Source organism: Pseudomonas sp. NPDC087697, from assembly GCF_044743155.1.
Classification (GTDB): Bacteria; Pseudomonadota; Gammaproteobacteria; order Pseudomonadales; family Pseudomonadaceae; genus Aquipseudomonas.
In genome coordinates this window covers 1-57671 of sequence record NZ_JBIUVW010000028.1, presented here as the reverse complement: position 1 = coordinate 57671, position 57671 = coordinate 1, and the positions used below count along the sequence as shown (strand labels likewise).

The window sequence follows — 57671 nt, the reverse complement described above, 5'->3', positions numbered from 1 at the left end:
GCCGGCTCTGCGCCAGCTGCAATTGATCAGCCAGCACGCGACCCAACAGGCCAACGGTTTTTTTGCCAGCCGCCTGGCACGGCTCTGGCAGGACATCCATTGGGGTAGCCTGCTGTTCCTCTCGCCCTTCTGGTCACTCGCACTGACCTTCCCGCAGTTGCTCGAAGACTGGGAGCTGCGGGTTCTGCACAAAGGTGAGCCGGCGAACAAGGTTGAAAAAGAGTTGTTCGGCGTGCGCCTGCTGGAACTCGGCCAGGCACTGGTGGAAATCTGGCGCTTGCCGATCTGGGTAGGGCAAGGCTATCGACTGTTACTGGATGAACAACGCGAACTGGCGAAAGTCCTGCGCATCGCCCGCGACGCCGATCACCCGTTGCGCCAGCAAAACCGTCTCGATGACGACCCGACCCTGCGCCGCTGGCTCAACCAACCGGCCAACACGGTGTTGCTGGCCAACGGTCTGGCGTTATCGGCACAGCAAGCCTGGAGCAGCCCTCACTGCCTGCGCTGGCAGTTACTGACCAGCCTCTACCTGCAAATACCGATGGATGAGGTTCAGCAGCAATTGCACCAGCAGGCCGCGCTCAGCGCCCGCAACCACGCAATGCCGGACCTCTGGCATCCGGCCGGGGCATTGCTCTGGCCGTGGGACGAGCGGCGCCTTCATCGCGGCCAACTCCCGGCGCCCGCACCGACCGCCGAGGATCTGCTCAAGTGGCGCAAACAATGTGCAGAACTGCTGGTAGAGCCGAGTCGCTTCACCAACGCCATGCACCTGACCACCTCCGCCCGCGACGCGCTGGTGGCCTGCGGCATGCGCCGGGTGATGCTGTTGATGGCCGACCGCACCCAGACTCAACTGCGCGTGCATCAGATTCATGGCCTGCCTAAAGAGGCGGCCACACTGAACCTGTCGGTCAGCCAGAGTACCGTGCTGCAACGCTTGCTCTCCCAACAGGCCCAGGTGCGTCTGACCCCAGCCAACAACGCGCAATTTTCGGCCCTGCTGCCCGCCAGCCTGCGTGCACTGTTCGGCGGCGAGCACCTGCTGCTGCGCTCACTGGTCAACAATGGCCGGGTGATCATGCTGGTCGTGGCGGATCAGGGCGGCGGTCCCTTTTCGGAAATCACCGTGCAAGCCTTTGGCAAAACCGCACAGTGCATCGAAAAAGCCCTGAACAGCTTTACCACCCGCGGCCAATAGCTGTTGCGCTACAATCCTCCCCTTTGTGCTCTGGAGACCTCACATGTCTGACTTCTCTGGCTTGTCGCTGGTGATCGAACCGAGCGACCTGCTCGCTCGTCTCGACGCTCGCGAACTGATTCTGGTCGACCTGACCAGCAGCGCCCGCTACGCCGAAGGCCATATTCCCGGCGCGCGCTTCGTCGACCCCAAACGTACTCAATTGGGTCATGCGCCTGCGCCGGGCCTGATGCCGCCACTGGCTGCGCTTGAAGCCTTGTTCGGCGAACTGGGGCATAACCCGGACGCGGTCTACGTGGTCTACGACGACGAAGGTGGTGGCTGGGCCGGACGCTTCATCTGGCTGCTGGATGTCATCGGCCACAATAAATATCACTACGTGGACGGCGGCCTGCTGGCGTGGCTGGCGGAAGGCTTGCCGGTTTCGACCGAGGTTCCAGCGGCCGTCGGCGGCCCGGTCGCGCTGACCCTGCACGACGAACCCACCGCCACCCGCGAATACCTGCAAAGCCGTCTCGGCGCCACCGATCTGGCAATCTGGGACGCGCGCGGGCCGCTGGAGTATTCCGGCGAAAAGGTGCTCGCGGCCAAGGGCGGACACATTCCCGGCGCGGTCAATTTCGAATGGACCGCGGGCATGGACAAGACGCGTAACCTGCGCATCCGCACCGACATGCCGCAGATCCTCGAACAGCTCGGGATCAGTAAAGACAAAGAAGTGATTACCCACTGCCAGACCCACCACCGTTCTGGCTTCACCTATCTGGTGGCCAAGGCGCTCGGTTATCCGCGAGTCAAAGGCTACGCCGGCTCCTGGGGCGAATGGGGCAACCACCCCGACACGCCTGTTGAGATTCAAGGTTCTTAAGGACAGTTAATGAAAAAGCGTTTGTTTATCCTCAGTCAGTACCTGCTGCCCCATCACCTGCTGTCGCGTCTGGCCGGTTGCATTGCCGAATGCCGCGTGCGCTGGTTCAAGAATGCCTTCACCGCCTGGTTCGCCAAGCGCTATCAGGTGGACATGTCGCAAGCACTGGTCGAAGACCTGACCGCTTACGAACACTTCAACGCGTTCTTCACCCGCGCCTTGAAAGACGGCGCACGCCCACTGGACCAGACCCCTGGCGCGATCCTCAGCCCAGCCGACGGCGCCGTCAGCCAGCTCGGCCCGATCGAGCACGGCCGCGTGTTCCAGGCCAAGGGCCACAGTTTCAGCGTGCTGGAATTGCTCGGCGGCGACGCGGCGAACGCTGCGCCGTTCATGGGCGGCGATTTCGCCACTATTTACCTGTCGCCGAAAGACTACCATCGCGTACACATGCCGCTGGCCGGCACCCTGCGCGAAATGGTCTACATCCCGGGCCGGATCTTCTCGGTCAACCAGACCACCGCGGAAAACGTTCCGGAGTTGTTCGCCCGCAACGAACGCGTCGCGTGCATCTTCGACACCGAGCGCGGGCCAATGGCCGTGGTATTGGTCGGTGCGATGATCGTTGCTTCGATCGAAACCGTCTGGGCCGGGCTGGTGACGCCACCCAAGCGCGAACTGAAAACCTTCCGCTACGACGAAGCTGCCCGTGCGCCGATTCACCTGGAGAAAGGTGCGGAGCTGGGTCGCTTCAAGTTGGGTTCGACGGCGGTCGTACTGTTTGGCCCGGATCAAGTGAAGTGGGCTGAAGAGCTGGCGGCTGGTTCGCCAGTGATGATGGGCCAAGGCATGGGCTCACCAAAAGCCTGATCTGTACGGACAACTAATGTGGGAGCGGGCTTGCTCGCGAAGAGGTCATAACATTCAGTATCTATACTGACTGTTACACCGCCTTCGCGAGCAAGCCCGCTCCCACAAAGGCCTGCATTCACTCAGGCCATCCGGTGTTACAGCTGACCGTCGCGGTCTCTGAAGCCCAGCAGATAAAGCACGCCATCCAGACCCAGGGTCGAAATCGCCTGCTTGGCCGACTGTTTAACCAGCGGCTTGGCACGGAACGCGACACCTAAACCTGCAATCGCCAGCATCGGTAAATCGTTGGCACCGTCACCGACAGCAATAGTCTGCTCCAGACGCAAGCCTTCCTTGTGCGCCAGTTCACGCAGCAAATCGGCTTTGCGCTGTGCATCGACGATTGGCTCGACGGCCACGCCGGTCACTTTACCGTCGACCACTTCCAGCTCGTTGGCAAACACGTAGTCGATGCCCAGCTTGGCTTGCAGCTGCTTGGCGAAGTAGGTGAAGCCGCCCGACAGAATGGCGGTCTTGTAGCCCAGACGCTTGAGTTCGGCGAACAAGGTTTCAGCACCTTCGGTCAGGCGCAGAGAAGCCCCGATCGAGTCCAGCACGCTGACGTCCAACCCTTTGAGCAAGGCCAGGCGCTCCTTGAAGCTAGCGCGAAAATCCAGCTCACCGGCCATCGCCCGCTCGGTAATTTCCGAAACCTTCTCGCCCACCCCGGCCGCCTTGGCCAGTTCGTCGATGACTTCGGCTTCGATCAGGGTCGAGTCCATGTCGAACACCGCCAGACGACGGTTGCGACGGAACAGCGAATCTTCCTGGAAAGCGATGTCGACGTTCAGTTCCTGCGCGACGCTGAGGAATTCGGCACGCAGGGCCTGCGGATCAGCCGCTTCACCGCGCACAGAGAACTCGATGCAACCCTTGCCCTTGTCCGCTGGAGTGTCCAGCGGCATACGCCCGGACAAACGGTCGATATGATCGATGTTCAGCCCGTACTTGGCGGTGATCGAACTCACGCGCTGCAACTGCTCGGCCGTCACTTTGCGGGTCAGCAAGGTCACAATGTGGCGCTTCTTGCCCTGAGCACCGACCCACTGCTGGTAATCCTCCTCGGACACCGGCGTGAAACGCACCTGTTGCCCCAGCTCGTAGGCCTTGAACAGGATGTCCTTGAGCACCGACGAACCCTGTTCGGTGTCGGGAATTTCAACCAGGATGCCGAACGACAAGGTGTCGTGGATCACCGCCTGACCGATGTCGAGAATGTTCACACCACCCTGGGCCAGTACACCGGTAATGGCCGCAGTCAGACCCGGACGGTCGACTCCCGTGATGTTTATCAGGACGATTTCGCGCAAGGCGCACCCCCGCAAGTGGAAAAAACCGCATTCTACCCACTTTCAGTGACCATCGGGCACAGCCAAAGCTTTGCCGGTCTGGGGCCTGTCGCTATACTGCGCCTCAACTTCACGGACAAAAGAGCCGAGCTCAGTGAACCGGCCTACGCCAGTCAAAACCGATAACTTCTTTCTGCTGATCTTCCGGGCACTGCGCCACCGCCGTGTCCCGATTGCATTGCGCATTGCCAGCCATAACGTGATCCTGGTCGCATTGGCCCTGGTGATCTACGCCTGCGTGATGGGTCTGCAGTTCAAACAGGCCATGCACGAGCAAGCGGATGCCCTCGGCCAGAGCCTGACTACCCAGACGGCGATGTCAGCGACCGAACTGTTGGTGTCCAACGACATCCTCAGCCTCAACGTGTTGCTGAATAACCTGACCAAGAACCCGTTGGTGGCTCACGCAGCTATTTATAGCGTGGACAACCGGATTCTTGCCGAGGCCGGGCAGCGTCCCAAGCATGGCTTGCTCGGCGAAGCCGAAGGCATGTACGAGAGCAAGATCACCTTTCAGGACGTGACCGCCGGGCAGCTGCGGATCAGCCTCGACATGGCGCAATTCGAACAGCCGATGACCATCAGCCTGCAAAGCATGGGCATTCTCAGCGCTATCCTGTTGGCCTTGTCCCTGGCCTTGAGCCTGCGCCTGGGTCGGCACATCTCCACGCCGCTGCTGCAATTGCGGGTGTGGCTGCGCGACATTGACGAACACACCCCGGCGACTGATCGCCAGGATGAGATCGGCGATCTCGCCCGCCAGCTGCACAGCAGTTTTGCACCCGAACGGGTCGAACCTGAACCGGTGCCGGAGCCTGAATTCGACGATTACGACGACACCGAAGAGGCCGAGCCGACCTTCGAAGTACGTAACCTGCGCGACCCGAGTTTCGACGAGAGCGCTCCGGTGGCGGGCCTGAAAGCGGCACCACGACACCAGATCAGCGCTGAAGAAGACGAACTGGACGAAGAAGATCCGTTTGCCGACCTTCGCGACACCGCTGCCGCCCCGGTTGCCAAGCCGCAACCCAAGCCTGCGGTCCCGGCGCAACCACAGCACAGCGCGGTATTGGCAGTGCAACTGGGTGCTCAGGATCAACTGCGCCGCCTGCCGCGTGCGCGCCTGACCGAACTGCTGGAACGTTATCGCGACTGCCTGGACCAGGCCGCGTCGCTGTATCAAAGCGAACTGCATACCCTGAATGACGGCAGCACGCTGATGCTGTTCCACAGTGAAGACAGCGGTGACGACTACCTGACCAACGCTATTTGCTGCGGTGAGTTGCTGCGCGCGCTCGGCCATCAGTTGCAGATCGAAGTCGCCGACAGCGGCATCACCCTGCAATTGCAGTTGGGCCTGACCTTGGGCGATGAGCTCTTCGGCCTCAGCCAGATTGATCTGCTGCTGACCGAAACCGCTCAGGACGCCCTCGCCCTGTCCCAGCACAGCCGCAACCTGCTGCTGGTAGAGCGCAAGATCAGCGACGACGTGCTGATCCGCCAACGTGCACGGATTCGCCCGATTGCCAGCCCGGAAGGTGCTTGCTGCGTTGAGCGGTTGATGGAGCCTTATCCATCGATGCTGGAGCGACAACTGGCGCGCATGCATGAGACACGCGCCAAAAGCTGAACCCGGCCAGTGAACCAAAAAGCCCGCAGATGAGTGATCGTCTGCGGGCTTTTTGTTGCCTACTCCAACGCCTTCGCGAGCAAGCCCGCTCCCACATTTGACCGAGGGTGTTCACACATGGTGTGTTCACAGAGGATCCATGTGGGAGCGGGCTTGCTCGCGAAGAGGCCATCAGCAGCGCTAGAGAGCTCCAACCGTCAGAAACAACAAAGCCCGCATCTATGCGGGCTCTGCCTTGAATCAATTCAACCCTAGAACCTGAACACTTCCATGTCCGTGCGAATCGGTGAAGCCATCGGCATCTTCGGTTTTTCCGGACCTGCCGGCGCCACAGCCTTGGGCGCAGGTTTACGCGGTACGTCGACAATCGGTGGCTGATTGGCCAGCGGCTTGAGCGCGGCCGACAGTTGCTCGGCCAAGCGTTGCAGCAACACACCCTGGGCCTGTACCTGCGCAGCTGTACCACTCGCATGTTGCTCTTGCAGGTGAACAATGCGGTTGTCACGCACCTGGCCGCGACGGTCAATCAAGCGCCACTGGGCATCGAGGATCGCCGGCTGCGACTCACCCGAATCCAGGCGAGTGATCGACAGCAAAACCTGTACATCCGGGGTGAAACCCAGGGTCGCCGGCGCCAGTACTACGCGCTGGCTGTCCAGATGGCCGGCCACCTGACGCAATAGAAGCTGATTGATGTCCGAAGACAGGCTGCCTGCCCAACGACCGTCGGTGGACGCTTGCAGGCTGCCATCAGGCTGGCGCTGCAACAGGGTTTCACGCTGCAGGTAATCGGCGATCGATACCGGGCCCAGCAAAACAGCCATGCCCGCGCTTTGCGCAGGCTGAGCCGGACTTCCGCTGTCCAGCTGATACAGCGACACCGGCTGGTGAACGCTGCAACCCGCCAGGCCAAGAAAGCCTGCGAGCAACAAAATTAGAGGAAGGCGCAGAACAGTCATCATCCCATCCAAGTGACGGCCACGTGGCCGGTCACAGTGAAAAATACTCAATCAATATGAAGAACACTGAACCATGTCAGCGTTTGAAAGGCCATATCATCCGTGAATATGGCTTCCGACTCCAGCGCGAAAGCATCGATCTACGGGTTAAATCGTAGATCGAGCGCTCTAGACCGCTTAATTGAGAGTTTCTACCAATAGTGCATCGACACGCTGAAAGCCCCGCGGCAGCTTGTTACCACGGCGTCCGCGCTCACCCTTGTAGTGTTCGAGGTCGTCGGCCTTGAGCGATAGCGTGCGTTTACCGGCCTGCAAGACCAGGGTCGCGCCTTCCGGCAATACCGCGATGTCGGTGACATATTCTTCGCGACTGGCTACACGTTCGCCGGAGATGCCGATGATTTTGTTGCCTTTGCCCTTGCCCAGCTGCGGCAGGTCGCTGATTTTGAAGATCAGCAGGCGACCTTCGGTAGTGACCGAGGCCAACCAGTTCTGCTCGCGGTCGCTCACCGGACGCGGCAGGATCACCTTGGCGTTGTTCGGCAGGCTCAACAGCGCCTTGCCGGCCTTGTTCTTGGCTTGCAGGTCTTCACCCTTGACCACGAAACCGTAACCGGCGTCCGAAGCGATGACGTACAGCCCATCGTCTTCAGGCATCAATACGCATTCGAAGGTCGCCCCTGGCGGCGGCGTCAAACGGCCGGTCAGCGGTTCGCCCTGGCCACGGGCCGATGGCAACGTGTGCGCCGGTACCGAATAACTGCGGCCGGTGGAATCGATAAACACCGCAAACTGGTTGGAACGACCGGCAGCCGCAGTCTTGAAACCGTCCCCGGCCTTGTAGGAAAGCCCGGTGGCGTCGATGTCGTGGCCCTTGGCCGAGCGCACCCAGCCTTTCTCGGACAGCACCACGGTGACTTTTTCGTTCGGCAGCAGATCGTGTTCGGTCAGCGCGCGGGCTTCGGCACGCTCGACAATCGGCGAGCGACGGTCGTCGCCATAGGTTTCGGCGTCCTTGATCAGCTCGCTGCGCACCAGCTTCTTCAGCTTGGTTTCGCTGCCCAGCAAGGCTTGCAGCTTGGCTTGTTCCTTGAGCAGTTCATCCTGCTCGTCACGCAACTTCATTTCTTCAAGTCGCGCCAACTGACGCAGGCGGGTGTCGAGAATGTAGTCGGCCTGGATTTCGCTCAGGGCGAAACGCTCGATCAGCTTGGCCTTCGGATGTTCCTCGGTGCGGATGATGTGAATCACTTCATCCAGGTTGAGGTAAGCGATCAGCAAACCGTCCAACAGGTGCAGGCGACGCTCGACCTTGTCCAGGCGGAACTGCAGACGGCGGCGTACGGTATTAACCCGGAACTCCAGCCATTCCACCAGCAACGCTCGCAGATTCTTCAGCTGCGGCTTGCCGTCCAGACCAATGATGTTGATGTTGACCCGGTAGCTCGACTCCAGCTCGGTGCTGGCGAACAGGTGCTGCATCAACGCCTCATGATCGACCCGGCTGTTGACCGGAATGATCACGATACGGCACGGGTTCTCGTGGTCCGACTCGTCGCGCAGGTCCGCGACTTGCGGCGCCTTGGACGGCTTGGCCTGCATCATCGCGGCAATTTGTTCCAGCACTTTGGCACCGGAAACCTGATGCGGCAGCGAGGTGACGATGATGTCGCCGTCTTCGATGTGGTACACGGCGCGCATGCGCACCGAACCACGACCGGTTTCGTAGATTTTCAGCAGGTCGGCGCGCGGCGTAATGATTTCCGCTTCGGTCGGGTAGTCCGGGCCCTGGATGTGTTCACAGAGCTGCTCGACCGTGGCTTTGGGCTCGTCGAGCAAGCGTACGCAGGCCGTGGCAACTTCCCGCAGGTTGTGCGGCGGAACGTCAGTGGCCATACCCACGGCAATGCCGGTGGTGCCGTTGAGCAGAATGTTCGGCAAACGTGCCGGCAATACCAGCGGCTCGTCGAGGGTGCCGTCGAAGTTCGGGCCCCAATCCGCCGTGCCCTGGCCCAGCTCGCTGAGCAGCACTTCGGAATAACGCGACAGGCGCGCCTCGGTGTAACGCATGGCAGCGAAGGATTTCGGGTCATCCGGCGCACCCCAGTTACCCTGGCCGTCTACCAGCGTGTAGCGGTAGCTGAACGGCTGAGCCATCAGCACCATGGCTTCGTAGCACGCCGAGTCGCCGTGAGGGTGGAACTTGCCGAGCACGTCACCGACCGTACGCGCGGATTTCTTGTGCTTGGAGTCAGCGTCCAGCCCCAACTCGCTCATGGCGTAGATAATACGCCGCTGTACAGGCTTCAGGCCGTCGCCGATGTGCGGCAAAGCACGGTCCATGATCACGTACATGGAGTAGTTGAGGTAGGCATTTTCGGTGAAGTCGGCCAGTGAGCGGCGTTCTACGCCGTCCAGGCTGAGATCCAGGGAGTCGCTCATGCGGGCCTCATCATTTCGTTGTCTGGCGCAGCAGCAAGGTGCCGCCGCGCTGGGTAAATTCAAGTTGTTTCAGGGCGCTCATGGCTTGGCGCTCCAGCCACCTTGGGGTGCGGCAAAGCGCCAGACAATCGGCCGGGCTTCGCCGTCCGCGCGGGCACCGTTGTTGTTGTCAATGCCGATCCAGGCGCCATCGGCATCGACCACCAGTGCTTCGGCCAGACCGTAAGGCTGAGAATAACGTCGATGTTCCTGCAAGGCTTCAGCCGCGAACGACCAGCAACGCTCGACCTTGGCACTCAGCGCATCGCGACGACAGATTTGAAAAGCGTTGCGCTCCAGAGTGAAGAGCTTGCCGTTAAACAGTGCGAGGTCCGCAAAGTCCCTGGACACCGGTTTGGCCTTGGGAAACTGCGCCGGCTGCATTTCCAGGCCGGCCTCGCTCAACAGCACGCAGCTGCCGTCACAGTCCCAGACGCTCTGCTGACGTTTGAGCAGCAGCAATCCGCGTCGCTCACGCTCGGCCGCCAGCCATAACCGATCACCTTCCGGATTGATTGCCAGCCCTTCGAACAGCGCATTGAAGTGCAGCAACATGCCACTGGCTCGCGCCTCGCGGACCATGATCGGTGAAATTCTCAGCCACGAGGCAGGCCCGTGTAATGGCACTTGCAGTACCGCTGCATGGGCTTCACTGACGATGTAGCGGTTACCGGCCTTGTCGCAGGTGATGCCTTCGAAATCCAGACTTCCACCGCGCACGAAAGAGACTGCCCAGGTGCGCGATTTCAGCCCCCAGGGCAACCCGCTGTCAGGCACCGGCGGCACATCGATGCGCACGGTTTCGGCCTGCCAGACGCGCTCGCTGGTGTCGAGCCGGTAGATCTGGTCATCGTCGCGGTCGGACACCGTCCACAGGTCTTTACCACACCGCGCCAGCCCCGACAGGTTACCGCCGCGCATGCCGTCCACCGCGTGCTCGGACACCAGCGTCAGTTCAGGCGCAGGTTCTGCCGCAACGGCAGACGCCAACAGCAGCAACGCGAGGGCGAAACCGCTCCGCATCAGGCCAGAACCTCGGCCAGGTTGCCTTTGGATTCCAGCCAGGACTTACGGTCACCGGCACGTTTTTTCGCCAGCAGCATGTCCATCATTTCCGACGTGGCTTCGAAATCATCCAGCGTCAGTTGCACCAGACGTCGAGTGTTCGGGTCCATGGTGGTTTCGCGCAGTTGCGGCGGGTTCATTTCACCCAGACCTTTGAATCGGGTGACCTGTGGCTTGCCGCGCTTCTTCTCGGCCACCAGGCGATCGAGAATGCCATCGCGCTCAGCTTCATCGAGGGCGTAGTAAATTTCTTTGCCGAGGTCGATACGGTACAGCGGCGGCATCGCCACGTAGACGTGACCGGCGTCCACCAACGGGCGGAAATGCTGGACGAACAAGGCACACAGCAAGGTGGCGATGTGCAGACCGTCGGAGTCGGCGTCGGCGAGGATGCAGATCTTGCCGTAACGCAGCTGGCTCATGTCCGCCGCGCCCGGATCGACGCCAATAGCCACGGCAATGTTGTGCACTTCCTGGCTGGCCAGCACTTCGCTGCCGTCGACTTCCCAGGTGTTCAGAATCTTCCCGCGCAATGGCAGGATCGCCTGAAACTCTTTGTCCCGCGCTTGCTTGGCCGAACCGCCTGCGGAATCACCTTCCACCAGGAACAGCTCGGACCGCATCGGGTCCTGCCCGGCGCAGTCGGCGAGTTTGCCCGGCAAGGCCGGCCCTTGGGTGATGCGTTTGCGCTCGACCTTTTTACTGGCCTTCAGACGACGGCCGGCGTTGTTGATCGCCAGCTCAGCCAGTTGCAGGCCCAACTCAGGATGCGCGTTGAGCCACAGGCTGAAAGCGTCCTTGACCACGCCGGAAACAAACGCCGCCGCCTCGCGAGACGACAGTCGCTCTTTGGTCTGGCCGGAGAATTGTGGCTCCTGCATTTTCATCGACAGGACGAAAGCGATGCGTTCCCAGACGTCTTCCGGCGCCAGCTTCACGCCACGCGGCAGCAGGCTGCGGAATTCGCAGAATTCGCGCATTGCGTCGAGCAAGCCCTGACGCAGGCCGTTGACGTGAGTACCGCCCTGGGCCGTCGGGATCAGGTTGACGTAGCTTTCCTGCACACTGTCGCCACCTTCAGGCAGCCACAGCAGTGCCCAGTCGACCGCTTCTTTATTACCGGCCAGGCTGCCGCAGAAAGGTTCGTCGGGCAGACGTTCGAATTCGCTGACCGCGTCTACCAGATAGGAACGCAGACCGTCTTCGTAATGCCATTCGACTTTTTCGCCGGTGGCCTTGTCTTCAAAGCTGACCAGCAACCCCGGGCACAACACGGCCTTGGCCTTGAGTACGTGCTTGAGGCGGCTGATGGAGAATTTGGGAGAGTCGAAGTATTTCGGGTCCGGCGCGAAGTACACGCTGGTCCCGGTGTTGCGCTTGCCAACGGTGCCGACCACTTCCAGGTCGGTGGCTTTGTAGCCATCGGCGAAGGTCATCTGGTACTCGTTGCCATCGCGTTTGACGCGCACCCGGACCTGGGTCGACAGGGCGTTGACCACCGAAATACCCACCCCGTGCAAACCGCCGGAGAACTGGTAGTTCTTGTTGGAGAACTTGCCGCCCGCGTGCAGTTTGGTAAGGATCAGCTCGACGCCCGAGACACCCTCTTCGGGGTGAATGTCCACCGGCATGCCTCGGCCGTCATCGCTGACCTCCAGAGAGTGGTCGGCGTGAAGAATGACCTGCACCGATGTGGCATGCCCGGCCAAGGCTTCGTCGACACTGTTGTCGATGACTTCCTGGGCGAGGTGATTCGGCCGACTGGTGTCGGTGTACATGCCGGGGCGTTTGCGCACCGGGTCGAGGCCCGAGAGGACTTCGATGGCGTCTGCGTTATAAGAGCTAGCGCTGGGAGTGGCCATGGGGTCTCGTCGTCAGTTGTTCATGAAAATAGGGGCAAGGGTTCACAGTGCTGTGAAATCGATCGCCTGATACACATCTGCACCTATGCCTGCAAAACTCAACAGGGCCGGCAATTGCCCGGCGAAACCCTGAAAACTGTGGTCGCCACCGGCCTGGATGCGCAAGGCGCAGGCTCGGTAATACTGCTGGGCGAGGCGATAGTCCAGCGTTTCGTCCCCGGTTTGCAACCACACCTGAAACCGCTGCGGGTCCTGGGGCGCCGACACTTCCAGCTCGGCCAGGGCCGTCACGTGGTCGTGGGTCAATTCCCAGGTCTCGTCGGTATACAGGTTCTTCTGCGTGCCCAGGTATCCGTCGAACATCCGATGCGGGCTGACGGCAGGGTTGACCAACAGCGCCTTGAGGCCATGGCGCTCGGCAAGGTGAGTGGCATAGTAGCCGCCGAGGGAGCTGCCGACCAGCAGTGGCCGCCCCAGTGTGGCAATCGCCTGCTCCAGCTGACCGATGGCCTCGCGCGGATGGTGATGCAAGGCCGGCACCTGCAACTGATCGCCCAGACCCAGACGATCCATCACGTCGACCAACTGACAGGCCTTTTTCGACGAGGGTGCGCTGTTGAAACCGTGGATATAGAGGATCGAACCAGACATGCGAGCTCCCTGTGCGACGGGCAAAGAGCCGCAGTTTACAGGGACTTCGGCAGGCTTGGGGGAGCATCAAAAAGATATCAACTACACACTCACCGTAGGAGCTGCCGAAGGCTGCGATCTTTTGATCGTTAAAAGATCGCAGCCTTCGGCAGCTCCTACGCGGGTGAATCAGTAGCCGTTGGAACCGTAATCAACCTGAAACTCGAACCCGGTCACACGCTCGACCCCGGTTTCCAGCCGTCCGTCCGGTAGCAACCGCAGCCAGCGATAGCCTGGCGCCAGGGTATCGACCTTGAAATCCACACTGCCTGGCTCGAACTGGATGCAGGTCGACGGTGAAGCGATCAGCCGCACGCCGTTGCGTAACTGATCGATTTCCTGATGCACATGGCCCCAGAGCACTGCCCGAACCTGTGGAAAACGATCGAGCACGGCAAACAAGGCTTCCGGGTTGCGCAGGCCTATCGGCTCCATCCAGGCACAACCGATGGACACCGGATGATGGTGAAAGCACACCAGATGATGGCGTTCCGGCGCTTCACTCAGGGCGCGTGCGAGCAATTGCAGCTGATCATCCTGCAAATACCCCGGCACCGAGCCGGGTACCGCCGAGTCCAGCAAGGTGATCCGCCAGTTGCCGATATCCACCACCGGCTCCAGCAGCTGACTCTGGACCGCTGCCCGGGCCATGATTTGTGGCTCATCGTGGTTGCCCGGAATCCAGCGAGCGGGAGCATCGATCTGCCGGGTCATCTCACGAAACTGCCGATACGACTCAAGCGTGCCGTCCTGGGACAAGTCGCCGCTGGCGATCATCAGGTCGATGTGCGGCTGTTGCGCCAGCACCAACTCGATAACCTTTTGCAGGCTGTCGCGGGTGTTCATGCCCAGCAACGTCCCATCCGCCTCGGCGAACAGATGACTGTCAGAGAGCTGCACCAGCAATACGGCATCGTTGGCGGTCAGAGTGGATACGCTCGGCAAGGCGTTCTCCCAAGGCGTGATCACGGCGGTGGATAAGTGGCGCAATTATGCTGGGGGAAATTGAAAAGAGGAAACCCGTGAACCGGACGCAGTTCACAACTAACGCATAGCTAGCGCACGGCTTCGAACTCATGCCCACAGGCCAAGCAATGACTCAGCCATTCGCCGAGGAACACATTGAGCTGGGCTTTTTCGTCTGGCTGGTGCATCAACGCATTCGGGTAAGGATAGATGCCGCGAAAGCGCCGCGCATGTTCGGCGCTGATAACTTCGGCCATCCGCGCGTCGTGGTACACCTGAACTTCCAACTGCGGCACCGGTAGCCACGGCAGGCTGTGTTCCTGACGCACTCGCAGGGTCGTGGTGTACGGACACGCTTGCAGCACTTCCAGCATCAGCACACCCAGCATCTGCTCGCCCTGGGTCATGGCAATGCGCCGGGCCGTCGGCTGATTGCGCATCTCCGGCAACAGGCGCATCAAACGGGCGTAATTGGCCTCGCAGGCGCTTTGCAGCCCCACGAGGTCGACCCGATAACGATCGCGCTGTTTGTTTACGACCATAGCCCCCTCACTTCAACGCGATTCAAAGCCAGCCATTGCAAGGCAATGATGCTTGCCGCGTTGGAAATCCGCCCATCACGTACGGCCTGCAGGGCATCTTCGAAGTCCCAGACCGTCACGCGAATGTCTTCTGCTTCCTCCACCAGCCCATGAATGCCGCCGGCCCCGTTACTGTCACACCGCCCCAGATACAAGTGCACATATTCGGTACTGCCACCGGGCGACGGAAAATAATTGAGCATCGGCCACAGAGCAGTGAATACAAGTCCAGCTTCCTCCTGCGCTTCGCGGTGAGCAACTTCTTCCGGTATTTCGTCCCGATCGATCAGACCAGCGACCAGTTCGATCAGCCACGGATTATCGGTCTTGCCCATTGCACCGACACGAAATTGCTCGATCAAAACCACTTCGTCCCGCTGCGGATCGTAAGGCAAGACGCACACAGCATCATGACGAACGAACACCTCGCGACTGATCTCGCGACTCATACCACCGGCAAACAGCTCATGGCGCAGGTGCACGCGATCGAGCTTGTAGAAACCCTTGTAGCAGTTTTCGCTGCGAACGACGTCTACGATGGTCGGGGTGGCATTGGCAAAATCAGTCATAACAATCCTCGTTTACAGTCAATCCGTCTGAGGCTCCCCCTCAGGCTTCGCGCCATCCTAACGTGCTCACAGCGTTTGATGCAGCCTCTATGCAATCGCCGGGATAGACGGCAGGGGAGCAAACCTACTCTAATTGATACTATTGAGCTTAGTGGCGAACTGACCGCCACGCTGGCAGTCGAAGCCGGTAACTTTTGCCTTTCACTGATTCATGAAGGACGCCCATGTCGCTGTTGAAAATCGCCTCCGTGGCCTGTATCGCCCTTACGCTCGGCGCTTGCCAAAGCCTGTTCCAGCCCAGCTATCGCGCGCCGCTGGCATCCACCAGCGATGCGTCCGAGCAGGTCAAACCCGGGTGCGGCAGCCCCGACTGCCCGTTGGTGAATATCGATACGGTGCACTTCCCCAACGAGCCGCAACTGGACCGGATCGTCGAGCAGCGCCTGCTGCAAATGACCCGCACATCAGCGGGTGCGGCACTGCCAGCGTCGATCAACGCCTACCGGGAACAGTTTTTAAGCGCGTCAGGCAATCGCAACAGCAGCTATTTGCAAGCCAAGGTACGTGAGCAGCATGACGGACTGGTGATCGTTGAAGTGTCCAGCTATCTGGACACCGGGGCGGCCAATGGCACGCCGGGGCGAGGGTTCATCAATTATTCACGTCAGCAGCAAAAAGAGCTGAGCCTGCCCGACATGCTTCTGCCGGGCCAGGAAACGGCTTTCTGGAAGACCGCGCAGGTCGCCCACAATAGCTGGTTGATCAATTCGCAGATGGATCGGGACCCGGACTTTGTGAAGACCTGGCCCTTCCAGAAAACCCCGAACGTGGCACTGACCAGCGCCGGGGTGGTGCTCAAGTACAACGTTGCGAGCATCGCGCCCTACTCGCTTGGTCTCATCGAGATGACCATCCCTTACGCCCGTCTCAAGGGTCAGATCAAGCCTGAGCTGGTGCCCGAGCGTAGCTGAAGACCCGACCCAGCAGCAGTTGCAGCAGCCCTGCCAGTACCAGCGACGGTAGGGTTGCGCCGACTTGCGGATACAGATTCGCGAGCAAGTGATAGGTACTCACCCCGCCCAACCAGGCGAGCAACGCCGGCCAGCGCAAGGCGGCTGACGCAACCTGAGCACTGCGCTGACGCAGGATGAAGTGATCCACCAGCACCACGCCGAACAGCGGCGCGAACACCGAGCCGATCAACAGCAGGAAGTTCTGGTACTGGGCCAAGGGCGCCAGGCAGGCAATCAGCGTGCAGATCACACCGATGGCCAAGGCCAGGTGTTCGACTTTCATGCGCAACAGAATCCCGCTGGACACCGCCGCCGAGTGAATGTCGGCGAACGCATTTTCCGACTCATCAAGCAGAATCAGCAACAGCGGAATGCCCAAACCGGCACCGGCCAGCGCCAACAGCAAGGCATTGACTTCACCGCTCGGGGCAAACGCCAGGGTGTAGGCAACACCGAGGCTCATCAGCCAGAAGTTACCGATAAAGAAGCCCAGCGCCGTACCGCCGAATACGCTTTTCGCACGCTTGCCGAAACGCGAGTAGTCGGCAATCAGTGGCAGCCACGACAGCGGCATGGCGATGGCAATGTCAAACCCCACGGCGAACGGCATCGAACCGTCACCGGCCTGCGCCCACAGCGCGGCCAGATCGGCTTTGGCGAAGAGGTTCCAGGTCAGCCAGATGCACGCCGCCAGCAGCAACCAGATGCCCCACTTGCGCAGGATCTTGCGGACGAACGTCAATGGACCACTGACCGCGAGCAAGGTCGCCAAGGCACCGAACGCCAGCGTCCAGAGCAATGGATTGGCCATCAGGCTACCGTCGTTGAACGCACGGGAACCCAGCAGGCTGGCCGCATCGCGCATGACGATGATTTCGAACGAGCCCCAACCGATCAGTTGCAGAAGGTTCAGCATTGCCGGCAGGCTCGCGCCGCGAGCACCGAGACTGAGTTTCAGCGCGGCCATGGCCGACAGGCCGGTATCGCTGCCGATCACCCCGACACACGCCAGCAGCAGAACGCCGACCAGGGTGCCAAGGAAAATCGCCAGCAACGACCCCGACAGCCCCAGCCCCGGCGCCAGCAAGGCACCGGTCTGCAAGACCATCAGACCAATGCCGAGGGAAAACCACAGGGAGAACAGATCACGGGCACCGAAAACACGCTGAGCCAGAGGCACGGCGTGGTCGGGGGAATAGGTACTGGTTGGAATGCTCAAGGGTGTTATCTCAGAGGGATAAAGTGTGTCATTGGTATTTTCGGTGCCTGGCCTGGCCCCTTCGCGAGCAAGCCCGCTCCCACACTGGATCTCCTGTGAACACAAAATTTGTGTACGACTGAGACCTAATGTGGGAGCGGGCTTGCTCGCGAAGACGGCAGCACAGGCGCCGTCAATCCCGGGTCAGATCAAACTTTTTTATACAGCTGACTGCCTTCCTGCTTGAAGCGCTCAGCCTGTTCGGCCAGACCTTGGGCGACTTCTGCATCGACGGTTTCGATCCGCTGGTTGGCCGCATATTCACGGACTTCCTGGGTGATTTTCATCGAGCAGAATTTCGGCCCGCACATCGAGCAGAAATGCGCGACCTTGGCCGAGTCCTTTGGCAGGGTTTCATCGTGGTACGAACGCGCGGTGTCCGGATCCAGACCGAGGTTGAACTGGTCCTCCCAGCGGAACTCGAAACGCGCCTTGCTCAAGGCGTTGTCGCGGATCTGCGCGCCCGGATGCCCCTTGGCCAGGTCAGCCGCGTGGGCGGCGATCTTGTAGGTGATGATCCCGGTCTTCACGTCATCCTTGTTCGGCAGGCCCAAGTGTTCCTTCGGCGTGACGTAGCAAAGCATGGCGCAACCGAACCAGCCGATCATCGCCGCACCGATGCCCGAAGTGATGTGGTCATAACCCGGTGCGATGTCGGTGGTCAGTGGGCCGAGGGTGTAGAACGGCGCCTCGTCGCAGCACTCGAGCTGCTTGTCCATGTTCTCTTTGATCAACTGCATCGGCACGTGGCCGGGGCCTTCGATCATGCACTGTACATCGTGCTTCCAGGCGATCTTGGTCAGCTCGCCGAGGGTTTCCAGTTCACCGAACTGCGCTTCGTCGTTGGCGTCGGCAATCGATCCCGGACGCAAGCCATCGCCCAGCGAGAAGCTGACGTCGTAGGCCTTCATGATTTCGCAGATGTCTTCGAAATGGGTGTAGAGGAAGTTCTCCTTGTGGTGCGCCAGGCACCACTTGGCCATGATCGAACCGCCACGGGAAACGATACCAGTCACGCGTTTGGCGGTCAGCGGCACGTAGCGCAGCAACACACCGGCGTGGATCGTGAAGTAGTCGACGCCCTGCTCGGCCTGCTCGATCAGCGTGTCGCGGAACAGCTCCCAGGTCAGGTCTTCGGCTGCGCCGCCGACTTTTTCCAGCGCCTGATAGATCGGCACGGTACCGATCGGCACTGGCGAGTTGCGGATGATCCACTCGCGGGTTTCGTGAATGTGCTTGCCGGTGGACAGGTCCATGACCGTGTCCGAACCCCAGCGAATGCCCCAGGTCAGTTTCGCCACTTCTTCTTCGATGGACGAACCCAGCGCGCTGTTGCCGATGTTGCCGTTGATCTTCACCAGGAAGTTACGGCCGATGATCATCGGTTCCAGTTCGGTGTGGTTGATGTTCGCCGGAATGATCGCGCGACCGCGGGCGATCTCCTCACGGACAAACTCCGGGGTGATGATTTTCGGCACGCTGGCGCCGAAGCTGTGGCCGGCGTGTTGCTGATCCAGCAGACCTGCGGCACGGGCCACTTCGAGCTTCATGTTTTCGCGGATGGCGACGTATTCCATCTCGGCGGTGATGATGCCTTTGCGGGCGTAGTGCATCTGGCTGACGTTGGCGCCCGGCTTGGCGCGGCGCGGGTTGTTCACGTGAGCGAAACGCAGCTTGGTCAGCTCCGGATCGGCGAGGCGCTCCTGGCCGAAATTCGAGCTCAGACCGGCCAGACGCTCGGTGTCGCCACGGGCTTCGATCCACGGCGAACGCACGTCGCCCAGGCCTTTGCGCACATCAATGATCACGTTGGGATCGGTGTACGGACCCGACGTGTCGTAGACCACAACCGGTGCGTTGATCTCGCCGCCGAAGTCGGTGGGGGTCACGTCGAGGCTGATTTCGCGCATCGGCACGAGGATGTCCGGGCGAGTGCCCTGGACATAAATTTTCTGCGAGCGAGTAAAGGGCTGAACCGATTGCTGATCGACCTTGGCCGAATCACTCAGATTGATTGCATTTTTTGATTTTGTAGTCATCACGGGCTCTCCAGACTTCATCCAGGCAGTGGATTTTTTGTCGGAGCGAACCTGTAACGAATGGACGCAGCCCACCAGTGAAAACTCCAACTGGATGAGTGCTGTGCTGAGTGCACGAGAGCTGTTCGATTGTCGAACAACATCCCGGACGAAGCACAAGAGGACTCGCCGGGTGACGAGAAATCTTGTTCCCTACGCAGGCATAAACCTGATCAGGTTCAACGGGATCCGAATTTATTCGATCTCAGCCTCATAGCAAGGCACCCCGACAAGAACCCGGCCAGTCTAGACACAACTGGCAAAGAACGCCAACACCGGTGCAAACAGCGTGATGAATGGCGTAATTACAGGATTGTTGCCGTCGACAGGCGCAACTACACTCGCTACGCCATGCTGCGCCTTGACGCTGTAAAGCGCGCGCCGTAGCCTTGGCGCTCAGATTATTGACGTAATATAAATTTAGGGATCGCCTCATGCTGCGCAAACTCTCACTGGCCCTCGCCGTGTCTTGTGCGTCCAATGGAATGGCCTGGGCAGCAGAAGCGCCCTTATCGACCAAGACCGATCTGGTCAGCGTCTACCAGGAAGCCGTCGACAACAACGCTGACCTGGCCGCAGCCCGCGCCCAATATGGCGCGCAAAAGGAAGTCGTGCCCCAGGCCCGCGCCGGCCTGCTGCCGAACCTCTCGGGTGGTGCTGAAGTCGCCGATGTGCGGACAAAAATCGACCAGCCGTCAGCCATCGCCAACCGCAGTGCCCACTTCTATCAAGCGACGCTGGCCCAGCCGTTGTTCCGCGCCGATCGCTGGTTCCAGTTTCAGGCGGCCAAGGATGTCAACGAGCAAGCGGCGCTGCAACTCTCGGCGACCGAGCAGAACCTGATCCTGCAAAGTGCCGAGAACTACTTCAACGTGCTGCGCAGCCAAGACAACCTGGCCTCGACCAAGGCCGAAGAAGCGGCGTTCAAACGCCAGCTCGACCAGTCCAATGAGCGTTTCGATGTGGGCCTCTCGGATAAGACCGACGTGCTGCAATCGCAAGCCAGTTACGACACCGCACGCGCCAATCGGATCCTCGCCCAGCGCCAGGTGGATGATGCGTTTGAAGCGCTGATCACCCTGACCAACCGTCAGTACAACTCGATTCAGGGCATCGTCCACACCTTGCCGATCCTGCCGCCAGCGCCGAACGACGCCAAGGCCTGGGTCGACACCGCAGCCAAACAGAACCTCAACCTGTTGGCCAGTAACTACGCAGTCAGCGCCGCCGAAGAGACACTCAAGCAGCGCAAGGCCGGTCACGCGCCGACCCTCGACGCCGTGGCGCAGTACAAGACCGGTGACAACGATGCGCTGGGCTTCAGCAACCCGAGTCCCTTTGGTCAACCGTATGGTGGCACCGTTTCGCAAAGCACGGTCGGCCTGCAATTGAACATTCCGATCTACAGCGGCGGGCTGACCAGCTCGCAGGTTCGCGAGTCGTACTCGCGCCTGGACCAAAGCGAACAGCAACGCGAAGCGCTGCGTCGGCAAGTGGTGGAAAACACCCGCAACCTGCACCGTGCGGTGAATAGCGATGTCGAGCAGGTGCAGGCACGCCGCCAGTCGATCATCTCGAACCAGAGCGCGGTGGAAGCCACGGAAATCGGTTATCAGGTGGGTACGCGCAACATCGTCGATGTGCTCGACGCCCAGCGTCAGCTGTACACCTCGGTGCGCAATTACAACAACAGCCGCTACGACTACATTCTCGACAACCTGCGCCTGAAGCAGGCGGCCGGCACTCTGAGCCCGGGCGACTTGCAAGATCTGAAGCGTTATCTCAAGGCCGACTACAACCCGGACAAGGACTTCCTGCCGCCGGACCTGGCCAAGGCTGCAGCGGAACAGCTGAAGGCTCCGCCGAACTATTAAGCAAGATCAAAAGATCGCAGCCTTCGGCAGCTCCTACGGAGGAACACAATTCCCGCGTAGGAGCTGCCGAAGGCCGCGATCTTTTTTATGTCATGCACCGCGGTCTAACGGTCGATCAACCGCCCCAACCCATCCAGCAATCGCTGCAAGGCGCCCTGATTGGCGCGCATTACCGTAAGCCCCGCCTCTGCCATCCGCTGCGCATCGCGTGGCAACTCGAACAACCGCTGCACCGCCACCGCCAGCCCTTGGGCGTCATCCACTTCCTGCAACGCCTTGGCACTGCGCAGCAGCGCGGCGATCTCAAGGAAGTTGAACAGGTGCGGCCCGCTCAACACCGGTTTGGCCAACGCCGCCGGCTCCAACAGGTTATGCCCGCCATTCGGCACCAGGCTACCGCCAACAAACGCGCTGTCGGCCAAGGCGTAGAGAAACAGCAACTCGCCCATGGTGTCGCCGAGCAGCACTGAGGTGTTGGCGCTGACGGCTTCGCCGGTCGAGCGGCGGATCGTGTTGAAGCCTTGCTGCTGGCAGAGTTCGAACACCGGGTTGAAGCGCTCGGGGTGACGCGGTACCAGAATCAGTAGCGTATCCGGATGGCTGGCGAGCAATTGCCGATGAGCCGCCAGCACCACTTCGTCTTCACCTTCATGGGTGCTCGCGGCGATCCACACCGGACGCTCGACCGCTTGCCATTGCTGACGCAACTCGGCGGCGCGCTGCAGCAGTTGTGGATCGATACTCAGGTCGAATTTGATCGAGCCGGTCACTTCGACCGTTTCCGCACGCGCACCCAACTGCCGAAAACGCTCGGCCTCGGCTTCGGTCTGCACCGCGAACAGGCTCATTTCGGCAAGCATCGGCTGGGTCAGTTTTGCGAAACGGCCGTAGCCTCTGGCCGAGCGCTCCGAGAGCCGGGCATTGGCCAGCGCTACCGGAATTCCGCGTTTGGCGCACTGATGAATGTGATTGGGCCACAACTCGGTTTCCATGATTACGGCCAGTTTCGGCCGGACCCTGTCGAGGAAGCGCGCCGCCGCACAGGGCAAATCGTAGGGCAGATAGCAGTGCTGGATGCGCGGCTCATTGGCGAACATCGCGTGAATTCGCTCGGAGCCGGTTGGGGTCATGCAGGTCACGGTGATTGGTAGCTGTGGATAACGTTCGAGCAACGCACGAATCAGCGGCGCAGCGGCGATACTCTCGCCGACCGACACCGCGTGTACCCAGATGCCGCCGGGCTTCATCACCGGCAAGCCGATGGAGAAGCGCTCGCCAATACGCCTGGCGTACGCCGGCGCCTTGCGCGAGCGCAGCCACAGCCGAATCGCTACCAGTGGCAGCCCCAAGTAAAACAGCACGGTGTAGAGAGTTCTATTCATGGCGGCGGAGTTTATCGGCTTTTTTAGCCGATCGCCTGCAAGTGCACGGCAAAACGCTCCGCCAACCAACGCGCCGCCGGCCCCAATGGCTCATCACGCCGCCAGACCAGTTCCACCACCAAGGCTGGCGGGGTCCACTCGCTGACCAGTTCGACCATCTGGCCTTGATACGCCGGGTACTGCACCACATGCCGTGGCAACCAGGCCCAGCCCAACCCGCGCATCAGCCACTCGGCCAGGACATAAAAACTGTCGGCCCGCCAAACTTGCGGGCTGGCTTGTTCACTGCCGGGGTAGACGCTGGAATGCGTGGCCATCAGCAGTTGTCGATGCTGCGCCATCTGCTGACAACTGACCTGTCCATCTACGGCCAGCGGATGCCCTACTCCGCACACCGTGACCATCTCGACACTGCCCAACACCCGACGCTCCAGGGCTTCGGGAATCTGCTCGTGATAAAACAGCAAGCCCAGATCGGCCCGGCGCTCCACCAGTTTGCGCGCCACATCACCCTGTGCGGCGCTGGCCAGTTGCACTTCCAGGCTGGGAAATCGCTCGGCCAATGCTTCGAGGCTGTCGAGCACTGGCTGATATGGCATGGCCTCATCCTGCGCCAGACGCAGCCGCGCTTCCTGACCGCGCATCAACGCCTGCGCCCGGCCATTGAGCCGCTCGCACTGGCGCAGCACCTCTCGCGCTTCTTCGAGCAATGCACTGCCGGCTTCGGTCAGGCGTGGCTGGCGACCGCTACTACGATCAAACAGGTTCACGCCAAGGTCTGCTTCAAGCAGCGCAATTGAACTACTGACCGCCGACTGTGCCTTACGTTGGTCCCGCGCGACAGCCGAAAACGAACGCTGCTCGGCGACGCTAACGAACAGACGCATCTGTTCCAGACTCCATTGCACACTCATTATTCAACCCATCTTTAATTCAGATAGGTAATGACTTTACCCCATCTCCAGAGTCTCTAGAATGCCGACCTTATCAAGTAGGTCCAAACACGAGGAACGCCCCATGAACGCTTACTACTACCTGGCTATCGCCATCTGCGCCGAAGTGATCGCCACCGTATCGATGAAAGCGGTCAAGGGCCTGAGCACGCCGATCCCTCTGCTGCTGATCACTGTCGGTTATGGCATCGCGTTCTGGATGCTGACCCTGGTGGTGCGCACCATTCCCGTTGGCGTCACCTACGCGGTATGGGCCGGCATGGGCATCGTGATGGTCAGTATCGCGGCGCTGTTTCTCTACGACCAGAAACTCGACATCCCGGCCATGCTCGGCATGGCGCTGATTGTCCTGGGCGTGGTGGTCATCCAGTTGTTCTCGAAAACCGCCGGGCACTAAGAGCAGCTTCAAGCTTCAAGCTACAAGCGGCAAGAAAGAGCAACACCAGCCCTCTTGCAGCTTGAGGCTTGAAGCTTGAAGCTTGCCGCTAGGCTGTATACTGCGCCTCTAGTCTTGAACGCTGAGGTCGCTGCATGCCATCCGTTATTTCCACCGACGTGCTGATTGTCGGCGCTGGTGTCGCCGGCCTCTGGCTGAACGCACGCCTGCGCCGCCAGGGTTTTTCGACCGTGCTGGTGGAAAGTGCCAGCCTCGGTGGCGGGCAAAGTGTGAAGTCCCAGGGGATCATCCACGGCGGCGCCAAGTACGCGCTGCACGGCGCGTTGACGGGAGCCTCGGAAGCGATTGCCGACATGCCGCGACGCTGGCGTGAAGCCCTGGCCGGCGACGGCGAACTGGACTTGTCCGGTGTACGCCTGCTCTCCGAAGCCCACTATCTGTGGTCACCCGGCACCCTCGCCGGCAACCTCACCAGTTTCTTCGCCAGCAAAGCGGTGCGTGGTCGGGTCGATCAGGTCAAGGGCGAGCAACTGCCGCCGGCCCTGCAAGACAAGCGTTTCAAGGGCAAGGTCTATCGCCTGGCTGAGCTGGTGGTCGACGTGCCAAGCCTGATCGCACGCCTGGCCGAGCTGGCCGGTGATGGCCTGCTGGCCGGCCAGAAGATCGAGCCGCTGCTGGAGAACGGCGAACTGGTCGGCCTGCGAGTCGACGAACGCGAGATCCGTGCACAGCGCATTGTCCTCAGCGCCGGTGCTGGTAACGCCGACTTGCTCACCGCGCTCGGCCTGAGCCAGCCGGCCATGCAACGTCGGCCGCTGCACATGATCATTGTCAAAGGCCCGACCCTCAAACCGCTGTACGCTCACTGCCTGGGCGGCGGGCCAAAGCCGCGCATCACCGTCACCACCCACCCGGCCGCTGATGGCCAATGGGTCTGGTACCTGGGCGGTGACATTGCCGAAGCCGAGGGCGTGGCTCGCGAGCCCGCCGCGCAAATCGCCGCTGCACAGAAAGAGCTCGGCAACCTGTTGCCGTGGATCGACCTCAGCCAGGCGCAATGGGCGACCTTGCGGGTCGAGCGCGCCGAGCCACTGCAATCAGGCCTGAGCCGCCCGGACAACGCCTTCCTCGCCGAGCAGGACCGTCTGCTGGTGGGTTGGCCGACCAAACTGGCGCTGGCACCGGACTTCTCTGACCGAGTGCTTGCATCGCTGCAACGCGACGGTATCCAGCCAAGCCACCCGGCGCCGTTGCCGGCGCTGCCAAAACCACCGATGGGCGTGCCTGCCTGGGAGCAATTGCTGCCATGAGCCAAGCTACCCTGCACAACCTGCATCGCCCGCTGGGCAGTACTGGCCTGCTGGTTTCGCCGCTGGGCCTGGGCACGGTGAAACTCGGCCGCGACCAAGGCGTGAAGTACCCCAATGGCTTTCAGATCCCGGATGATGATGAAGCGCGCAGGCTGCTCAAGCTGACCCGCGACCTGGGCATCAACCTGATCGATACGGCGCCTGCCTATGGCCGCAGTGAAGAACGCCTCGGCCCATTGCTGCGCGGTCAGCGTCAGGACTGGGTGATTGTCAGCAAGGTCGGCGAAGAGTTCGCCGATGGCCTGTCGCGGCATGATTTCAGCGCTGCGCACACACGGTTTTCCGTCGAACGCAGCCTGAAACGTCTGGAGACCGACTTTATCGACCTGATGCTGGTGCATTCGGATGGCAACGATCTGGCGATCCTCAACGAGTGCGAGGTCTACCAAACCCTCGCCGAGCTCAAGCGCGAAGGCAAGATTCGCGGCTTCGGGTTTTCCGGCAAGACCGTTGATGGTGGTTTAAAGGCTCTGGAACAAGGCGATTGCGCCATGGTCACCTACAATCTCAACGAGCAGGCCGAGCGGCCGGTCATCGACTACGCTGCTGCCCACGGCAAAGCCATCCTGGTGAAGAAGGCTCTGGCCAGCGGTCACGCCTGCCTCAGCCCAGGTGTGGACCCGGTACGCGCCAGCTTCGAATTGTTGTTCGCGCAACCCGGTGTCGCCAGTGCTATTGTCGGGACCATTAATCCGCTGCACCTCGCCCACAATGTGGCGACTGTTGCTCAAGTTCTAGGGTCTGTTGACGTTTTGTGACGACCGCGACGCAAGAAGGAGCCGACATGCCGCGAACGCTCATAAGAAAGAACCCCAGCAACTTCAAGACCCTGCCGTTATACGTCGAAGCGACTCCCGAAGGCCTGAGCTATCAGAGTGTCGGGAGGCCGTTGAATTTCTCCCAGACCCTGCAACGTCGGCGCCCGGTCACGGTGGCCAATCCAGAGCACTTCTCGCTGGAGCTGGCCAACCTCGGCGTCTCGGTACGCCTGACCCTGCACTGGCAAAATCGCGATTACTGGGTGCTGGTCCGCCAGCGCCGTCAGGACCGTGGCGACGTGGTGCTCAAACTGATCTCGGGTTATGTGCCGGCGCACGAACTGAACCTGCCGTTGCACACAGCCATTCAGGAAATCGCCGAAGAATGTCTGCTGGAAACGCCGGAAGGCTGGCTCGGCGGGCGCTTCAATGACACCTGGCTGCCCGCGCCCTACGCCACCGCGCTGCATTATCGCGAGGCGCTGCCGTTTCGCCTGACACCGTTGTCTGGCGCTGCACGTCCGGTGCGTTGCGCCAATATGCAGCTGATCGAGCGCCCACGGGCTTACGTGCATTTGCCCACGGCTTCGTTGCAGTTGATCTACGATTTGCGCCTGAACGTGCCCAAGGAAGCCAAGTCCCTGAGCCTGTTCCATGTCGATGAACGTCTTGAAGGTGATCAACTGGTCGCGCGGCTGGACCGCAAGCGCCCCGACCTGTACCTGATGCCTCTTGAGGATGGCCAGCCTTTGCCTGAGCTCTACACCCTGAAAAAAGATCAGCTCTACCCGGCAAGCACACGCGGACTGTATCTGGCAGAAAGTTTTGCCCGACAGGAAGGCTGGCTGGTGCGTGACGAGCGGATTCGCTGGAAGGATTGGCTCAGACAGCAAGGCTTGAGCCAACCGGGCAAGGCATCAGGTTTCAGCCGACTGACCGGCAAGGCCAAACTGCTGCTGAAGAAAATCGTGCCGCGCAAAGTGGCACGATAGGTCGGCCACCACAGACCCGTGGCGAGGGAGCTTGCTCCCGCTGGGCCGCGAAGCGGCCCTAAAACCTGCCATTGAGTTTCTACAGATACACCGCGTTTGCTGGTTTTACGCCTGCTGCGCAGCCCAGCGGGAGCAAGCTCCCTCGCCACAGTTTCAGGTCTTGCGGATCTTCTCGACGATGGCGGTGGTCGAGCTGTTTTCCACCAGTCCCAGCACTTTCACTGTTCCGCCATAAGCGCTCACAATGTCGGCGCCAACCACCTGGTCGATCCCGTAATCGCCACCCTTGACCAACACGTCCGGCTTGACCTGCGTCAGCAGATTTTCCGGCGTGCCTTCCGGGAAGCTGATGACCCAGTCCACCGCGCCCAGACCTGCCAGTACCGCCATGCGCCGGTCAACACTGTTGATCGGCCGTCCAGGACCTTTCAAGCGGCTCACCGACGCATCGTCATTGACTGCAACGATCAAACGATCGCCCTGCGCCCGCGCCTGCTCGAGGTAGGTCACGTGGCCCGCGTGAAGGATGTCGAAGCAGCCATTGGTGAAAACGATTTTCTCTTTGTGCGCACGCGCGTCGTCGACTGCCAGCAGCAGTTGTTCCAGTCCCAGAACACCACGCTCGGAACCTTCTTCACGCTGAATCGCGCGACGCAGTTCCGGAGCGCTGATGGCCGCCGTACCCAGTTTGCCAACCACGATGCCGGCGGCCAGGTTGGCCAGGGCCACCGCATGCGGCAGTTCTTCGCCAGCAGCGATCGCCGCCGCCAGTGTAGAAATCACTGTGTCACCGGCACCGGTCACATCGAATACTTCACGAGCCCGCGCGGGCAAGTGCAACGCCGGATGATCAGGACGCAGCAAGGTCATGCCGTGCTCACCACGGGTCACCAGCAAGGCGCCGAGTTCAAGGTCGTGCATCAATTGCGCGCCCTTGCTCACCAAATCGTGCTCATCGACGCAACCGCCAACGATGGTTTCAAATTCGCTGAGGTTCGGGGTGATCACGCTGGCACCGCGATAAATCGAGAAATCCTTGCCTTTGGGATCGGCCAGCACCGGAATGCCACGGGCACGTGCGGCCTGGATCAGCACTTGGTGGTTCTTCAACGCGCCTTTGCCGTAGTCAGACAACACCAGCACCTTGATGCCTTCGAGCAGACCGTCGACTTCAGCGCCGAGCGCCAGTGCGTCTGTGGCAAAAGGTTCTTCGAAGTCGATACGCAGCAATTGCTGGTGACGACTCATGACCCGCAGTTTGACGATGGTCGGCTGATGAGCGATACGCTGAAACAACGCACGCACGCCGGCGCCTTTGAGGCTATTGGTCAGGCTGTCGGCGGCCTCGTCATCGCCGGTCACACCGACCAGAGATGCCGGCGCGCCGAGCGCGGCAATGTTCAAGGCAACGTTGGCAGCACCGCCCGGGCGGTCTTCGATTTGCTCGACCTTGACCACCGGTACCGGCGCCTCAGGAGAAATCCGTGAGGTACCACCATGCCAGTAACGGTCGAGCATGACATCGCCGACCACCAAGACAGGGGCTTGATCGAATCGCGGCATGGACAACTTCATGGAGCAACCCACATACAAAATGAACAAGGGCGCGATATTAGCACAGGGTGGGCGCTGCCTAGTCCGAGAGCTTCACCGGGTGTGTATCACGCCTCTATATTGTTCATTTTTTAAGCAAAACAGCCTGAATATGCTGCACCGCATCGGCCAGTTCGACCTCGTCGGTGTTGATTTCACAGTCTGCGTGCTGCGGTGCTTCGTAAGGGCTGTCGAGACCGGTGAAGTCCTTGATTCGCCCCTGCAGCGCGGCTTGATACAAGCCCTTGGGATCGCGCCGGGCACAGATATCGAACGGCGTGCTGACATACACCTCAAGAAACTCGTCCGCACAGAACAAGGCTCTGGCCGAGGCCCGATCGGCCTGAAACGGCGAGATTGCCGAGACAATCACAATCAGCCCCGCATCGACCATCAACCGGGCCACCTCGGCAATGCGTCGGATGTTTTCCTTGCGCGCCGCAGCCCCCATGCCCAGGTCATTACACAAACCGTTACGCAGGTTGTCACCATCGAGCACAAAGGTGTGACGCCCCTGTTCATTGAGTTGCAACTCAAGGGCATTGGCCAGGGTCGACTTGCCGGCGCCGGACAGACCTGTCAGCCAGACACAGCACGGCTGCTGATTCTTGAGCGCAGCCCGGCCGGTTGTCGACAGCGACAACGCAAAGGGGCGGATCTGTGGAGGCTGTTCGCAGACAAACGACAATTTACTCATAGCCGAGCATCTCATAGTCACGCTGGTAGACTCGTCGCACCAAACGGCGAGTGCGTACCGAGCAAAAATCACGAGCGGGCGCCGATTGGCGATGCAGCGAGCTGTTCACATGGGGTAATAACGAGACAACCCCCAAATGCTCGCAAAGCAGCTGAAAGTCACGGCCCAGGTATTCCTGATACCCCACGAAATCCATCGCCATATACCCCATGGAGTCGACCAGGAAGTCGGTCTGGGGAACGAAATGCAGCTGTTTCTGAACGTTCTCCGGATGCAGCCAGCCGCCGATGAAATCATCGAAGTCACGGTAATGACGGACCAGCGCCTGGGCCTGTCGGTCGCGCGCCCCCAGTTCGTTGCCACGCAGGAAAGCGTAGGCCGAATAGGCCCGCTCCAGAGGGTCACGAACGAAGGTAAATTTGAAACTGCGGGAAAACTGCTCGGGAAACTGCTGTTCGTACCAGTACAGCGGCAAATGCCCAGGTTTCCAGCCGTCGAATAGCGCGGAGCACACGCTGCTCCCGGCACACTTGGGAATGTGGATGAACACACAGGAACGCTGCTGGAAGGCCTGAGGGAATCGCACATTGCCCGACATCGCCTTGTTCACCACTTGCCGATCCCTGACCGACAAACGTCCCAACAGGAACGCTCGCTGCTGTTTGGGTAACAACTTCCATAAAAAGCGCTGCAACATTCCGGTACCCACGCGAGGCGGATAGCCGCCCCGAAGTCAATGATTCATGCTCGAACCATAACAAGTGAGTTCCGGAAATTTATTTAGACATAGTCAAGTATGTAAGGATCTGGATACAAGCGCCCTGAGCGCGTTGCACGCCGAGGCGGGTTCAGGGTGAGCATAGCTCACCCTGAAGTGGGTATCAGACGATACCTTGCGGTTCGGGCGCATCGAGGCCCATTGCATTCAATCGAGCGTAATAGCCATTCTTCACCAGGAGCTCGGAATGAGTACCGCGCTCGACAATCCGACCCTGATCCATGACCAGGATCAGGTCGGCCTTCTCAATGGTCGACAAACGGTGGGCTATCACCAGCGTCGTACGGCCTTTCATCACCTGATCCAGAGCGGCCTGAATATGCCGCTCGGATTCGGTATCAAGGGCCGACGTTGCTTCGTCGAGAATCAACAACGGGGCATTTTTCAACAGCGCCCGGGCAATCGCAAGACGTTGACGCTGGCCGCCGGACAACAGCACGCCGTTCTCGCCAACCTGGGTGTCCAGCCCCTGAGGCAACTGCGCAATGAAGTCCATGGCATAGGCATCCTTCGCGGCTTTCTCGACATCTTCACGGGGAGCGCCAGCGAGGTCTCCATAGGCAATGTTGTTGGTCACCGTGTCACTGAACAAGGTGACATGCTGCGTCACTTGAGCGATATGCCGACGCAGGTTCAGCAGTTTGTACTCCTCGACTTCAATACCATCGAGGAGAATCTCGCCTTTATCGTGGTGATAGAAACGCGGAATCAGATTGGCCAGGGTCGACTTGCCACTCCCTGAACGACCAACCAGGGCAACCATTTGCCCGGGCTCGACAGAAAAGCTGATGTCATCGAGCACCTGACGGTCGGTACCCGGGTAGGTGAAGCTGAGGTGACGCACATCGAGTCGCCCCGTGACGGAATCACGCTCGACACTGCCTTTGTCGACTTCCGGCTCCACATCCAATTGCTCGAAAATGCTCTCGGCACCGGCAACGCCCTTCTGGATCGTCGAACTGACTTCCGAAAGCTGCCGAATCGGTTTAGGCAGCAAGCCGGCAAGGGTGATGTACGCCACCATGTCGCCCGCCGAAGCATCACCGCGCAGGGCCAACACCAGGAACATCAGCACCGCCATGGCGGTGTAGATCACCAACTGCAGCATCGGCGTGTAGATGGCGCTGGTGCGGGTCATGCGCAGCTGCTTGTCGGTGTTGCTCTGGCTCGCGCGCTTGAAACGGTCGCGCTCGTAGATTTCACCGCCGAAACTGCGGACCACGCGATAACCCTGGATGGTCTCGGAGGCCACATGGGTCACGTCGCCCATCGCCACCTGGATCTTCTTGCTCTGCTTGCGGAACTTGGAGCTGGCGCGACTCACCATGAACGCGATCAGTGGCAGGATGGCAACCATCACCAGCGTGAGGCGCCAGTTCATGATCAGCAGGGAGATAAACAGGAATACAACCGTCATGCCCTCCCGGAACACGACCTTGATCGCATCTGTCGCTGCCCCCGTGACCATGGTCACGTTGAACGTGATGCGTGAAATCAGGTGCCCGGAGTTGTGCTGATCGAAGTAACGATTCGGCAGCACCAGCAGGTTGTTGAACAACTGCACTCGCAAATCATGAACCAGGCCCAGCGAGACCTTCGCCAGGAAGAAGTTGCCCAGGAATGAACCGGCGCCCTGCCACGCAGCGATCAGAATGATCAGCAAGGGGACGGCTTGCATCAATTGCAGGTCGCGCAGATAGGGTATCGAGGGAAACAGCACGGCCTCGGGATTGGACAGGCCATCGACGAAATATTTGAGCACGTAGCCAAGCATCGGCTGAGTCGACGCGAAAATCAGGAAGCCGACAATACTTAGCGTGAACAGGCCGATGTAAGGCCGCACATAGCCGAGGAGTCGGAAGTAGATTTTCAAGCTCGAAGGGCTTGCGGAGAGACTGGAGTCGGTCATATCACGCGAAGTATTCAAAAAAAAGGATGCTGACTTTATCACAGCTTCCGCAGGTCTCAGCGGGATCGTTCGAACCGGTGGCCCGATGGCAATATTCCGCAGGACCGAGGTAAACAGATACGCTAGTATTATCGACCCTTAATCGGAATACAGATCAGCATGCCATTCAGAAGGATCAATACCAGCGGGCCCCGGGTTTTCGATTTCATTTGCCTGTGGGTGCTGCCGCTCGGCTTTTTTCTTTTGCTTTGCGGGCTGTTTTTTCTGCCTACGCGTGGTGCCCATCAAAGGCTGTTTTACGCTCTCGTGAGCGCCCCCGCCCTGATCGCCCTGTGCATACGCCCCGGCGAACTGAAGATCCTCCTGCGAGAGCCGCTGGTTCAGGTATTCCTGCTTTACTCCGGCTGGGCGCTGCTGTCGCTGAACTGGAGTCCTACGCCAGAAAGCCTGTTTAGCCTGGCAAAACCACCACTGTATATTTTCATGCTCTTTGCGGGTGCCAGCCTCTTGCTGCGCTACCGCGCCGAAAGCTTCAAGCCCGTCCTGCTGGCCGCGGCCCTGATTGCGTTGGCCGCCAGCGTGGTCAATCTTTATATTTTCCTGTCGCACTATGCACCGGGCGATCGGATGATCGGCGGGGGCGCCTTTGACAACCCCTTGCTCAGTTCCCACCTGTTCGGCTTTTTCTGCACCTACTGGTTTTTTCTGGGCATGACCGTGCGCAATCCCAAGCTGCTGCTCGGTATTGTCCCAGCCTTCCTGGTCATGTTCGCGGCCGCCCTGGCAACAAGCTCCAGAACGCCTCTGGTTGCCATCGCCATGGCGGGCCTCTGGCTGGCATTCATTTGCTGGAACCGTCGTTCATTGTTGCTGCTGGCTATCGTGGGCGTCATTGCCGCAAGCATGCTGGCCGCTTTACCGGAAATGCTCCTGGCGCGCGGCGACTCCTACCGTTTCGAAATCTGGAAACAGGCGCTGCATCTGATCGCTGATGCGCCCTGGATTGGCCATGGCTATGACGCGACCCTGAGCATCGATCCGGGGGTTGGGTATCCCTTCCGCGAACCCCATAGCTTTGCCTTGGGCGTACTCTTCTATGTTGGCATCATCGGGTTCCTGCCCTGGCTGGCCATGCAGCTTCTAGGGCTGTTCAACTGCTGGCGCCAGCGCTCACAACCGCTGTTTATCCTGGCGTCGACCCTGATGGTATTCGGTATAGGGGCCAGCCTGGCGGAGGGTGGCGATATCCTGTACACCCCCAGGGAGCATTGGTTCCTGCTGTGGATTCCGCTGGCACTGATGGCCGCGCTGAGCATTGCCCAGCGCACGAATCGCCCGTCGAAACTTTCGGTTCGCAGCCTCTCTGCCGACGACGCTCAACGCATGACAGCCAACGCATCGGTGGTCGAAGAAGACGGCCTTGGGCCCAAAGTCCTCAAACTTGAAGATGGCAGTTTTCTGAAGCTGTTCCGTGCCCGCAGCTGGTATACCTATGGCAGCTTCTACCCCTATTCCGAGCGTTTCGCCGAAAACAGCCAACGCCTGGCCCGTACAGGCCTGAACACCCCGCCGATCCTCGAGCTGTACCGCATGCCCAATGGCAGCAGTGCCGTACGCTACCAGCCCCTGTCAGGCAGAACCCTGCGTCAGGTGCTGCAAGCCATGCCCAGCGTGAGCATGCGCCAGGCACTGGTGCAACGTATCGGGCACTTTTTGGCAGAACTGCACGAACGCGGGGTCTATTTCCGCTCATTGCACCTTGGCAACGTCCTTTTGCTGGACGACGGCGAGTTCGGCCTGATCGATCTGGCCGACTTGCGCATCCTGCCCTCGCCCCTGAGCCTGGAGCTTCGTCGACGCAACCTGTGCCATATGCAGCGTTACATGGAAGACCGGCGCTGGCTGTTCGACGCGCATTTTACCGATCTGCTTCAGGGTTACGCCCTCCTGGCGCCAGACAACGCGGTCAAATGCGTGCACAAACAAGTGCATTCCCTTGGCTTGGCGAGCTGATGGAACCGGTGGTGCCTCCTGGCTACTGCCGGCACACTATCCGAACAGGCCGTAGCGAAGACGCGCAGCCATCCGGCCCAGGAGTTGTCGGGTCTTGAGCTTGGGCTTGCGTACCACCTGCTCGATATCACTCATGACCATCAGGCTCTGCCGGGCCAACAGGGGTCGCACAAGGAACGCGTGGGTCGTGGGCAGGAGACTTTCCGAGTAATACCAGTCAAGCGGCAGCCCACTGATTGGGGCCTCCTGCAGGATCCGATCATAGAGCTCTGCCCTGACCACGTAGGCATGCGCCAGGCGCACCCGGTTGACCGCCACCAGGTTGGCTGAAACCTTGCGCGCCTGCCCACCCTTCTTCAGCGTGCCCCCCAGATACAGCATGGTCCAATCCCGCGATGACAACTGTGCCGGCACCCGACGCAGGACCGCAGGCGTATAGGATTCAAACTCGCAATCGTCCTCCAGGACCAACACCTGCGGCCAGCCGCGAGCCTTGGCCATGGCAATCACTGCAAGATGGCTGCGCATGCACGCCCAAGTGGCGCGCAACTTGTGTTCGAACCTGTCACTGTCGCCATCGACGCGCAGCAAAAACTCGCGCAGTTGCGGCGAAGGCGGGTCATCGTCCAGCCGATGCATCGACACTGCGCTGAAACGCTCGGCCTGTAGTCCCATACCGTGCAAATGTGCCTGTATGCGGGCCCAGCGATCCTTCCTGCTGTCGAGATTGATAACGCAGGCATGTGCAAAGGGCCAAATCATTTTCCGTTCACCACCGCAACCGTGATTATTAATGTGTCAGGCCTGACTCGCGGCCCTACTGAACGGTGCCGTCAAGCACCTGAGAAGGCACAGGCTCTGCCTGCAACAGGTCGACCAACAACCCGATGGTGGTATCCAGCCCTTCTACCCCGTGCGCCAAGTGAAACTCGGCGAAATGCCGGGCCCGCTCCAGGCACTGCTGATAGTTGCCCTGCATCCAGACTACCCGCTCGGCCAGCTCTGCAGTCGTGGTGACACGCTCGCCCAGGAAGCGCTCCTGAGAAAAAATGTCGTGATGTTCATCGACATCGACATAAATGATCGGGCGTCGCGCCAGCGCCGCCTCGATAACCGCGTTAGACATGATGTTTACCACGATCGAAGCCGGCTCCAACGCTGCGGCCAGACCGATTCCACGGTCGAGAACCTGCACATTGGGCAGTGCCGCGGCCGCTCCGTGCCAAAACGATACCTGGCTGCGCGGATGCGCCTTGATCAGCACCTGGTACTCCGGATGCTGCGCCGCCCAGTCGCGCAACAGGGCATAGGTTCGCAGGTAACCACGCTCCTTCTCTTTGTCCGGACCGACGCCCAGAACCAGCAGCACCTGTCGCTCGGGGTCCGTCGGCGGCAAGTCGTAGGCAACGTCAATCATGTGCGAACCGGACAGCACCGCATTCGAACTGCCGAAGCGCAACGGTCGCGACTGCAGGGCCTCCAGCGAACTGCGGCCGAACATGAAGTAATAGTCATAGTCGTTCATGCCCAGACGACTCGAAGACTCGACCGTGGTCGCATGCGCCAGGTGCACCAGCAGGTGATGGTGCCGGTTCAGCGCCAGGCGCAGGAAAGGCGCATACAGGCTGCCGTTACGGTCGTTGAGCAGAATCTTCGGCTGGTGGTGAGCCACCAGCCACTCGGCATGCGCGGCATAGCCGAAATAGCGCAGCGGCACCGGCTGCTGCGGATGCTTGAGCAGACGCTGGGCAAGAATGGTCGATGGCACCTGCAACGCGGTTTCCACCAGTGAGTGACCACTGGCGCGCAGGGCGGCAATCAGCAGTTTCTTGCGCTGCAAGGGAATGACTTTGGATGCCGACTGCAGCAACAGGAAATCGCAGGGCTCGGCCACGACCTCGGCCGCCAGGCGCGCCTGCGCCCTCCAACCGAACCACCAGTCTGCGCAAGCGTCCCGACCAAAGCGCAAAAGGCTGCCCAGCCAGGAGTGACGCTCGCGCAAGCGCCGCCAGCGATAGCGATCCAGGGCATAAGCCTTGTCGGCCCAGCTGTTGCCGGAAACATCCAGGATCATGCTGACCTCAATACACAGCGGCCGTAGTAATTCGCCAAGCCAGCCCCAATGAGCACAGCTCTAGTCTGATTGCTGTCGATGTACAAGGCCTCGAACAAGGCATGCCCGTGGGCGCCGGCAATAAATGGCGGACTGCGATGCTTACGCAAGGTGTCGAAATTGAGCAATGCCCATACTCCCTGACTCACCGTTGAGAGGCATAAGCAAGAAAGCTCTGAATATCCTCAGAGCAGAGCTTGCCAACCACCTCTGTTATCTCGTCCTCCGGCCACTCCCACCAAGCACTCTGCAACAACAGCTGGCGCTGCTCCTCCGGAAAACGCCAGCGCAGGAATCGCGCCGGGTTGCCGCCGACCACCGCATAAGGTTCGACATCCTTGGTGACCAGCGCGCCAGCAGCAACGATAGCTCCATCACCTACCGTCACACCCGACAGCAGCGTACTGTTGGAACAGAGCCACACATCGCTGCCGACCGTCACGTCACCGTTGGTACCGGCGTAGCCGCTGATGTGTGCAGCGCCCGGCAGCATCGCCGGAAACGGATAAGTCGTCACCCAGTCTGCACGATGATTTCCACCGAGAAAAATCTGCACACCTTCGGCGATTGAGCAATACGCACCAATGCGCAACGTGGACCCTTCGTGCCAATCATGTACGTGCGGCATACCATAGCTACCACGGCCGAACTCATACTCGGGATAGCGTTGCTTGAAACGCACGACGCCGCGCTCGCTCTTCGGCAACTTGCGAATGGCGCGCTTGGCGCGCTTTTCCAGAAAGCGTTGAATCCAGCCCATTTGATTGCCCCCTCAGCTCTTTTCCAGCGGGGAAAAACACAACCGCGCCAATCCGCGCCAGGTCTTGCCAGTCCAGGCTTTGAAAGGGATCTGCGTCAGCAGCTCGCGAGCCAGCGCCCGATCGCGATTGGAGGTTTTGAGGAACATCGAGTTGAGGAATTTGTAACGCACCTCGTCATACGACGGATGATCGCTGAACAGCGCGTAGGACCGCAGAATGTTGTCGATCATGAAGCGATGATTCTTGTACGAGTTGGTCGCGTGCTTGCGATAGCGCGCCATCAGTACATTCAGACCATCAATGAAGTAACCCGCGTGAGTCACCTTCAATTCGATCAGCAGGTCCTCCAGACGAATATTCGGGTCGAAGCCACCCACCTTGTCCAGCGCCTCACGCCGAATCATCAGCGTCGGGGCCGGCGGATAAGGTTTGCGCTCGAGGAACATGTCATCAAAGTCCAGGCGTCGGAACGGCACATCCCGGCGTTGACGTTTCTCGGGAAAGAGCTTGCCATCGGCGTCGATCAGTTCGATGTTGCCGGCGCAAATACCGACCTCGGGTTTACCGTCCATGTAAGCGACCTGAATCGCTATCCGCTCCGGCAACATGATGTCGTCAGAACCGAACGGGACAATCAAGCTGCCCTTGGCCCGAGCAATCGCACCATTGAGCGTATTGGTCAGCCCTTGATTCTGCTGAACCCGGAAATCGAACGAGTGTTGTTCTTGCAGCCGACGGATACGCTCGACGCTGTCATCCTTGGAGCCATCATCGACGACCAGCAATTCGATATTCGAATAGGTCTGATTCAAGACGCTGAGAATACTCTGCTCTATGTACGGGCCGTGGTTATAGGAAGCGATGATCACCGTCACCACAGGTTGATCGTCTTTCATACTTCCCCCTTACGGGCCTGACTCAACCCAGAGTCGATCAATTGCAGATACTCCTGACGGAACACGTCGATATCGTGCTGCTCTTGCAGATAACGGTAGGCCAGCTCACCTTTGGTTTTGAGGTCCTCATCCGAAAGCCCCAGATACGTATCCAGCGCCCTGACAAGAGACGGGACATTCGCAGGCTCGACGGCAAGACCGCCAGCGCCCTGAACCAGCGGAAGCATGGCCGGCACATCCGAGGCAATCACTGGCAAGTGGCCGCTCATGCCTTCGAGTAATGCCAGGCCCAATCCCTCGGCCAACGAGGGCATGGTCCAGATATCGAACGCGCGAACATACTGCAGGGCGTTTTCCTTGAACCCCAAGAGATGCGCACGGCCGCACAGACCCAATCGCTCAATTTCACTGGTCAAACGTGCTTCTTCGCGACCGGCACCGATGATCGCCAATTGAGTCTGGGGATATTTATCCTTGAGCGCGGCAAAGGCCTGCAATAAATAAGTATGACCTTTAACGGGTACCAGACGCCCAAGCGCGCCGATCAAGCGTACCGACGAATCAAGCCCCAACAACTCGCGCGAACGCTGACGAGAGTGCTGCAAGCCTTCAGCCTGCTCGATATCAATGGCATTGGTAATGGCATAGGTATTGCTGTCAGTGAAACCGCAATCACAATCCAGCAAGTACTGTTTGACTGCTGGCGACACGCCGACAAAACGCCAGTGGCCGTCGACAAGGCTCTTGGTCTGACGCCGCCGGTAAAAACGGTCGTACTCACCGAAGCCATGAGAGATACCGATACACAAGGGTATTTTCAGCCAGCGATTGAGTTGCAACAGCATATTCACCGGCTTGAAGCGGTTGCAGATGACCACATCAAACTTTTCTTTTCGGCAAAACTGATACAGCCGCCACATGGCTCGCAGGCGCATCCCCTTGAGGGACTTGTCGGAAAATTCGAAATAGACCGAGCGATCGGCACGGCTCACGGCCTCACCCGGCCCCGGCCGGCCGCGCAAGAACGCCGCTGTTATTTCATAACGCTCTACCGGCAGGGCCTTGACGATCTGCTCCGCAAGGTCGGCAAAATCGTGCGCTTTAACGTTGTAGTCCGGCTGTAGCTGCAAGACCTTGGAACGCTGATTCATGGCTCATCCCCGGTGAATCCTGTTGCGTCAATGACCCAGGCCGACTTGGCAGCCAGGCCTTTTACGTATTCAGGATCAGGCTCGGACATCCGTGACCACTCATTGCGTTTCCAGATATAGAAATGGAAATACGGAAACGAGCGGTCACCGTCCCGATCATTAGTCAAACAACCATCACGCCAGTACCAACGCTGGGGAACATCATCAGTGCCATCGTGCCACTTGATATGGCCGCCAGGAGTGCTGAACGCTTCGGTGAATTCACTGCGCCGCCGCCACGGGTTGAACTTGCCAACCAGATTGAATAACGGTTTGGGGAAATTCTTGCGCCAGAGGAATATCCGGCTGAACGCCCCTTCATCCAGAGCGTATTGCTTCTGATCGGTAAAACGCGTTTTCCAGTTCTTGATCCGCATGAACAACTCACGCTGGCGAGCCGTATTGCGTATCAGGCACAGGTGCCCGGCGACTCGTCGCTCATGGGTCGACAACAGGTCAAAGCGGGCCAATCGCTCAGCAGTGAAATAGCGACGCAGGTCACCATACACCAGATCAATATCGCCGAAAGCCCAGAAATCGTAACCCGCCAGGCGATCGGCATGGATATAGCCGAGCGCTGGCTTGATGTCACAGAGCTTGTAAGCCCTGGCAGGCGAGAAATCGATATTCAGGCGTCGCGACACCAATTGGCAGTATTCGCTGAAACCGATGTTCTCGATCTTTACGTTGTCTGGCAGGTTCTGCGGAGTACCGCAGTCACTGAACAACAGCCAGTCGATATCCGCATTGCGCCGGCAGCTTTCGAGAAAGAACGGCATCCAGAACGGCCAGCGACCGAAATAAGAAATAATGAAAAGAATGCGTGGCGACGGATTAATCACTGGGAGCTCACTATAGAGATGAGAACACGAGGCAACGCTATACCCATGCAGCTTTATTTGTGTTTAAAAAACCAGAACAGCTCATGACGCCTGACAGCCTTGCGGAAAAACTCGTTCTCTCCGAGAGGCGACGGCGCTCTTCCAGCCAGGAACTGTTGTATCGAGCGACGCAATCGACGCTTGAACGGCATTCGCGGTTGCAGGTCATGCATCATCCCCAGCGCCATGGCCTTGTCACGCTGCTGCTCAATCGACAATGCCAGGCAATACGGCTGCAGCACGTGCGCTGAATCGAACACCGGCGGCAATGCAATCCCGGCCCCTGAATCGCCCATTGGCCAGCGATCATTATCATGCAGGTGGTTGGCGTAGCCGAGCACTGTCGTCGGCTGCCACTCAAGGCCCTGCAAGGCTTCAAGTACGGCTTGCTGTGCGCAGATGTGATCAGGATGCGGGTCCAGCGCTGGGTGTGGCAGGACGATCACTTCAGGGCGAGCCTTGAGCAGCAACTCACGCAAATCGGCCAGCAGATTATTCCAGGTCGGTGCGCCGTCACTGTCGCCGGGCAGGGAAAACGGGTTCAATTGGCGAAACAGCCGGGTATCGCTCAAGTCCGCTTCCCGGGAGGCAATCGGCTGATCCGGCGCAGCCTGCATGGCGGCCAGTTGCAGGCAAAAATACCCCAGTTGCACGCATTGCGCCTCAGGCACGCCGGCCCAGCGCGGTACTGCAATACTGTCCCAGGCGCGCAAGCGGCCCTTGATCCGCGAAGCTTCGACGGCGCTCAGCCCCATCTGCCGATAGTGCTCGGCTTCGATTTCACCGGCGGTCAACGTGACGATCCAGGCCTCGTCGGCCTGGCTGTACAAACCGAAAGCAGCCAGCTCGGCATCGTCGGCATGAGGCGCAATCACCATCACTCGCTGACGACGGTAATCAGGTTGTTCGAACGACCAGAGCACTGGCTCGCCGAGCAATCGGCAGAAGTGCCCGCGCAAACGTAAATGGCCCTGCGACAGAACGCCCGCCTGACCACTGAGGTTGAGGTAACGCAGGCCGTTTACACCACGCTCGAAGGTTTGTCGGTCCGGATCATCGCCACCCGACAACTCGACCACCGGATCAATAAAGCGTCCCAGCCAGGTGCTCTTTATCCGTAGCGCCAGCACCAATGTAGTGTCGTCGGTCAGGATCACGCCTTCGTCCAGCAACAGACGTCCACCGTCCAGGCGAACCTTGGGTTGCTGGGTGTACGGCGGGAAGCTGTACTGGTAATCGTCCTCGGGCGAATAAAACAAGTGGTCAGCAAACCACGCCTCGTGGGCGATCCAGGCCAGGACCGCCAGCACCAGCGGCAGCCACCATGTCACCAGCACACCAACAGCAATCAACAGCGACAGTGCGATCAACAGACCGATGCGTTTGTTACGTCGATGACGCTTGAGCAATTGCTGCTTGCGGCTGATGGTCTGGCTCATACCGTGAACACCGGCACAGGGTTGCACCAACGGTCCTTGTATTCGCGATCGACACGCCCGAAGGAAAAGCGCAGCGGCTTGTCGATCGCGCGTGCCTGCTCCCAGGCACTTTGGGTATTGAGGAAGCTCAATACGCTGCCGGGGCTGAACTCGCGAGTCTCGGGGTCAACTCCACCGTTGATGTACTCGACACTGATCCACTCCGGCGCTTCAACGCGGTAGACCAACTGAATCGCAATCGGTGCGTCGTTGAGGAAGATCACCGAGCCGATCAGCAACTCGCGCAGCAGTTCGAGCACCTCGCTCATGCGCGGCGCACCGGTCGCAGGAAAACCCCAGCGGCGCTGAAACAGATCGCAGTAGATCGCCGCCAGTTCCTGGCTGGAGAACTCGCTGACCGGCCTCACCACGCCGCCCGCCTCTTCCAGCAAACGCAGTTCACGACGCTGGTTGTAGCGAAACTTCTTCGACAGTTCTTCAGGTGTACGGGCCATGGCCAGTTGTTCGGTTTGCGGTTTGAGACCGGTAAAACGGCCTTCATTCAGCGCCGACAGGTAGCGCCCGCGGTGACGCAGCAGCGCCTGCGCATCGGCCGCAGCCGGCAGGATAAACTCAGCGTTGCCGAGATCGAACAGGCCTTTCTTGCCGTTACGTTTGAGCACGTCTTTGGACAATGCCAGGTCGCGGCCCCAGGTCGGGATTGCGGCTTTCAGTTCGCCACCCTGCTCCCAGGCCAGGTAACGCACCGGGATATCGGCCAACTGCGCCAGACGTTCGACCACCAGTGGATGAGTCGCCACGCTGCCGCCAAAACGCTGCCAGGCATTGTTATAGGTCGACGCGTCGACAACGGACCAACCACGCTCGCGCCAGCCTTGAAATCGGTTAAGCATCAGGCCCTCGCCGTCAGTTCAATGACGTGCGGCAGACGCCAGAACGCGTCGCGTACTGCGCGATCCGAGAAGCGCTCGCGCAGGCGATCAAGCATCATCTCGGCACATACCTGGCGCTCGTGTTGATTCATCACGGCCAGGTGTTGCAGCCCTTGCGCCAAGTGCTCGGCATCGCCCAGCGGGAACAGAATACCAACGCCTTCGACCACTTCCTTCGCACCGCCGCATGCGGTAGCCAGCAACGGCACGCCAGCGGCCATGGCTTCGAGCAGCACCATGCCGAACGGTTCGTAGTCGGAGCTCAGGGCGAACACATCGAAGGCCCGGAAGTAGCGACGCGCCTCTGGCACCTGACCGAGAAACAGCACGCGGTCACCGATACCGAGTTCGAGAGCCAGTTCCTTGAGGTTCCGCTCCAGACGCCCGGTGCCGAGAATTGCCAGTTGGCTGTCGACCGGCAAACGCGGCAAGGCCTGGGCAAAACCGTGCAGCAAGGTGGCCTGGTCCTTGTCCGGGTGCAGGCGACCGACGTTGCCGACCACCCACGCATCCGGCGACAGACCCAAGGCGTCACGCGCCTCATCAAAGGACACCTGAGACGCCTGCAGCGTGTCGACATCGATGCGGTTGTAGAGGGTTTGAATCCGCGCCGCCGGCCATTTCGGCAGGCACCGACGCATGTCGTCGCGCACCGCATCGGAGACCCCGAGCAGGCTCAGACGCTTGCGGAAAATATGCGCGAACAGCTTGCGCGTGCGCCGCTGGTAATCACCAAAGCCGTGGTGCACGCCGATCACCGGCAGCGCCGTGCCAAGCAAGGCGATGTAGATCGGCTTGAAGCGGTGGGCAATACAGAAACTGAAATTGCGCGACTGGGCGATTCTGCGCAGATCGGCAATCGCCGAAAGCTTCAGGCCACGAATGGCCTTGGAGCTGTATTCCATGAACAGCACTTCATCAGACGCACAACCTGCTGCGACCTCGGCGTCGGCGACCCCGGTGAGAAACACCGTGGTCACTCGATAGCCGGACCCTGCGAACAGGCTGGCGTACTGTCGGGCGCAGTCCAGGAACGGCCCGTCATAGCCGTGACAGAACTGCAGCACGTGGCGTTCAGCCGAGCGTGTCATAAGCGTCCGCGCCGTCTTTGACCACTAGAATGTCTTCCATGATCAGATACTGTAGATCGGAACCGAAGAACATGTTCAGGGCGTCGGTCGGCGAGCAGATCATCGGCTCACCGCGGCGGTTCAGCGAGGTGTTCAGCGACACGCCGTTACCGGTCAGCACTTCCAGCGCCTTCATCATGTCGTAGTAGCGCGGGTTGTATTCGCGCTTGAGCACCTGGGCACGGGAAGTACCGTCTTCATGGACGACTTCCGGCACGCGGGTTTTCCACTCTTCAGCCACTTCGAAAGTGAAGGTCATGAAGGGGGCCGGGTGATCGATCTTGATCATCTGCGGCGCCACGGTGTCGAGCATCGACGGGCAGAAAGGCCTCCAGCGCTCGCGGAACTTGATCTGATGGTTGATCCGGTCCGCCACGCCAGTGGCGCTTGGGCAACCGATGATAGAACGACCACCCAACGCACGCGGACCGAACTCCATGCGACCCTGGAACCAGGCCACCGGATTACCGTCGACCATGATTTTGGCGATCTTCTCCGGCATGTCGACGAGCTTGCGCCACTTGGGCGCGCTCGGGTGACGGGCGCAGGCTGCGATCACGTCTTCGTTGCTGTACGACGGGCCGAGGTAGACGTGTTCCATCTTCTCGACCGGTACGCCACGAGCGTGGGACACGTAGGCTGCTGCACCCACCGCGGTGCCGGCATCACCGGACGCTGGCTGTACAAACAGCTCTTTGATGTCGTCGCGAGCGATGATTTTCTGGTTCAGTTTGACGTTCAACGCACAGCCGCCGGCGAAAGCCAGCTTGCCGGTTTCCTTGAGCACGTCGCCCAGGTAGTAGTCGATCATCTGCAACGCCAGTTTCTCGAACAGCGCTTGCATGCTCGCGGCGTAGTGAATGTACGGTTCGTCAGCGATATCGCCTTCGCGCTTGGGCCCCAGCCACTCGATCAGCTTCGGCGAGAAGTAGAAGCCTTTGCCCTTCTCTTTGTAGCGACGCAGGCCGATGACGTTGGCGTAATCGGTGTTGATCACCAACTCGCCGTTTTCGAACGAAGCCAGACGGGAGAAATCATATTTGCTGGCGTCGCCGTACGGCGCCATGCCCATGACCTTGAACTCACCGTCAAGCATCTCGAAACCAAGGAACTCGGTGATCGCGCCATACAGGCCACCGAGGGAATCCGGATCGAAGAATTCCTTGATCTTGTGGATCTTGCCGTTCTCGCCATAACCGAAGAAGGTCGTGGCGTACTCGCCCTTGCCGTCGATCCCGAGGATTGCGGTTTTCTCTTTGAAACCGGAGCAGTGGTAGGCGCTGGAGGCGTGAGCCAGGTGATGCTCGACCGGCTCGATCTTGATTTTCTTCGGATCGAAGCCCAGTTGCTCGAGGCACCAGACGATCTTGTTGCGATAGCGTTTGTAGCGACGATTGCCCATCAGGATCGCGTCAAGTGCGCGGTCCGGGGCGTACCAGTAACGCTTGGCGTAGTGCCAGCGGGCCTTGCCGAACAGGCTGATCGGGGCAAACGGGATCGCCACTACGTCAACGTCGGAAGGTTTGATGCCAGCCTGTTCCAGACAGAACTTCGCCGATTCGTAAGGCATGCGGTTCTTTGCATGTTTATCGCGTACGAAGCGCTCTTCTTCAGCGGCCGCGACCAGCTTGCCGTCGATATACAAGGCTGCGGAAGGATCATGGCTAAGGGCGCCGGACAGGCCAAGAATCGTCAATGCCACAGGGGTCTAGCCTCTATTAGTCTGCATGCAGGCGACATGCGCCTGAAGATAATGTGTCCTCGCAAAAGGGCGAGAAACAGCTAAAGGGCGGGATTATAGCGTAAAGATGGCAGGAATGACCCAGAGGTTGTTTGACGCACAATGTTCATAATCAAAAGGACACAGCATGCGACAACGACAAAAAGAACGATGTTTATAAAGCCTGTAGGTTTCAGAGAAGCATCCGACATGTTTTTCAGGTTGTCGCTCGGAAAGTGCGCGTCTAGTCTTCGGGGGTCGCTGCCAATTCAGCGACCGGACGTGAGAATCCGGACACCTCTAGGCGCACAGCCGACCACCCTATACAGTGCAGACGATTTTTTCGTCTGTCGCTCAAGTTATGGCGGCTGTGCGCGGGCACGCTTCGGCGTGGCCGGGTTCCTAGAGTCCCGGTTTCTCACCCCGCGTACGGCTGCCACCCCAAGTCCGTGAGAAGACCTTGTGGCAGCTCCACTACTCTGGGAGCTTCATCATGCACAAAGTCACTCCAAATCCCCCTGAAACCCCAAGCACTTCCCCGTACGCCTCCAACGATTCCAGAAAACTCCACGACGCCGCCGAGCGCGCGCTGGATCACCACCTCAAACCGCCGTTCGACAAGGGCAACCTGCCCGACAAACGTCCCTCCAACATCTTCGCGGTGATCCCTGATCTGGATAACGAAACCCTGCTGGCCCACGCCTCGGAAACACTCGCCTCGGTCAATGTGCTTGCCAGCGACCTGGCATTCGAGCTTGAAGGCACGCGCCGACATGTGGCGCTGGCGATTCAGCAGATGATCTCGTTGGGGGAACTGTTGGTGAACCGAGCGCTGGATAGTTTCGATCAACCAGAACAGCAGTAACACCGCACTGTGGGAGCGGGCTTGCTCGCGAAGAGGCCATCACATTCAACATCTCAGTTGACTGCCAGTCCGCCTTCGCGAGCAAGCCCGCTCCCACATTAGTTTTGATCGATGTACATCTACAAATGATCAGCATCTAAAGCCGTACACGCCCCAACCACTCAGGCCGGCCGGTAGGCCGCCGTGCTTTGCTTTTGATCTACCCGCCCCTTCGGAAGGCCGAGTGCAGGTGTTCATCAGGGGGTTGGCGCGCAGCGCCGTACGGCGCAGCCGGACACATCGAGAGGAGGTCGTCGCGAAGCAGACCGTAGGCGATGCCCCCTGATGGGCACCGGAGCGAGGGAACGCCGAGCCTTGGCGAGGTGCCGTACGCTCGGGGCGAGCGTTTTTTTGCTTACTTTTTTTAGGCGCTTGTAAAAAAAGTGAGTCGCCGTCAGGGCGAAACCCTAAGTGGCCGTTACCGCAGGAATGGATATGTACACCTGCAAGAGATTGGTCGGCTATCAGGCCGCCATCGCGAGCAGGCTCGCTCCCACAGTTTTGATTGATGTACATCTGCGGGAGATTGGCCGACTGTCAGGTCGCCATCGCGAGCAAGCTTGGCTCCTACAGTTTTGATTGGTGTACATCTGCGGGAGATTGGCCGGCTGTCAGGCTGCCATCGCGAGCAAGCTCGGCTCCCACAGTTTTGATTGGTGTACACCTGCGGGAGATTGGCCGGCTGTCAGGCTGCCATCGCGAGCAAGCTCGGCTCCTACAATTTTGATTGGTGTACACCTGCGGGAGATTGGTCGGCTGTCAGGCCGCCAAGATCAAAAGATCGCAGCCTGCGGCAGCTCCTACACATCCTTGGGCAAACGCTGATCGATCACCTGATACAACGCACTGCTCTCAGGCCAGTTACGCATAAACCGCGCCCGATCCCGCGCATACGCCGGAGCAAAGCTACTCAGCGAACCGTGCTGACACATCGAATCCAGGTCAATCAACGACCAGCGATCCATGTCCCAAAACAGATTATGCCCCTTGAAATCCCCATGACTGATGCGCTCGCGAATCAGCTCGGCAAACAAGTGATCCAGCGCCAGCAACTCAGCTTCAGGCGCATCACCACTTTCAACGAACGGCGCGAAGCGTTCGATGATGTCCGGTCCCGACAGGTATTCGGTGATCAGATAGGCCCGGCTGCGCAACCAGAAAAAACGCTTTTCCAACACCGCCAACGGTTTCGGCGTGGCGATGCCAAGGAACGCCAGGCGATTGCCTTCGCGCCACGAGTGCCAGGCGCGGCTCGGGCGCCAGAAGCGCTTGAGCCAATGGGCAAAACCCTTGATGTTGTAACGTTTGACCAGCAGCGTGCGCCCCGCCACCTCGACCTTGCCAACACTCGCCGCACCACCGGTCTTGTACAGATGCCCCTGATCGAGCAACGCATCGGCCTGCGCCAATACCGGCAACATGGCCGCCTCTTCTTCGCGACGAATCGCGCGCAATCCGAATGCCCCACGACACACGCTGAACAGCGTGCATTCACGGCCCACCTTGATCAGAAAGTCTTTCAAGCGCCAGCTGCGAACCTTATTGACCTGTTTTTGCAAAGCCTCCAGCGGCAACGCGTGCTCACCGTTGCTCAGCAGGTAATACACCAACAACTCTTCGGTGAACGACTCAAGCGATTTGGGCAACTGGGCGAAAAACACTCCGAGGTTTTCCAGGACTTTCTGTCGGGACAACGGCTGACCAGCCTGCTCGACACGAATACCCGCACCATCGATCAAGTACAGCTGGCCGCTGTGGCGCAGCAAGTTGTCCAGGTGCAAGTCTTCCTGCCACAGGCCCTTGCTGTGCAATTGACCGATGACCGCCAGCGCTTCGGCCAACACTGCCGCTTGCTCGTCCGCCAGCGCCGGCAGTGCTTCGACCTGTTTCCAGGCGTCGCCGAGACTTTCGGCTCCTTCGAGAAAATCGAACAGCAGCCAGCCACCCTCGCCGTCTTTCAAGCCATCGGCCAACAACAACGGCGTGATCAGCCCTTGAGCAGCGAGCAGGCGTACACCGTCCAATTCACGCTGAAAATGCTTGGCAGCCTTACTACCCACCAGCAGCTTGGCCAGCACCGGACGTCCGCGCCAAACAGCGGCGCCCACATAACGCTGGCCCGGCAGAACCCGCAGCAAGCTGAGCAGTTGCAACTGGGCCGGCCCAGCGGCGTCCGCCAGTTCGATGTTCAATGGCAAGCCAGGTGTGCGACCGAGGTTTTTCAGTTCAGACAAACGCATCAACGCGTCTCCTTATGACTGCGTCGAGCGGTCAGGCGCGTGTTGAAGGCCTTGAGTCGAGACTCTTGGCGGTGCAGCGGTTTCAGGTTCCGCCCCACCATCAGAGCGCATCTCCATAGCGCTGTTTGCGTTCATAAAGCTTGTTGGCCTTGCCCTCGAGCCACGCCAGCAACGACGCCTCTTCGCGCAAAATCTGGCGCAAGGGCTGCTGGAAGTAACCTTTGAGGAAACGCAGCTTGTCGCGACGCGTCAGACCGATATCCAGCGCCGAGAAATACAGTGCCGCCAGATCCTTGTTACGCCAGCGTTTGGTGATCGAACGGCGGGTCTGGGCACGGTGCAAATCGATCACCGAGAGCTTGAAGTCGTCGGCCGTAACCGGCTTATCGGTGTGCAGCAGAAAGTGGCAGATGTAGCAGTCGCGGTGGTTGACCCCGGCGCGGTGCATCATGCCTGTCATCCGCGCCACTTCGGCGATCAGCGCACGCTTGAGTGCAGGCGTAGGCGGCTGCTTGACCCAATCGATGCTGAAGTCTTCCAGGCTGACGGTCGGCGCCAGCTCTTGCGTGACGATGAACGAGTGCTGGTCTGCCGGGTTGCTGCCGCGTTCGCCGTAAGCAACGGCGGTCATGGTCGGCACACCGACTTCCTGCAAACGCTGGATGGCCTGCCATTCCTGGCCAGCACCGAGTACCGGCAGTTTGGCGGTGAGCAGATTCTTGAAGATCTCGCCCCAGCCAATGCCCCGGTGAATTTTCACAAAGAAGCCGCTCCCGGCGACTTCGGTGCGCAGGGTCCGGCGAGCTTCGAGCTCACGGTAAACCTCGCCCTCCAGGCCTTCGACTTCGGTGAACGCATCGCGTCCGGCCCAAAGGCTCTTGAACGGCTCGGCAAGAATCAACTTCATCAGTGTTGCTCCGCCAGAATCACATCCGCCGCGTGCTGCGGCATGCTGTAGAGATCGGCCGTGTCGGCGTAGACCAGACCGTTGCGGCCCCAGGCCGCACGTGCTGCGTCGTCGCTCAACATGGTCGTCAGGTACTGCGTGAGTTGCGCCTGTTCGAACGGTTCGTCCAGCACCAGACCGCTGTCGGCTTCGGCGATGTAATGCGCGTAACCGCACACCGCACTGACCAGCACCGGCAAACCGGCCACCAGTGCTTCAAGCAATACCGTCCCGGTGTTTTCGTTGTACGCCGGGTGGATCAGCAGATCGGCGCCGAGCAGGAAACGCGGAATATCGCTGCGGCCCTTGAGGAACTGCACGCTATCGCCGAGCCCCAACGCGGCACTCTGCAACTGGAATACTTTGGGGTCGTCCTGGCCAATTACAAACAGCCGGGTACGTTTACGCAGTTCCGCAGGCAATGCCGCCAAGGCTTTGAGGCTGCGGTCGACACCTTTGGTCTTGAACCCGGAACCGATCTGCACCAGCAACAATTCATTGTCGGCCAGGGAGAATTCGCGACGGAACTCAGCGCGGATTTCGGCCGCATTGGCCGGCGCACGACGGTCCAGAGCAATGCCTGGTGGCAGCAGATGGAAGCGTTCAAGTGGTGTGTCGTAATGCTTGATGAACAGTGGCTGCTGGACTTCGGAAATCATCAACACTTCGGTTTTCGCATCTTTGGCGAACACTGCGCGCTCGTACTCGGCGAAGTGCCGGTAGCGGCCCCAGCGACGATAGAGGGAATTGCGCAGGGTCTGCGCCTTGTCCTCGAAGCAGCCATCAGCAGCGTAGTAGACGTCAAGCCCCGGCATTTTGTTGAAACCGATCAGCCGGTCCACCGGACGCTTGGCAAGGTCTGCTTCCATCCAGGCACTGAGTTTCTCGTTGCGGCGATGGTTGAAGATCGCTTTGACCGGTGCCACCAGCACTTCGAAACCCGGAGGCACATCACCTTCCCAGATCAGCGTGTAGACGCGGATCCGATGCCCGCGCTGCTGGCACTCCAGGGCAATGCGCATGAAGTCGCGCTGCAAACCGCCGAACGGGAAATATTTGTATAAGACAAAAGCCAATTGCATCAGTGCAGCTCCTCAGCCAGTAACGGCGGCTGCAAAAGCGTGCTTAAACGGCTCGCGACACGCTCGGGGTTCAGGCGAGTGAAGCACAACGGCCACTCGCGTTTGAGATCAAACCGACGCTGATCTTCAGCCGTCGGTTGGTAAGAACATTTCTTTTGCAGGCACGGCGCGCACGGGAAGTTGCTCGCCAGGTGCACCTGGCTTTTTCCATAGGCACCGGTCAGGCCCGGATTGGTCGGACCGAACAGCGACACAGTCGGCACGTCCAGCGCGGCGGCCAGATGACCGAGACCCGTGTCTACCGCCACACAGGCTTGCGCACCGGCCAGCACCTTGGCGATACCGGCCAGGTTCAATTTTGGCAGCACTTCGGCATTGCGCAGGCCCTTGGCGATGCGTTCGGCGCGGGCCTTCTCGGCCGGGTTGCCCCACGGCAGTTTCACCGCCATGCCGACGTGGCCCAAGCGTTCGGCCAGCTCACGCCAATAGGCTTCCGGCCAATGCTTGGTGTCCCACGTGGTGCCGTGCAGGAACAGTACGTAAGGATTCTTGCGTGGCAACTCGACCAGCCGCTCGACGTTCAGGCCATAGTCGCCAAGCCCTTGTGGCAGGTCGTAGCCCAGCGCCAAGGCGAACAACTGGCGCACTCGCTCCACCGCGTGTTGCCCACGGGCCACCGCCAGACGGCGCGAATAAAAGCGCGCGGCGATTGGCTCACGGGCAGAGTTTTTGTCCAACCCAGCCACGGGGGCGCGGACGTATCGGGTCAGCCAGGCGCTTTTGAGCAGGCCCTGAGCGTCGATCACCAAATCGTATTTCGTGGCGCGAACGCTTTGCTTGAAGCGTTTCCACTCGCCGCTTTTGATGGTTTGCCAGATGTTCTTGCGCCAGCGCCGGATCGCTACCGGAATCACTTTGCCAACAGCCGGGTGCCAGGCCGGGATCTCGGCGAAGCCTTCTTCCACCACCCAGTCGAACTTGATGCCCGGGATCGCCCGTGCAGCGTCGGTCAACGCCGGCAACGCATGAATCACGTCGCCCAACGAAGAAGTCTTGATCAACAGTACCCGCAACTTAACGGACCTCGACCGGAGCGCCTTGCAGGCGTTCTAAGGCTTCGTTCACCGGCTGCGGCGTGAGCTGGCGCAAGCAGTTGTAATGACCGAAACGGCAGGTGCGATCGAAGCATGGGCTGCACTCGATGCCCAGACGAACGATCTCGACCTTCTCGGCCAGCGGCGGCGTGAAACCCGGCGACGTCGAGCCATAAACAGCCACCAACGGACGGTTCAGCGCCGCCGCGACATGCATCAGGCCGGAGTCGTTGGACACCACCGAGTCAGCACAGGACATCAGATCGATGGCCTCGGCCAGCGAAGTACCGCCGCTGAGGTTCACCGACTCTTCGCGCAAACCCGGAATCAGTCGCGAGCGGATGTCTTCGCCGACCGCGTGATCGTTCTTCGAACCGAACAGCCAGACTTGCCAGCCTTCGCGGATTTTCGCCTCGGCGACCTTGGCGTAGTGCTCGGACGGCCAGCGCTTGGACTCACCAAACTCGGCACCCGGGCACAGCGCCAGCACCGGACGATCGAGGGCCAGACCGAATTTGGCCAACGCAGCGTCGCGGCTGGCCGGGTCGATTTGCAGGCTCGGACGCGGATACGGCTTGGGCAACTCGGCGCCAGGCTCATAGGCCAACGCCATGAAGCGCTCGATCATCAGCGGGTAACGCTCTTTATCGAGGGTGCGTACATCGTTGAGCAGGCCGTAACGGAACTCGCCACGCCAACCAGTGCGTTTCGGGATGCCGGCAAAGAACGGCACCAGCGCCGACTTCAGCGAGTTGGGCAGCAGAATCGCCTGATCGTACTGGCCGGCCAGGGACTTGCCGATCCGCCGCCGCGTTGCCAGCTCCAGCACGCCATGGCCGAGCGGAAAGCTCAAGGCCTGGCGCACTTGCGGCATACGCTCAAGAATCGGCCGACTCCACTCGGGGGCCAGCACGTCGATTTCGCACTGAGGATGACGCTGTTTCAGACACTGAAAGAGTGTCTGCGCCATCACCATGTCACCGACCCAACTGGGCCCAACGATCAGAATTTTCATAGTTATCCACAAACGAATAAGGGAGGCATAAGCCTCCCCGCCTCGATAATTACTGTAGGAACCGGCTTACCAGTTCCTACAATTAAATGCTCATTGTTTCAACCAGCACCACTCAGCTTAACCCCAGTTCTGCCCAAATTCGCAGCACTTGCTGCCGTTCGTCGACGAACTGGTCACCCGGAATCACCCCGGCCTCATTCTGCAGGGCCTGGCGGTGAGCGGCGGCGCGGTAGGTCTTATAGGCCTCACGCAGCAGGCTGGCGTCTTCGGCGGGCATCAACCCGACCTCCTCCAGGCCTTCCAGAATGCGGATGTTATCCGTATAGCGGAGCAGCGAAGGGTGCGCGTCGGACCACGCCAAAGCGGCGTATTGCACCATAAATTCAATATCGACGATACCTCCCGCGTCCTGCTTCAGGTCGAACGGCGCCGTGGCTTCGAAGGCATTTGGCGCGGTGCCGGCAGCAGTGCTCTTGCTCCCCAGGTTGTCGCGCATCTTGGCGCGCATCTCACTGACTTCCTGGCGCAGCTTGGGTAAATCGCGTGCACGACCCAGAACCTTCGCCCGGACTTTCTCGAAGGATTGGCCGACATCCTGACTGCCCACCAGCACCCGCGCCCGCACCAATGCCTGATGCTCCCAGGTCCAGGCTTCGTTTTCCTGATAACGCTGGAACGCCCCCAGCGAACTGACCAATAACCCCGATGCACCCGACGGACGCAAGCGCATATCCACCTCGTACAACTGGCCAGAGTTGGTCTGGGCGGTCAGCAAATGGATGATCCGCTGGCCCAGACGGGTGAAGAACTGCGCGCCGTCGATCGGTTTCGCTCCATCGGTTTCTGCCTGCGGATCACCATCGTGGATAAACACCAGGTCCAGGTCCGAACCATGCCCCAGCTCCAGCCCGCCGACTTTGCCGTAACCGACAATGACGAAACCCGGGTCGCATAACGTGCCGTCGGTACGCTGCGGCGAGCCGTACTTGGCGACCGTCTGGCGCCAGGCCAGCGCCAGCACTTGCTCCAGAATGGCTTCGGCGAGCCAGGTCAGGTAGTCGCTGACTTTCATCAACGGCAGGCTGCCGGCAATTTCCGAGGCCGCCACTCGCAGGCGGTGCGCCAGTTTGAAATGCCGCAAGGCTTCCATCTGTTGTTCGAGGTCATCCTCGGGAATTCGCGTCAGTCGCTCGCGCAATTCGGCGGCCAGCTCCGGCGCCAACGGTGGCTTGAACAGTCGCCCTTCGTTGAGCAATTCGTCGAGCAACAGCGGGAAGCGAGTGATCTGCTCGGCAATCCATGGACTGGCCGCGCACAAGGTCAACAGACGTCGCAGCGCTCCGGGGTTTTCCGTGAGCAACACCAGATAAGCCGAACGCCGCGCCACGGCTTCAACCAACGGCAACACCCGCTCCAGCACCAGGTCCGGGCTGGCGTGCTCCACCGCCTGCGCCAGCAAACGCGGAATAAAGGCATCGAGCCGTTCGCGCCCCAGGCGTTGCATCGCTCGCAATTGCGGACTGCTACGCAGGCTGGCGAGCGTTTTCAGGGCCTTGGGCGCGTCGACAAAACCACCCTCCTCCAACTGACGGCAGGCGGCGTCTTCATCCTGGGCTTCTTCCCAGAGCGGCAGCCATTCACCGCCGACCACCACTTCGCGCTCCTCGCCGTCCTCTTCATCCGGGTCAGCGATCACTTGACGGAAATGCCAGTCGACCCGGCCGCGCCAATACATCAGTTGCTCATGGAACGCCGTCCAATTGGCAAAACCCAACATAAAGGCAATGCGCGCCTGATCGTGCTCGCCATGTGGGAGCATTTGCGTCTGACGGTCAGCAATCGCCTGGATCGCGTGCTCGGTGTAGCGCAGGAATTCATAACCTTCGCGCAGCTCGCTGATCACCGCCGGCGGCAGGTAACCCTGCCCTTCAAGCGTACTGAGGACTTTCAATAGAGGACGCTGCTGCAAACTCAGGTCACGACCACCGTGAATCAGCTGGAAGGCCTGGGCGATAAATTCAACTTCACGGATACCGCCGGAGCCGAGCTTGATATTGTCGGCCATGCCTTTGCGCCGGACTTCCTGCTGAATCAGCTGCTTCATGGTGCGCAGCGCTTCGATTGCCGAGAAATCCAGATATCGCCGGTAAACGAACGGCCGCAGCATGTCGAGCAATTGCGCGCCCGCCGCTTGATCACCGGCCACCACCCGCGCCTTGATCATTGCGTAACGCTCCCAGTCGCGACCCTGGTCCTGGTAGTACTGCTCCAGCGCGTTGAAGCTGAGCACCAGCGCGCCGGACGAACCATACGGCCGCAAGCGCATGTCGACGCGGAATACAAAACCGTCGACAGTCATCGGGTCCAGCGCCTTGATCAGCCGCTGGCCCAAACGAATGAAGAATTCCTGGTTATCTAACGGGCGCTTTACGCCGACCGTCTCGCCACCTTCGGGGTAGGCGAAGATCAGATCGATGTCCGATGACAGGTTGAGCTCGACCGCGCCGAGTTTGCCCATGCCGAGGATGACCATTTGCTGCGGCTCGCCACTGCGCCGGCCAGTGGGTATACCGAACTGCTGGCAATGGCGCTGATACAACCATTGATAAGCCTGATCGATGCTCGCATCGGCCATGTCCGAGAGATCACGGCAAGTCTGGATCAGATCGGTCTGGCGAGTCAGGTCGCGCCAAATGATTCGTACTTGCTGGCGGTTGCGCTGACGGCGCAATACACGGCCCAATTCATCTTCGGTGGTGGCGGCCTGCACAGCGACCGCAATCTGCGCACACAACTCACCGGCGGCAAAGCTGCGGTCGAGTTCGCCAGACTGCGCCAGCTCAAGCAACATCAAAGGGTCACGCAGGCTCTGTTCAATGACAAAGTCGCTGGCGGCGGTCACTCGGGCAAACGCTGCCCAGCGCTCAGGCGACCAGGTCGCCAGGCCATGATCATCGTCAAACAGGGCAACAGCGGCACGGAACGACTGCTCGGCGCGGCTGACAAACGGCAGGAGAATGGCCGGCAGTTCGGCAAGCGAAGGGAGGCTCATGGTCTATCCTTGATCGGCGTAGAAAGGGCGGTCTGTAGTGAACGCATGAAATGCACTACGCAAAGGACTGTCGAACAAAAGTTAGAAATAGCTGAAATATCGGTTTTTTTGGCAGCCGGCATCAAACTTCTACCTATTTCAGTTAGCTAAAGACCAACAGTAACGATTATTCTCACAACGCAGCAGGAGGCCACAAGCCAATCCTCTGTAGTTTTACTACTCGTATATACATTCGAAAGGCTGAAATGGCCGACGATTTGTAGTAAAACTACACGCCGCCGAATCAACCTCCGGCATTCCAAGAATTTATAACGTCTGCCCACAAGGCCAGTCGCTAACTCAGGCAACCGATTCTGGAAGCCTTTCCGCCCTGGAGCAAGCCATGCAAGACCTCGATCCCGTCGAAACCCAGGAATGGCTGGACGCCCTGGAATCGGTTCACGACACAGAAGGCGCAGACCGTGCTCCCTATCTGATGACCCGTATGGGCGAACTCGCGACCCGCAGCGGCTCGCAACTGCCCTACGCCATCACCACGCCGTACCGCAACACGATCCCCGTCACCCACGAAGCACGCATGCCTGGCGACCTGTTCATGGAACGCCGCATTCGCTCGTTGGTACGCTGGAACGCGATGGCCATGGTAATGCGTACGAACCTGAAAGATTCTGACCTGGGCGGTCACATCTCCAGCTTCGCCTCCAGCGCAACGCTGTATGACATCGGCTTCAACTATTTCTTCCAGGCTCCTACCGACGAACACGGCGGCGACCTGATCTACTTCCAGGGCCACACCTCGCCAGGCGTTTACGCCCGTGCGTTCATGGAAGGCCGCATCACCGAAGACCAGATGAACAACTTCCGCCAGGAAGTCGACGGCCAGGGCTTGTCGTCCTACCCGCACCCGTGGCTGATGCCTGATTTCTGGCAGTTCCCGACCGTGTCGATGGGCCTTGGTCCGATCCAGGCGATCTACCAGGCACGCTTCATGAAGTACCTGGAAGCCCGCGGCTTCATCCCTGAAGGCAAGCAAAAAGTCTGGTGTTTCCTGGGCGACGGCGAGTGCGACGAGCCGGAATCCCTGGGTGCCATCTCCCTGGCTGGCCGCGAGAAGCTGGACAACCTGATCTTCGTCATCAACTGCAACCTGCAGCGCCTCGACGGCCCGGTTCGCGGCAACGGCAAGATCATCCAGGAACTCGAAGGCGTGTTCCGTGGTGCTCACTGGAACGTAACGAAAGTCATCTGGGGCCGTTTCTGGGATCCGCTGTTGGCCAAAGACGTCGACGGCATCCTGCAACGCCGCATGGACGAAGTCATCGACGGCGAGTACCAGAACTACAAAGCCAAAGACGGTGCGTTCGTGCGTGAACACTTCTTCAACTCGCCAGAGCTCAAGGCGATGGTTGAAGACCTGTCCGACGACGAGATCTGGAAACTCAACCGTGGCGGTCACGACCCGTACAAGGTCTACGCGGCGTACCACGAAGCGGTCAACCACAAAGAACAACCAACCGTCATCCTGGCCAAGACCATCAAGGGTTATGGCACCGGTGCCGGCGAAGCGAAAAACACCGCGCACAACACCAAGAAGGTCGATGTCGAGAGCCTGAAGTTGTTCCGCGACCGCTTCGACATCCCGGTCAAGGACGACGAGCTGGAGAACCTGCCGTTCTTCAAGCCGGAGCCAAACAGCGCCGAAGCCCGCTACCTGAGCGAGCGTCGCACCGCACTGGGCGGTTTCGTGCCACAGCGTCGCGCGCAAAGCTTCAGCGTACCGACCCCGTCGCTGGATACCCTCAAGGCAATCCTCGATGGCTCGGGCGACCGCGAAATTTCCACCACCATGGCGTTCGTGCGGATCCTCGCGCAACTGGTCAAGGACAAGGAAATCGGCCCGCGCATCGTTCCGATCATCCCGGACGAAGCCCGTACCTTCGGTATGGAAGGCATGTTCCGTCAGTTGGGGGGGGACAACCGGGGCGGGGGGGGGGGGGGGGGGCCGGGGGGGCGTGCGGCGCAGGGGGGTTGGAGGGTGTTTCTAGATACGGTGCGGGGGGGGGGGGGGGGGGGCG

General features: G+C 60.0%; 46 protein-coding genes, 1 pseudogene and 1 riboswitch (1 of these 48 running past the window's edge). Of the genes and pseudogenes, 13 read left to right on the top strand and 34 right to left on the bottom strand.

Annotated features, from left to right (window positions below; genetic code table 11):
- The 3 genes in view from ACIPIN_RS18770 to asd are tightly spaced (at most 43 nt apart) and all read left to right on the top strand, a layout consistent with a single transcriptional unit that may run on beyond the window.
- On the top strand, positions 1-1204 hold the 3' portion of the coding sequence (locus ACIPIN_RS18770) for an HDOD domain-containing protein (protein ID WP_401120845.1). Its footprint begins 335 nt before the window's first position; the window shows 1204 of its 1539 coding nt (coding positions 336-1539); its start codon lies off the left edge, out of view; its stop codon occupies positions 1202-1204.
- Positions 1205-1247: 43 nt separating this feature from the next.
- Entirely contained in the window at positions 1248-2072 is an 825-nt protein-coding gene (locus ACIPIN_RS18765) for a rhodanese-like domain-containing protein (protein WP_401120843.1), read from the top strand.
- A 9-nt stretch (positions 2073-2081) separates the two neighbouring features.
- A complete protein-coding gene (gene asd / locus ACIPIN_RS18760; RefSeq protein WP_123423801.1) occupies positions 2082-2942 on the top strand; it encodes an archaetidylserine decarboxylase in 861 nt (286 codons plus the stop codon).
- Positions 2943-3079: 137 nt separating this feature from the next.
- Here asd and serB read toward each other — a convergent pair whose 3' ends face one another.
- Positions 3080-4294 carry a phosphoserine phosphatase SerB gene (gene serB, locus ACIPIN_RS18755; RefSeq protein ID WP_019691491.1) on the bottom strand — a complete coding sequence of 405 codons (1215 nt, stop codon included), beginning with the start codon at positions 4292-4294 and terminating at the stop codon, positions 3080-3082.
- Positions 4295-4427: 133 nt separating this feature from the next.
- Here serB and ACIPIN_RS18750 point away from each other — a divergent pair, with 133 nt between their 5' ends.
- On the top strand, positions 4428-5963 hold the full coding sequence (locus ACIPIN_RS18750; RefSeq protein ID WP_401120842.1) for an AhpA/YtjB family protein: 1536 nt from the start codon (positions 4428-4430) through the stop codon (positions 5961-5963).
- A 251-nt stretch (positions 5964-6214) separates the two neighbouring features.
- Here ACIPIN_RS18750 and ACIPIN_RS18745 read toward each other — a convergent pair whose 3' ends face one another.
- The 9 genes and pseudogenes from ACIPIN_RS18745 to ACIPIN_RS18705 form a co-directional block, all read right to left on the bottom strand.
- Positions 6215-6922, bottom strand: a complete 708-nt coding sequence (locus ACIPIN_RS18745) for a membrane integrity-associated transporter subunit PqiC (protein ID WP_401120840.1) — start codon at positions 6920-6922, stop codon at positions 6215-6217.
- 177 nt (positions 6923-7099) lie between these two features.
- On the bottom strand, positions 7100-9364 hold the full coding sequence (gene parC, locus ACIPIN_RS18740) for a DNA topoisomerase IV subunit A (RefSeq protein ID WP_401120839.1): 2265 nt from the start codon (positions 9362-9364) through the stop codon (positions 7100-7102).
- Between the two features lie 10 nt (positions 9365-9374).
- A pseudogene (locus ACIPIN_RS18735) lies at positions 9375-9446 on the bottom strand (TIGR02281 family clan AA aspartic protease); the annotation flags it as partial.
- Positions 9443-10426: an esterase-like activity of phytase family protein gene (locus ACIPIN_RS18730; protein WP_401120837.1), complete on the bottom strand. Its 984-nt coding sequence runs from the start codon at positions 10424-10426 to the stop codon at positions 9443-9445. The pseudogene ACIPIN_RS18735 and the gene ACIPIN_RS18730, both read right to left, overlap by 4 nt.
- Positions 10426-12330 carry a DNA topoisomerase IV subunit B gene (parE, locus tag ACIPIN_RS18725; protein WP_401120836.1) on the bottom strand — a complete coding sequence of 635 codons (1905 nt, stop codon included), beginning with the start codon at positions 12328-12330 and terminating at the stop codon, positions 10426-10428. Before parE ends, ACIPIN_RS18730 begins: the two co-directional genes overlap by 1 nt.
- A gap of 42 nt (positions 12331-12372) precedes the next feature.
- Positions 12373-12981, bottom strand: a complete 609-nt coding sequence (locus tag ACIPIN_RS18720) for a YqiA/YcfP family alpha/beta fold hydrolase (RefSeq protein WP_401120835.1) — start codon at positions 12979-12981, stop codon at positions 12373-12375.
- Positions 12982-13149: 168 nt separating this feature from the next.
- A complete protein-coding gene (cpdA, locus tag ACIPIN_RS18715; RefSeq protein ID WP_401120833.1) occupies positions 13150-13965 on the bottom strand; it encodes a 3',5'-cyclic-AMP phosphodiesterase in 816 nt (271 codons plus the stop codon).
- A 110-nt stretch (positions 13966-14075) separates the two neighbouring features.
- Positions 14076-14528 (bottom strand): DUF1249 domain-containing protein, encoded by a 453-nt coding sequence (locus tag ACIPIN_RS18710; protein WP_262114737.1) that lies wholly within the window; start codon positions 14526-14528, stop codon positions 14076-14078.
- Positions 14519-15136: an NUDIX domain-containing protein gene (locus ACIPIN_RS18705; RefSeq protein WP_401120832.1), complete on the bottom strand. Its 618-nt coding sequence runs from the start codon at positions 15134-15136 to the stop codon at positions 14519-14521. The genes ACIPIN_RS18710 and ACIPIN_RS18705 overlap by 10 nt, the downstream gene beginning before the upstream one ends.
- A 224-nt stretch (positions 15137-15360) precedes the next feature.
- Between ACIPIN_RS18705 and ACIPIN_RS18700 the strand changes: the two genes are divergently transcribed.
- Positions 15361-16107 carry an RsiV family protein gene (locus ACIPIN_RS18700; protein ID WP_401120830.1) on the top strand — a complete coding sequence of 249 codons (747 nt, stop codon included), beginning with the start codon at positions 15361-15363 and terminating at the stop codon, positions 16105-16107.
- Here ACIPIN_RS18700 and cytX read toward each other — a convergent pair.
- Together cytX and thiC are read right to left on the bottom strand one after the other, a co-directional pair.
- Entirely contained in the window at positions 16076-17368 is a 1293-nt protein-coding gene (gene cytX, locus ACIPIN_RS18695; protein WP_401120829.1) for a putative hydroxymethylpyrimidine transporter CytX, read from the bottom strand. The genes ACIPIN_RS18700 and cytX overlap by 32 nt on opposite strands.
- A 188-nt stretch (positions 17369-17556) precedes the next feature.
- Positions 17557-19446 (bottom strand): phosphomethylpyrimidine synthase ThiC, encoded by a 1890-nt coding sequence (gene thiC / locus ACIPIN_RS18690; RefSeq protein ID WP_401120828.1) that lies wholly within the window; start codon positions 19444-19446, stop codon positions 17557-17559.
- A gap of 172 nt (positions 19447-19618) precedes the next feature.
- A riboswitch (TPP riboswitch) is annotated at positions 19619-19724 on the bottom strand.
- Between the two features lie 195 nt (positions 19725-19919).
- Between thiC and ACIPIN_RS18685 the strand changes: the two genes are divergently transcribed.
- Positions 19920-21359 carry a TolC family outer membrane protein gene (locus ACIPIN_RS18685; protein ID WP_401120827.1) on the top strand — a complete coding sequence of 480 codons (1440 nt, stop codon included), beginning with the start codon at positions 19920-19922 and terminating at the stop codon, positions 21357-21359.
- A 104-nt stretch (positions 21360-21463) separates the two neighbouring features.
- On the opposite strand, the gene waaA is transcribed toward ACIPIN_RS18685, so the two are convergent.
- On the bottom strand, positions 21464-22741 hold the full coding sequence (waaA, locus tag ACIPIN_RS18680; RefSeq protein WP_401120825.1) for a lipid IV(A) 3-deoxy-D-manno-octulosonic acid transferase: 1278 nt from the start codon (positions 22739-22741) through the stop codon (positions 21464-21466).
- 23 nt (positions 22742-22764) lie between these two features.
- Positions 22765-23655, bottom strand: coding sequence for a LysR family transcriptional regulator (locus ACIPIN_RS18675; RefSeq protein WP_401120824.1), 891 nt, complete (start codon positions 23653-23655; stop codon positions 22765-22767).
- 103 nt (positions 23656-23758) lie between these two features.
- Between ACIPIN_RS18675 and ACIPIN_RS18670 the strand changes: the two genes are divergently transcribed.
- The 4 genes from ACIPIN_RS18670 (at position 23759) to ACIPIN_RS18655 (ending at position 27211) form a co-directional block, all read left to right on the top strand.
- Positions 23759-24091, top strand: coding sequence for a multidrug efflux SMR transporter (locus tag ACIPIN_RS18670; protein ID WP_123423818.1), 333 nt, complete (start codon positions 23759-23761; stop codon positions 24089-24091).
- A 134-nt stretch (positions 24092-24225) separates the two neighbouring features.
- Positions 24226-25401 (top strand): NAD(P)/FAD-dependent oxidoreductase, encoded by a 1176-nt coding sequence (locus ACIPIN_RS18665; protein WP_401120822.1) that lies wholly within the window; start codon positions 24226-24228, stop codon positions 25399-25401.
- Positions 25398-26219, top strand: a complete 822-nt coding sequence (locus ACIPIN_RS18660) for an aldo/keto reductase (RefSeq protein WP_401120820.1) — start codon at positions 25398-25400, stop codon at positions 26217-26219. The genes ACIPIN_RS18665 and ACIPIN_RS18660 overlap by 4 nt, the downstream gene beginning before the upstream one ends.
- 26 nt (positions 26220-26245) lie before the next feature.
- Entirely contained in the window at positions 26246-27211 is a 966-nt protein-coding gene (locus ACIPIN_RS18655; RefSeq protein WP_401120819.1) for a metal ABC transporter ATPase, read from the top strand.
- Between the two features lie 153 nt (positions 27212-27364).
- Here the strand turns inward: ACIPIN_RS18655 and hldE are convergent, their stop codons facing one another.
- The 4 genes from hldE to msbA all read right to left on the bottom strand — a co-directional run bounded on the left by hldE (position 27365) and on the right by msbA (position 32188).
- Entirely contained in the window at positions 27365-28786 is a 1422-nt protein-coding gene (gene hldE, locus ACIPIN_RS18650; RefSeq protein WP_401120817.1) for a bifunctional D-glycero-beta-D-manno-heptose-7-phosphate kinase/D-glycero-beta-D-manno-heptose 1-phosphate adenylyltransferase HldE, read from the bottom strand.
- A 103-nt stretch (positions 28787-28889) separates the two neighbouring features.
- Positions 28890-29501 (bottom strand): adenylyl-sulfate kinase, encoded by a 612-nt coding sequence (cysC, locus tag ACIPIN_RS18645; RefSeq protein ID WP_401120815.1) that lies wholly within the window; start codon positions 29499-29501, stop codon positions 28890-28892.
- Positions 29494-30198, bottom strand: a complete 705-nt coding sequence (locus ACIPIN_RS18640; protein WP_401120813.1) for a sulfotransferase family 2 domain-containing protein — start codon at positions 30196-30198, stop codon at positions 29494-29496. Before ACIPIN_RS18640 ends, cysC begins: the two co-directional genes overlap by 8 nt.
- A gap of 184 nt (positions 30199-30382) precedes the next feature.
- The gene (gene msbA / locus ACIPIN_RS18635) at positions 30383-32188 is read right to left on the bottom strand and encodes a lipid A export permease/ATP-binding protein MsbA (RefSeq protein ID WP_401120871.1); all 1806 of its coding nucleotides are present in this window, start codon (positions 32186-32188) and stop codon (positions 30383-30385) included.
- Positions 32189-32347: 159 nt separating this feature from the next.
- Here msbA and ACIPIN_RS18630 point away from each other — a divergent pair, with 159 nt between their 5' ends.
- On the top strand, positions 32348-34201 hold the full coding sequence (locus ACIPIN_RS18630) for an O-antigen ligase family protein (protein ID WP_401120811.1): 1854 nt from the start codon (positions 32348-32350) through the stop codon (positions 34199-34201).
- A gap of 36 nt (positions 34202-34237) precedes the next feature.
- On the opposite strand, the gene ACIPIN_RS18625 is transcribed toward ACIPIN_RS18630, so the two are convergent.
- The 10 genes from ACIPIN_RS18625 to ACIPIN_RS18580 all read right to left on the bottom strand — a co-directional run bounded on the left by ACIPIN_RS18625 (position 34238) and on the right by ACIPIN_RS18580 (position 45245).
- Positions 34238-34963: a glycosyltransferase family 25 protein gene (locus tag ACIPIN_RS18625; RefSeq protein ID WP_401120809.1), complete on the bottom strand. Its 726-nt coding sequence runs from the start codon at positions 34961-34963 to the stop codon at positions 34238-34240.
- Positions 34964-35018: 55 nt separating this feature from the next.
- Positions 35019-36275: a capsule biosynthesis protein gene (locus ACIPIN_RS18620; RefSeq protein ID WP_401120807.1), complete on the bottom strand. Its 1257-nt coding sequence runs from the start codon at positions 36273-36275 to the stop codon at positions 35019-35021.
- A 184-nt stretch (positions 36276-36459) separates the two neighbouring features.
- Positions 36460-37074: a CatB-related O-acetyltransferase gene (locus ACIPIN_RS18615; protein WP_401120805.1), complete on the bottom strand. Its 615-nt coding sequence runs from the start codon at positions 37072-37074 to the stop codon at positions 36460-36462.
- 12 nt (positions 37075-37086) lie between these two features.
- Positions 37087-37971, bottom strand: coding sequence for a glycosyltransferase (locus ACIPIN_RS18610; RefSeq protein ID WP_401120803.1), 885 nt, complete (start codon positions 37969-37971; stop codon positions 37087-37089).
- Positions 37968-39122 carry a glycosyltransferase gene (locus tag ACIPIN_RS18605; RefSeq protein WP_401120801.1) on the bottom strand — a complete coding sequence of 385 codons (1155 nt, stop codon included), beginning with the start codon at positions 39120-39122 and terminating at the stop codon, positions 37968-37970. The genes ACIPIN_RS18610 and ACIPIN_RS18605 overlap by 4 nt, the downstream gene beginning before the upstream one ends.
- Complete coding sequence (locus tag ACIPIN_RS18600; protein ID WP_401120799.1) at positions 39119-40003, bottom strand: DUF6625 family protein; 885 nt, start codon at positions 40001-40003, stop codon at positions 39119-39121. The genes ACIPIN_RS18605 and ACIPIN_RS18600 overlap by 4 nt, the downstream gene beginning before the upstream one ends.
- 53 nt (positions 40004-40056) lie before the next feature.
- Entirely contained in the window at positions 40057-41469 is a 1413-nt protein-coding gene (locus ACIPIN_RS18595; RefSeq protein WP_401120870.1) for a PIG-L deacetylase family protein, read from the bottom strand.
- Between the two features lie 8 nt (positions 41470-41477).
- Positions 41478-42374, bottom strand: a complete 897-nt coding sequence (locus ACIPIN_RS18590; protein ID WP_401120797.1) for an antimicrobial resistance protein Mig-14 — start codon at positions 42372-42374, stop codon at positions 41478-41480.
- Complete coding sequence (locus tag ACIPIN_RS18585) at positions 42374-43504, bottom strand: glycosyltransferase (RefSeq protein WP_401120796.1); 1131 nt, start codon at positions 43502-43504, stop codon at positions 42374-42376. Before ACIPIN_RS18585 ends, ACIPIN_RS18590 begins: the two co-directional genes overlap by 1 nt.
- Positions 43488-45245: a carbamoyltransferase gene (locus ACIPIN_RS18580; RefSeq protein WP_401120795.1), complete on the bottom strand. Its 1758-nt coding sequence runs from the start codon at positions 45243-45245 to the stop codon at positions 43488-43490. The genes ACIPIN_RS18585 and ACIPIN_RS18580 overlap by 17 nt, the downstream gene beginning before the upstream one ends.
- 511 nt (positions 45246-45756) lie before the next feature.
- On the opposite strand from ACIPIN_RS18580, the gene ACIPIN_RS18575 reads away from it, so the two are divergent.
- The gene (locus tag ACIPIN_RS18575; protein ID WP_401120794.1) at positions 45757-46128 is read left to right on the top strand and encodes a DUF6124 family protein; all 372 of its coding nucleotides are present in this window, start codon (positions 45757-45759) and stop codon (positions 46126-46128) included.
- Between the two features lie 839 nt (positions 46129-46967).
- Here ACIPIN_RS18575 and ACIPIN_RS18570 read toward each other — a convergent pair.
- From ACIPIN_RS18570 to glnE, 6 genes are all read right to left on the bottom strand, one after another.
- Positions 46968-48407, bottom strand: a complete 1440-nt coding sequence (locus ACIPIN_RS18570; RefSeq protein ID WP_401120792.1) for a lipopolysaccharide kinase InaA family protein — start codon at positions 48405-48407, stop codon at positions 46968-46970.
- Between the two features lie 100 nt (positions 48408-48507).
- Positions 48508-49314 (bottom strand): lipopolysaccharide core heptose(I) kinase RfaP, encoded by an 807-nt coding sequence (gene rfaP / locus ACIPIN_RS18565; RefSeq protein ID WP_401120791.1) that lies wholly within the window; start codon positions 49312-49314, stop codon positions 48508-48510.
- Positions 49314-50435, bottom strand: a complete 1122-nt coding sequence (locus tag ACIPIN_RS18560) for a glycosyltransferase family 4 protein (RefSeq protein ID WP_401120789.1) — start codon at positions 50433-50435, stop codon at positions 49314-49316. Before ACIPIN_RS18560 ends, rfaP begins: the two co-directional genes overlap by 1 nt.
- On the bottom strand, positions 50435-51508 hold the full coding sequence (waaC, locus tag ACIPIN_RS18555; RefSeq protein ID WP_401120788.1) for a lipopolysaccharide heptosyltransferase I: 1074 nt from the start codon (positions 51506-51508) through the stop codon (positions 50435-50437). The genes ACIPIN_RS18560 and waaC overlap by 1 nt, the downstream gene beginning before the upstream one ends.
- Before the next feature lies 1 nt (position 51509).
- On the bottom strand, positions 51510-52544 hold the full coding sequence (gene waaF, locus ACIPIN_RS18550) for a lipopolysaccharide heptosyltransferase II (protein WP_401120787.1): 1035 nt from the start codon (positions 52542-52544) through the stop codon (positions 51510-51512).
- Positions 52545-52656: 112 nt separating this feature from the next.
- Positions 52657-55596: a bifunctional [glutamate--ammonia ligase]-adenylyl-L-tyrosine phosphorylase/[glutamate--ammonia-ligase] adenylyltransferase gene (gene glnE, locus ACIPIN_RS18545; protein WP_401120786.1), complete on the bottom strand. Its 2940-nt coding sequence runs from the start codon at positions 55594-55596 to the stop codon at positions 52657-52659.
- Positions 55597-55978: 382 nt separating this feature from the next.
- On the opposite strand from glnE, the gene aceE reads away from it, so the two are divergent.
- Positions 55979-57671, top strand: a 1693-nt coding sequence (gene aceE / locus ACIPIN_RS18540; protein ID WP_401120785.1) for a pyruvate dehydrogenase (acetyl-transferring), homodimeric type, incomplete at its 3' end; no start/stop codon positions are given.

Excerpts from the sequence above, each read along its gene's own strand:
- ACIPIN_RS18670 (WP_123423818.1), top strand. The coding sequence starts at position 23,759 with ATGAACGCTTACTACTACCTGGCTATCGCCATCTGCGCCGAAGTGATC.
- ACIPIN_RS18660 (WP_401120820.1), top strand. The coding sequence starts at position 25,398 with ATGAGCCAAGCTACCCTGCACAACCTGCATCGCCCGCTGGGCAGTACT.
- ACIPIN_RS18730 (WP_401120837.1), bottom strand. The coding sequence starts at position 10,426 with ATGCGGAGCGGTTTCGCCCTCGCGTTGCTGCTGTTGGCGTCTGCCGTT.
- ACIPIN_RS18615 (WP_401120805.1), bottom strand. The coding sequence starts at position 37,074 with ATGGGCTGGATTCAACGCTTTCTGGAAAAGCGCGCCAAGCGCGCCATT.
- ACIPIN_RS18570 (WP_401120792.1), bottom strand. The coding sequence starts at position 48,407 with ATGCGTTTGTCTGAACTGAAAAACCTCGGTCGCACACCTGGCTTGCCA.
- rfaP (WP_401120791.1), bottom strand. The coding sequence starts at position 49,314 with ATGAAGTTGATTCTTGCCGAGCCGTTCAAGAGCCTTTGGGCCGGACGC.
- ACIPIN_RS18605 (WP_401120801.1), bottom strand. The coding sequence starts at position 39,122 with ATGAATCAGCGTTCCAAGGTCTTGCAGCTACAGCCGGACTACAACGTT.
- ACIPIN_RS18630 (WP_401120811.1), top strand. The coding sequence starts at position 32,348 with ATGCCATTCAGAAGGATCAATACCAGCGGGCCCCGGGTTTTCGATTTC.
- glnE (WP_401120786.1), bottom strand. The coding sequence starts at position 55,596 with ATGAGCCTCCCTTCGCTTGCCGAACTGCCGGCCATTCTCCTGCCGTTT.
- parE (WP_401120836.1), bottom strand. The coding sequence starts at position 12,330 with ATGGCCACTCCCAGCGCTAGCTCTTATAACGCAGACGCCATCGAAGTC.
- ACIPIN_RS18620 (WP_401120807.1), bottom strand. The coding sequence starts at position 36,275 with ATGATCCTGGATGTTTCCGGCAACAGCTGGGCCGACAAGGCTTATGCC.
- ACIPIN_RS18765 (WP_401120843.1), top strand. The coding sequence starts at position 1,248 with ATGTCTGACTTCTCTGGCTTGTCGCTGGTGATCGAACCGAGCGACCTG.
- parC (WP_401120839.1), bottom strand. The coding sequence starts at position 9,364 with ATGAGCGACTCCCTGGATCTCAGCCTGGACGGCGTAGAACGCCGCTCA.
- thiC (WP_401120828.1), bottom strand. The coding sequence starts at position 19,446 with ATGACTACAAAATCAAAAAATGCAATCAATCTGAGTGATTCGGCCAAG.
- ACIPIN_RS18710 (WP_262114737.1), bottom strand. The coding sequence starts at position 14,528 with ATGGTCGTAAACAAACAGCGCGATCGTTATCGGGTCGACCTCGTGGGG.
- waaF (WP_401120787.1), bottom strand. The coding sequence starts at position 52,544 with ATGAAAATTCTGATCGTTGGGCCCAGTTGGGTCGGTGACATGGTGATG.
- ACIPIN_RS18705 (WP_401120832.1), bottom strand. The coding sequence starts at position 15,136 with ATGACTGATTTTGCCAATGCCACCCCGACCATCGTAGACGTCGTTCGC.
- ACIPIN_RS18625 (WP_401120809.1), bottom strand. The coding sequence starts at position 34,963 with ATGATTTGGCCCTTTGCACATGCCTGCGTTATCAATCTCGACAGCAGG.
- hldE (WP_401120817.1), bottom strand. The coding sequence starts at position 28,786 with ATGAAGTTGTCCATGCCGCGATTCGATCAAGCCCCTGTCTTGGTGGTC.
- cysC (WP_401120815.1), bottom strand. The coding sequence starts at position 29,501 with ATGAGTAAATTGTCGTTTGTCTGCGAACAGCCTCCACAGATCCGCCCC.
- ACIPIN_RS18575 (WP_401120794.1), top strand. The coding sequence starts at position 45,757 with ATGCACAAAGTCACTCCAAATCCCCCTGAAACCCCAAGCACTTCCCCG.
- asd (WP_123423801.1), top strand. The coding sequence starts at position 2,082 with ATGAAAAAGCGTTTGTTTATCCTCAGTCAGTACCTGCTGCCCCATCAC.
- ACIPIN_RS18720 (WP_401120835.1), bottom strand. The coding sequence starts at position 12,981 with ATGTCTGGTTCGATCCTCTATATCCACGGTTTCAACAGCGCACCCTCG.
- ACIPIN_RS18655 (WP_401120819.1), top strand. The coding sequence starts at position 26,246 with ATGCCGCGAACGCTCATAAGAAAGAACCCCAGCAACTTCAAGACCCTG.
- waaA (WP_401120825.1), bottom strand. The coding sequence starts at position 22,741 with ATGAATAGAACTCTCTACACCGTGCTGTTTTACTTGGGGCTGCCACTG.
- ACIPIN_RS18745 (WP_401120840.1), bottom strand. The coding sequence starts at position 6,922 with ATGACTGTTCTGCGCCTTCCTCTAATTTTGTTGCTCGCAGGCTTTCTT.
- msbA (WP_401120871.1), bottom strand. The coding sequence starts at position 32,188 with ATGACCGACTCCAGTCTCTCCGCAAGCCCTTCGAGCTTGAAAATCTAC.
- ACIPIN_RS18700 (WP_401120830.1), top strand. The coding sequence starts at position 15,361 with ATGTCGCTGTTGAAAATCGCCTCCGTGGCCTGTATCGCCCTTACGCTC.
- ACIPIN_RS18610 (WP_401120803.1), bottom strand. The coding sequence starts at position 37,971 with ATGAAAGACGATCAACCTGTGGTGACGGTGATCATCGCTTCCTATAAC.
- ACIPIN_RS18685 (WP_401120827.1), top strand. The coding sequence starts at position 19,920 with ATGCTGCGCAAACTCTCACTGGCCCTCGCCGTGTCTTGTGCGTCCAAT.
- ACIPIN_RS18665 (WP_401120822.1), top strand. The coding sequence starts at position 24,226 with ATGCCATCCGTTATTTCCACCGACGTGCTGATTGTCGGCGCTGGTGTC.
- ACIPIN_RS18560 (WP_401120789.1), bottom strand. The coding sequence starts at position 50,435 with ATGCAATTGGCTTTTGTCTTATACAAATATTTCCCGTTCGGCGGTTTG.
- ACIPIN_RS18675 (WP_401120824.1), bottom strand. The coding sequence starts at position 23,655 with ATGAGTGTGCAATGGAGTCTGGAACAGATGCGTCTGTTCGTTAGCGTC.
- ACIPIN_RS18585 (WP_401120796.1), bottom strand. The coding sequence starts at position 43,504 with ATGACACGCTCGGCTGAACGCCACGTGCTGCAGTTCTGTCACGGCTAT.
- ACIPIN_RS18590 (WP_401120797.1), bottom strand. The coding sequence starts at position 42,374 with ATGCTTAACCGATTTCAAGGCTGGCGCGAGCGTGGTTGGTCCGTTGTC.
- ACIPIN_RS18640 (WP_401120813.1), bottom strand. The coding sequence starts at position 30,198 with ATGTTGCAGCGCTTTTTATGGAAGTTGTTACCCAAACAGCAGCGAGCG.